The sequence below is a fragment of the Enterococcus larvae genome (genome assembly GCF_017830045.1).
Taxonomy (GTDB): Bacteria; Bacillota; Bacilli; order Lactobacillales; family Enterococcaceae; genus Enterococcus_L; species Enterococcus_L larvae.
Map to the genome: position 1 here is coordinate 115,344 of NZ_JAEDXU010000008.1, position 57,671 is coordinate 173,014.

The window sequence follows — 57,671 nt, forward strand, 5'->3', positions numbered from 1 at the left end:
AGGACAAATTGCATAATCCATTTTATGTAAATTTGAGAACAGCTTGTTAAATCAAGCTGTTCTCAAATAAAGTAATCTTTTATCAATAAATAGAGCGAAAACCTAAACTGTTTTTTCTATTGCTCCAAACTAGAGTTATACCAAAAATACAAAGCAGCAATGTTCCACCAACCAAAAGATATATTCCAGAGGCCATGGATACTTCACCTGTAGGTAAAGCTGTTATAAGTCTAGACAACCTTATCCTATCTACTATTTTAATGGATAAAATACTAACTATTGCTAATAAGACACCACTAAAAATACTAAGATATCCTATGAGCCTATATGACTTTTCTTTTTTTATCAGAACTGCCGGAACTATTGAGATACTAAGTACAATAGTCAGCGCTAGGACTAGCCAACCTATATTACCTTCAGAATATCCTATGAGCGAAGAACTACCACTTTCTTCTATTTGATAGATCACTGAAGGCTCTTCTTTGTACAAGGGATAAAACACACTGACTGCAACTAACAACGCTGCAAGAGCAACTCCCGACAGCAAACATAATTGTATTTGTATTTGTTTTTCCTTCATCTTTCCTCCTTATGCTTTCTTGATTCCCATTTAATCAATCCTACCGAACAAGATGGGTATTATTCATGAAATCAACGCTATTTCTTCACGCATAATGTATTGCTGGTCCTTTTTATTTTCTTCGGTCCAGCACCGTTTCTCTTTCAATCAATGTATGAGGGATCAATACTTTCTGCTTCAATGCCTGCTGATCCTTCAGCTGAAGTAGAAACTGCTGAACAGCGACTTTGCCCAACTCCTCCGTATGGATATCGATTGACGTGATATACGGATGGATCAATGACGTGAAAATCGAATTATTGAAGCTGATAACTGACACATCATCAGGAACCTGATAACCGTACAGGTTGCATAGCTGAATCACTCGCAGTGCAAACATGTCATCAATCGCTATGCACGCAGTTGGCTGTACTTCTCTCAGCACATCTTCAAAAGCGGCATAATCCTCCGGCTTTTTCAAAACAGCATAAGGAAAAGGGGCTAAACCATTCTCCTCCATCGACTTTTCATAGCCATAGAAACGTTCCTGAAAAACATTTTCCTTCTCATAGTTTGTCACAAACAAAATCTTCTCATGCCCTTTATCGATTAGATATTGGGCCGCTGTTCTTCCCAGCAATTGATTGTCATTGTCAACACTGCTTGTGCCGTTGTTGTAGCGGTACGGCTGGCCGATAACCGTATATGGAATATTATATTCTACTAAATAATTCAGGACCGGATCATCCTTCCTGATATATAAAAGAATGAAACCATCTACTCTTTTCTGCTTATACATCAGCTGAACATTTTCCAAGAGCTCCTCCTGCGTCTCGCCGGAAGCAATAGAAATCGTCACATCCTGTTTTCCAGCCTCCTGATTCATCGCTGTGATTGCTTCTAAATAGAAGGGGTTACTCTTTCTGTCTGTTGAAGAAAGAACTGGAAACACGACTCCGATCGTGTTTGCGTATTTTTTTGCCAGATTTTGCGCTGCTGCATTTGGTACATAGCCGAGCTTCTCCATTGCTTTTCTGACCTTTTCTTTCGTGCCCTTCGAGATACTGGGGTGATCCTGCAATGTTCTTGAAACAGTTGAAGGCGCTACGCCCACCTCTCTGGCGACGTCCTTGATTGTCACACTCATTCTCGTTACCCTCTTTGCTTATTTATTTCAAATCCTTCAGAATACTTCTAGTCAAAATTTCCATCCTGTATTTGTTTCCTTAAGCATAAATGCAAACGGTTGCTTTGTCAACGCAAAAAAAACAGAGGCTATGTTTGAAAAACTGGGGGAAATTGCATATTTCAACAGTACTTTACCTGTAATCTTCACCATAAAAAACACATGGTCACTAAGATTCCAGTACGTGATACAGCTCTGCTTCAATTCCAAAATGATCACTGATAATTGGTGTTTTCCGACCATCAAAAATCACTTCATAACGCTTCGCAGCTATATCTTCTGAGGTAAATACAAAGTCGATCCTCAGCTTTTGATCGTTCCCTGACCAACCGTCGATTTCCTTGATCACCGTATGTTCTCCATCAATTTCTTCTGCATGTAAGTAGCTGTCCTTGAATCGTTGGAGGACATGGCTGTGCCCTTGATCATCTATCCCTGCCGGATTGTTGAAATCTCCTAGAAGAATGACCGGCAGCTCATAGTTACTCAAATGAGCCAAGGTTCGTTGCCATTCAATAAGAAATCCCTCTGCTTCATCCTCTGACCACCATGAATAGTGACAGGAAACAACCACCACATCTTTTCCATCCAGTTGAGTTTTACCAAATAGAATTCTTCGTGTTCGATAGTTCATAAAATCACTTTGCTGCGATACCAAACAAGCTGTTGGGTCGATCGGCTCCTTGGAAAACAATGCCAAGCCTTCATGATAGCGGTCATAGCCTACATGAACAGGCAGCCAACACCAATGATAGTTTTTCCCATAAGATTTCAACTTTTCTGCAAGCAGCAATCCAAAATTATCGGATAAAACAGACAACCCTTCCAAAGCTTCAGCATGGAAGTAAGCGTCTGTCTGTACTTTATCAGCTGTCATTAGTTGATTGACCTCTTGCAGTGCAATCAGGTCATAATCCCGCTCAACAATAGTTGCTGCAAGCTGTTCCAGCTTCTCTAAAGGTTTTTCTTCCAACCAGCTATGTGTATTCAGTGTAAGTATTTTCATCTATATCCCTTTCCTCTATCCTCTTGGGAGGTAATTTTAAAAATTGCGGTACCTCTATCTGCTTTGAAAAATAGAAAGAACGACTGGGGGTTTGAGCTGTCCCAGCCGTTCCTTTCTCTAATCAGGCTCAGTTCTCTGCCTATAATTCTACAGATCCGATGATTGTTTTTCCAGCCTGAATTCCCTTTTTATCTAAATGAATGGCTTGAATTTTCTTGCTATTCGTAAAGACAACAATAATTGTCGTTCCTTTACCTTCTGCTCTGATCTTACTCAAATCAGCTTCAGCAATTTTATCACCTGCAGTAATTTTCTGACCATCTTGTACAAGGATCGTGAATGCAGATTCCTTCATTTCCACAGTGTCCAGCCCCATATGAACCAGCACCTCCAAACCGCTTTCTGTCTGCAGCCCAATGGCATGTTTCGTCGGAAAGACACTGACTACAGTTCCTGAAATTGGTGCATAGATATCTCCGCTCGCAGGCTCAACTGCAAAACCGTCTCCCATCATCTTTTGAGAAAATACCTCATCAGCTACTGCCTCAATCGAGATCACTTCTCCTTCAGCTACAGCTATCAGCTCCTCTGTTACACCAGTAAATGATGCAGGTTGGCTTTCATTTGATATTGCAGATTGTTCAAAAGTAGAAGCAGGGATTTCTACACCGGACTCTAATAAATCCTGAATATCGGATTTCAAGACATCGGCTTTCGGACCATATACAGCTTGAACACCATTGTCTTTGTGGATCAGCCCCATTGCTCCTGCTCTTTTCCAGTTCTGTTCACTGCCAACCTTGTTCGTGTCTTTGACAGTGACCCGCAATCTAGTCATACAAGCATCCACATCGGTAATATTATTCCGACCGCCCAATAGATTGATAATGTCGATCACTTGCTGATCCGATGCAGCTGCACTATTCGCCCCAATGGTGTCCGTATCTCCTTCATTTTCATAGTTGCCGTTTCTACCAGGTGTGGCAAAGTTAAACTTCTTGATCATGAAGTTTGCCAGGAAATAAGTAACGACACCAAACAGAATCGTCGCAAGTACAAAATTGACCAAATCACCACCCAGTCCGGCTTTGATTGCTAATGGGGTTCGTGTCAACAGCTCGATATTCCCAAAAGAATGGACCCGAAGCGAGATGATATCTGCCATTGCAAATGCGAGTCCTTGAATCACAGAGTAAACGACATACAACGGAACAGCGGCAAACATAAACATGAATTCCAATGGTTCAGTTACTCCTGTCAGAAAAACAGCCAGCGCTGCTGAAACATACATTGATTTATATTTGTGTCGTTTGTCTGTATCTACATTACGATACATGGCTAATGTCATCCCCATCAAGATTCCGGAAGAACCAATCATTTGTCCGACCTTAAATCGTGCTGGTGTCCAGTTGCTTAAAACATACGCATATTGACTTGCATCGCCCGCGTCCTTCAAGTTGACTAGATCCGTTGCCCAAGCCAACCAAAGCGGATCTTGACCAAACACCTGAGTTCCAGCCTGTGCGCCTGAAAGGATTTCGTAGGTCCCGCCCAATTGCGTATAATTGATCGGTATTGTAAGCATATGATGCAAACCAAAGGGCAGCAGCAACCGTTCCAGCGTTCCAAACAGGAACGGTGCCAGTACAGGAGCGGATTCTTGAGATTGAGCAATCCACAAACCAAAATTGTTGATTCCGGCTTGAATATACGGCCAAACAATTGCCAGAACTAAAGAGACGATCACTGACCATGCAATAACAACGAAGGGAACAAAACGTTTCCCATTAAAGAATGACAACGCATCTGGTAATTTACGGTAGTTATAGTATTTGTTAAAGGCAGCTGCCCCAACAAAACCAGCAATGATTCCGACAAAAACCCCCATATTCAGCGCTGGCGCTTCCAGTACACTCGTAAAGAAGCCCTTCACCATAATCTTCGTCCCGAATAGCGTATGGGTAAAAGCGTCTTCATTATTCAGCATTTCTGAAGTTACGCCAAAAATCGAACCTGTGATACGGTTGATCAAAACAAATGAGATACCCGCTGCAAATGCACCACCTGCTTTTTCCTTCGCCCAGCTTCCGCCGATAGCAAGTGCAAATAATAAATGTAAATTACCAATAATAGCCCAGCCGATACTTTCTATTACGCCGCCTGTTGTTACTAAAAATCCTAAATCTGAATTGATCAATGGTAATGATTTCCCTAGACTGATCATCAGTCCGGCAGCAGGCATGACCGCTACAACAACCATTAATGCTTTCCCGAATTTTTGCAGAAATTCGAAGTTAATAAATTTTCTCATTGTCCCCTTCTCCTTCTCTATATCCAATTTTGCGCAATCGATTTCGTAACTTGATTATATAATCCTTTTTTCGAATTGTAAAGGAAAAATCTATATTTCATTCAAAACCCACTATTTAAAAGCTGTTATATATATCAGTCCAATATTCTTTTTTTCTGGTTGACAACGAAACCGATTGCGTTTATTGTTAAAGCATAAAATGAAATGAACGAAAAAGGAGCTTATGAATGATGAAACATTTAAAACGATTATTTACAATCGACCCTTGGAAGCTGACGACAAATTCTTTAGATCGAGATAACTTAAGATTACAGGAATCATTGACCAGTATCGGCAACGGCTACATGGGGATGCGTGGAAACTTTGAAGAGAATTACTCTGGGAATCATCATCAAGGGACCTACCTAGCTGGTATCTGGTACCCTGATAAAACACGCGTCGGCTGGTGGAAAAACGGTTACCCAGAATATTTTGGAAAAGTCATCAATGCAGTGAATTTCCTGGCAATGGACTTGTTTATCAATGGTGTACAAGTTGATTTAGCCGTGCAGGAACCAGAGGATTTCTATCTGGAACTGAACATGAAAAACGGTGTAGTAACAAGAAGTTTCACTATAACGATTGATGGCAATAAGGTTCGTTTCCACTTTGAACGTTTTCTAAGCTTGAAAACAAAGGAATTAGCCATAATCAAAATGGAGGCAGAGCTCCTTGAAGGAGATGCTGTTTTGAAGGTTGTTTCAAAATTAGACAACAACGTCCGCAACGAAGACAGCAATTATGAGGAAATGTTCTGGGAACCTCGAAATGTTAGCGATACTTCTGAAAAAGAGAGCTACTTAACCGTCCGCACGATACCAAATGATTTTGGTATTGAGCAATTTACGGTAACCAGTTTAATGAGCCATGAGCTATCAGCTCCTTCATCCACAGAACGAACAGTCTCTGATTTGAGTGCAGCAGAAAGCTTTTCCTTCCAGCTTTCTGTTGGTAATCAAGTATCGATCATCAAGCGTGCAGTTGTCCTAACTAGCCGTGATATAGAAGAGAGCCAGCAGATTCAAAAAGGATTAGCCATTTTAGCTGCAGCGAACAAGAAAGCTTATCCATCTGCAAAAGAAGATCAAACACAGGCTTGGGCTGAACGTTGGGCGTTAGCTGATGTTGTGATTGAAGGGGATGATGAAGCGCAGCAGGGAATACGCTATAATTTATTCCAGCTTTTTGCCACTTATTACGGCGAGGATGAGCGCTTGAATATCGGACCAAAAGGATTTACCGGAGAAAAATATGGCGGTGCTACATACTGGGACACTGAAGCCTATGCTGTTCCTCTTTATTTAGCTCTTGCTAAACCGGAGGTAACAAAAAACCTTCTCATGTATCGCTACAATCAATTGCCGCAAGCAAAGCATAACGCACAGCGGCAAGGATTAGCAGGGGCACTGTATCCAATGGTAACCTTTACTGGTATAGAATGTCACAACGAATGGGAAATCACCTTCGAAGAGATTCATCGAAACGGCGCGATCCCTTATGCAATTTATAACTACACAAACTACACCGGAGACACTTCTTATCTACAGGGACAGGGCTTAGAAGTTCTTGCCGAGGTAGCTCGCTTCTGGGCTGATCGTGTTCACTTTTCAACAAGAGTCGGCAAATACATGATTCATGGGGTCACTGGCCCAAATGAATATGAAAACAACATCAACAATAATTGGTATACAAATACGATTGCCGCATGGGTCCTTCGTTATACCAGTGAAAGCTATAAGAAGTATGCAGCAGTCACAAAAGCAGTTATCACAGAAGAAGAGCTGACGCAGTGGCAGCAAATCATCGATAATATGTACTATCCTGTTGATAAAGAGCTGGGAATCTTTGTTCAGCACGATACCTTCCTTGATAAAGATCTTAAACCCGTCACCGCACTTGATCCAAAAGTGCTGCCGTTAAATCAGAACTGGTCATGGGATAAAATTCTGCGCTCTTGCTTTATCAAGCAGGCGGATGTTCTGCAGGGGATTTATTTCTTTGGTGAGGATTATTCATTGGAGGAAAAGAAACGAAATTTTGATTTCTATGAACCGATGACCGTGCATGAATCTTCCCTATCTCCAAGTATCCATGCTGTTTTGGCGGCAGAGCTTGGGATGGAGGAAAAGGCAGTAGAAATGTATCAGCGAACTGCTCGCCTGGATCTCGATAATTATAATAACGATACAGATGACGGACTGCATATCACATCAATGACCGGTAGCTGGCTGGCAATTGTCCAAGGCTTCGCTCAGATGAAAACAGCAAATGAAACCTTGAGCTTTGCCCCCTTCCTACCATCTGGTTGGACAAAATATGCCTTTCACATCAATTATCGTGATCGGCTGCTTTCAATCGAGATCAGCAAACAAGTGAACATCACTTTACTTCAAGGTAAACCACTGACAGTAAACATCTATGGTGAAGCCAAAGAACTTGATAAAGAGCTGACTCTTCCAATACAAAGTAATTAATTAGAACTGTGAAAGCCACTAAAAAACTACAGCTCTATACAGACAAAACAAACAATCGATCTAAAGAATCACTAGGCAGTGAAGTTTCAGCAATAAGAGAATGCACTTTATCGATTGCGTTTCTTTAGTTTCGATTGTTCACAACAAAGGAGGAAACCACATGTTTCAAGGTGTACTATTCGATTTAGATGGTGTCATTACAGATACGGCTGACTATCATTACAAAGCGTGGAAAAAGCTAGGAGAAGAATTAGGTATTACAATCGATCGTGCGTTTAATGAACAGCTTAAGGGCGTTAGTCGTGAAGATTCTCTTCGTTTGATTCTTGCTCACGGCAATCAGTCTGACACTCATAGCGAAGCAGAATTTGCAGCATTAGCACAGAGAAAGAACGACAACTACGTAGAAATGATCCAGCAAGTATCTCCAAAGGATGTCTTTCCGGGAATCCTTGCGTTACTGCAGGAGCTAAAAAGCAATAATATAAAAACCGCATTGGCATCTGCCAGTAAAAACGGTCCTGTTTTGCTCGATAAAATGGCAATAGCTGATTATTTTGATACAATTGTTGATCCAGCTTCATTGAAAGCGGGAAAACCAGCACCGGATATTTTTATAGCCGCCGCTGACCAGTTGGGTGTATCAGTAGAGAAATGTATTGGTATCGAGGATGCCAAAGCGGGTATCATCGCAATCAAAAAAAGCGGAGCCTTTCCTATTGGAGTCGGGCTTGCCGAAGATCTGGGAAGCGATATTCCTCTTGTTTCTACAACGGCTGAATTATCTCTTTCCTTTTTAGAAAAGCTTTGGGGAAATAAAGATGACTATCACTATTCATAAACGTTATCACGATAAATTAGATCTTATCACCTTGACCAATGGCTCGTTAACTGCAACTTTTCTAAATTTTGGTGCTCGCCTATATCAGCTGTATACACCCGATCGTAATGGCCGAACAGAAAATATCCTACTGTCTCATGATAACAAACAAGATATTTTAAAGGATCAGGCATACTTTGGTGCCTTCGTCGGTCCGGTTGCCGGCCGAATCAAGTATGGCAGTTGGAAAAATACTCAATTAGAAAAAAACAATGATGCTCATCATATTCACGGTGGTTCAAACGGCTGGGCGTTTCAGTACTGGGCGTATGAAACATTCAGAACAGCGCATACTGTCGGTGTAAGTTTCACACTCACCGACACGTGTTCCGGCTATCCCGGACCTATTACCGCTATCGTGAATTACGAGCTGACTGAATCGTCATTGATCATGAAATCAATCTATCAAACCAAAGAGCTGACGTTGATCAATCCAACCAATCACAGCTATTTTAACCTCTCCGGTAATAGTAAATCAGATATCATGAACCATTCATTGACGATCAATGCCGCAGAGAAAATCGTCACGGATAAAGAAAATATTCCGATAGGTACACGTGAAAATATCACAGGGACAGCGTATGATTTCACCCAAGAAAAAGCGATTGGTGCCGCTTTAGAGGATATCCCAAATGGTATTGATGATCCATTTGTCCTAAATGCTGGTGCCCCTCAAGTCGTCTTAAAAGAACCTGTCAGCGGCAGAGTCATGGAAATCACAACCAACCGGCAAAGCGTTATCGTCTTCACAACAACGGGCTTCAATGACAGCTTTCTAGTTAACGGTCAAGCCATGCGCAGCAACTTAGGCATTGCGCTGGAAACACAAGAAATCCCAAACATCGTTCATCAGCCACAATGGGGATCGATAGAATTTTCTCCAGAAACAAGAAAAGAACATTGGACAATATTCAATTTTTCAACAGAAATAGAATGACGACTCACTCACTGTTCCAACTGCTAGTGTCGAATCTTTGATTCCTTAAAACTTGCTTTTATAAAAAAATAATCCTTATTTTCGAATATTTCTTTTCTTTCTTGTACACTAAAAAGGAAGGGAGAGATAAAAATGACAATAAAACGAATAATCTTATTCCTTGCATGTATCATTGGCGTAGAGCTGACAGGAAGCCTCTCTGGTTTTTTAACAGGAGATATTAGTGGAAAATATGCTGAAATGATCAAGCCGCCGCTTTCTCCTCCGGGCAGCTTAGTTGGCATGGTTTGGGTTGTCCTTTATTTTCTTATGGGGGTCAGCTTGTTCTTATTGTTGACTGCCGAACAACAGAAAAAGGATAAGCAAAAAGCTGTAGGACTATTCTTTGTTCAGTTAGTCGTCAATTTCATTTGGAGTCTAATTTTCTTCGGCGGAGAATATATGTGGCTAGGCGTTATCGTATGCCTGCTTCTTGCTAGTTTGATTCTGTTATCAATTGTGATTTTTCATAAGGTCAGACCTTGGGCCGCTTATTTACTCGTTCCCTATTTGATTTGGGTTTGTTTCGCTACCTATTTGTCAATTGGATTAGCATTGCTGAATTAAGAAAACTACTCCGATTTCATAAAGAAGCCGGAGTAGTTTTTCTAGTTTGTAAGTACAGCCTCTTCCTTACCTTCTACATGCCGCAATTTCAAAAATAAACAATAAAATACAAATGGAAAAAAACAAAAAAGCCGAATGTTTGAATATATTTCAAGGCAAGCGTAGACTGAAGTTAGAAATAAGAAAATGGAGGGATCGACCTATGTCAGAATCAATTGATAAAATCACTAAATTAGCAAATGAAGCAAAAAAAGAAGTTGAGCGTTTAGAAGATCGCCGTCAGGAGCATTTGGGAAACTCCATCAATTACATTGAAAATGAAATCCAGATTCAACGGCTCTATGCTAAAGTCGAAGCGTTGGAAGAAGCGCTGGATGCAATTAGATAATCAAAAGCCGTCAAACAGCTTTTCCATTGTTTGACGGCTTTTTTTTGGGCAACAGCTCCATCAAGTTTTAGAAAATAGAGGCAATATAGTCTTCAGCTTGAACAGCCATATCCAGCTTACCATGAGCAGCAAGCCAATCGGCTAAGAGCTGAAAATCTTTTGCTGAATAGTTTTGCTGGGATTCAAAGCTGAAATGCCCCATTTCTTGCGCTGCCTCTTCGGTATATGCAGCAATTTCAATACAAGTTTTGACTTTCTGCTCCGGAGACAGTCGATTAAAATCTGCCGCAGCCTCCTCCAATGCCAAGTGATAGTTTCTAACAAGCTCTTGGTTCTCCTGATAAAATACTTTATCAAAGCACCACATTACCATTGTTTTGTCACTGTTCTTTGAGTCCCACAATACTTCTGTCGGCAATTCCTTCATTATTTGATAGACAAAAGGCTCGATTGCTACTAAAGCGTCGATTTCTTTTTTGCGCAATGCCTCGATCCGTTCAAAGGTATTATCGATCCAGCTTGTTTTAGGTTCAATCAACTTACCCTTTAGGTCGTTGTCCATAAAAAATTGAAAAAGACCCTTTGTAGCAGCACCAACTCGAATCCCCTTTCTATTTACTGCTTCCGGATAACCAACCAATTTGATGGTTCGAGTTAAGGTTGAGGTCACAATTGCTTCTTTCCCTTGATTCAAGTAATCAAAGAAGAAAGTCAAATCGCCCATTACTGCATCTACGCCATTCCCTGTAAAGCTTTTGTTGGAGTGAAACTGGAAGGTTTCAGAGAGCTCCAAATCAACAGGTACTTGATGACGGTCGAAATAGCCTAGCCGCTCTGCTAAAATCACTGGCAGAACTAAAGGATTTACTTTATTTTGATACAGACGAATAGTTGTCATAATATCTCTCCTAACAATCGAATAATGAAAATCACACTCATCCAGCCATGAAAATGATAAATCAACAGCAACGGTCTTGGCCCATACTCTCTCCCCATATCAGGATAGACTTCTTGAATATGGTAATAATCCTTATACCAGTTGACATAGCCCTGCCGATAAAAAATCAGCCAGCCAATAAGATATTGCCACCATGGTATCACCTTCATGAAGAACAATGCTGTCCATGCGAAAAGCATGATCATAGCTTCTGGAATCAGTAATAAAATCGCATTTCGAAAGCCGATCACATGAGGGAGTGTTACACGAACACCCATATCCTTTTTATAATCGCCAATATTGTTTGTCGACATCAGAAAGATAGTAAAAATCATTGAAATCAAACTGTACCAAACTAGCGGCCAGCTGTTGTGGCCTGCTTGAACATATGCCGATAAGTAACAGCTTAAGCCGCCTACAAAAAAGCCGGAAATCAGCTCTGTGACTGGGTACAGAAGGTAAGGTTTCGGTCCCAAGGAATAAGTGACTGCTGCAACAACAGACAAACAGCCCCAGAAAAACAGCCAAACACTCTTAGTTAGCCAAACAAGCAGCAGACCGCTTCCACCACCTATTCCCAACATCAACAGCAGAATAAGAACCGCATCCATAAAGCGGGCATCGCCACGAACAAGTCCTTCACTGCCCTTATGCCCGGTAAAGGTCTCTTTATTCTCCTCATTGGCTAGAAAAGCACGCATTTCATTCGCTGTATTTGCAATGATATTGAAGCAAAAGCCAGTTAATGTAAATAAAAACAGTTCAACGAGCTTCACATGTCCTGTCAGACAAGCGCCAAATAAGCCGCCGCTCAATACCGGTAAGCCAGTGGCAAAACCGGTACGAATCTCCATTACTGTATAGCTTCTTCTGGCAAACCCCTTTAGATACGTAAATGTTTCCTGGATCATCCTTTGACACCTCCTGTCAGTCCATTATAAATATGTTTTTGCAGCACCAGATAAAAAATCAACATGGGAATGATACTGATAATGATCAACGCACATATTACCTGCCAATTGGTCTGATTCGGTCCAATAAACCGATACAGAGATGTTGCAACAGTTCCATGATTCTCTCCCGGTAGATAGAGGAACGGCAGATAGAAATCATTATAGATACTGATCATTTTCAGCATACTTACCGTAGCTGTCGCAGGTGCAAGTAACGGAAACAAAATCTTCCAGTACACCTGAAAGTAGCCAGCTCCTTCCAAAATCGCCGCTTTATCAAGCTCTCTAGGGATTTTTTCATACATTTGCAGATAGATGAAAATCATCACGACATCTGCCCCTAAATAAATGATGATGGGCGCAATCAGTTTGTTGTACCAGCCTAACGCGACAATAATCTTGAATGTCGATATCTGCGAGACCACCATCGGCACCATCGACAGCAGAAAATAGCTGCCAATCAAGAGCTTCTTAAAGGGAAAATCAAAACGATTCAAGACATAGGCCGTCATCGAGCCGATCAACACACTGCCGATCACGCCGAAGAAAACCAAGATAAAGGTATTGATAAATCCTGAAACAATTTTTCCCTGTTGAAATGCCACCTGATAATTCGTGAAATCAAGTGTTTCAGGAAGTGCCAAACCCGATGTAGCATTGAACTCTTCGTAGCCTTTGAAAGAGCCAAATAGGACAATAAGTAACGGGTACAGGCAAACAAACAGCCAGAGAAGGAGTAGTATATATTTAGTTAGAATCCCTACATTTTGCTTCATTCCTTTACCTCCCGCTGTACCTTCTGCTGTAATACACTCAATAGGACAATAATTAGCGTCATTACCACAGCCATTGCTGAGCCTAGTCCAACCAACTTCTGATCAAAGGCTGTCTTCATAGTCTGCAGAAGGAATGTCGTTGTACCATTTGATCCGTTCGTCATAATCAAGGGAATCTCAAAGGCAGAAACCGCACCAATCGTCAACAAAACAAAATTCAGCTTTAACACTGTTCGGATATTAGGCAGAATAATCCAACGAAGCTGCTGCCAAAAGGATGCCCCTTCCAAATCCGCCACACGATAATAGACAGTCGGAATACTCTGAACCGCTGAAAAATAAAGTAGAAAGCTGGTACCCAGATGCCGCCATAAAGAAATAAATGCCAAAGTATAATTTACTAATCGAGGATCTCCTAGCCAATAGCGAGAAAAAGAGCCTAGATGAAGAAATTGCAGGAGCTGATCAAATGAACCATCCGGCTCAAAAAACAATCGGAAAATCATTGAGACCGCAACACCACTGATCATGATGGGAAAAACAAAAACTGCTTTGAACAGTGTTTTTCCTCTCGTTTTCATTGACAAAAGAACGGCCAATAATAATGCTACGACAATTTGAAGCAATCCTGATCCAAGATAGTATAAATTGTTTTTGAATGCGGCAAAATAAGCCGGCTCCTGAATGATTTTCAAATAGTTGGCAAAACCAACAAAATTTTTCTCAGTAGAAAGACCATCCCAATCAGTAAAGCTATTATAGATCAACATAAGAATTGGCAGCAATCCGAAGATGATCATCAACATAACTGGAAAAAGGAGAAAGAGAAAAATAATTCTCTTCTCCTCACGTGTCAATTGATTACTCATGATTCTTGGCAGCAGTTTCCCATTTTGCTTCCAAAGAATTTACATATTCTTCGTAGCTTTCATTTTGATCGGGATACAAACCAATGTTAACAATCTTTTGCAGAGCATCTGTCAGTCGAGCAATTCCTGCTTCATTAGCAATGGCTGAATAGGTTGTGTCAACCTCAGCAGAGGTCGCTGGTGCAGTCAAGATCACATTATTTTCTTCAACTAATTTCTTCTCCGTTTCATCAAGCTCTGATTTAACAGGAGTCATACCGCCCATATCTTCAGCAAAGCCGCTTTCAGGAGAAATGAAAAATTCCAAAAAGGCTTCTGCGGTTGCTTTGTTCTTCGTATTCTTGTTGATTCCAATAACCGAAGGTGCACCTAATGCAAGGCTGGTTTTTCCATCAAGTAATACAGGAAATGGCATAATTTTGATTGTATCATCAGCTGATGCCAATGCTTGGATAGGAGCTACATCCTGTGATCCGCTCATCAGCATAGCGATTTTTCCATCTGCTAACTGCTGTTGCGCTTGCTGCCCTTCCAGAGTTACCGGATCAGCTTCAATCAACCCGTTAGAAGACAAGTCATAAATTAGATCCATGACTTCGCGAATCGGCTGCCCCGTTTCAAAAGCCGTTCCTTTTTCCAACGTTTCAGCTTTGAAATCCTCACCACCGTATGAAGATAATGCACCTGCCCATACAGCTAGTCGCTGGTAATTTGTGTAAAATGGAATCGCACCTGTCTTTTCTTTGATTTGTTTTGCTGCAGTAAGCAGCTCTTCTGTTGACGTCGGCAGTTCCTTGATTCCTGCTTCATCAAAGACCTCCTGATTATAAATCAGTCCCAGAGAGTTCAGAACTGTCGGCAAACCATAGACTGTCTCATCATAATCGGCCTCAGTCACATCAATATAATCCTTTTCCATCGCTTCCACCTTGCCTAACGGCTCAAAGTATTTTTCATACTCTTCAGGTGTTCCCGCCATTGAAAACGGAATGAATACAACATCACCATAATCAGTCGTGTTCATTCTTGTTGCGATATATTGATCGTAATCTGTTCCTGAAGCTTCCCATTTGATATCTGTTACTTCCGGGTATTTTTCTTTGAAGGCTTCTTCGATTTTTTCATACAGCTCATCTGCATCTACACGATTTGTCACAACTGTGATTTCTCCACTTACCGTATCTCCAGAGGCTTCCTTCTTTGTTTCATTTGAATTACACGCTGCCAATACCATAGTCAAGCTCAGTACAGATGCCGCGGTCAAAAACTTCTTCATCTCTTTTCCTCCATTACACTTCGTTTAATTTTTTATGATCATTACAGCTGAAAAGAAATACCTTCTTTTGGTCAACTGTAAAATTGATTTTCTGTCCAACACTTACACTGCTATCCGTCGAGGTTCGAATCGCTAATAAAACATCCTTCCATAATACAGATATCAGTTGATCACTGCCCATATAACGGATTTTCTTGATTACTCCACTATGGCTGCCTGCACCGTCAGACAAATGGATGTCCTCACTCCGAACTGCAGCAATGACCTGCTGTACCGGAAATCGGTCAAAGTCTGTTCCAAACCTTTCATCCTGCACGATCAAAGAACCGTCTCCATGAATCTCTCCATCAAAGCGATTGATTTCAGGACGCCCAATAAAACTCGCTGTAAACAAGTTGACAGGGGCTTCATAGATCTCACGAGGTGTCCCGATTTGCTGGACCACACCGTCCTTTAGTACAACTACTCTATCTGCCAAGGACATTGCTTCATCCTGTGCATGGGTCACAAAAATCGTAGTTGCCTTCAGCTGATCATGCACTTGGCGAATCAGTACTCCCGTCTGTTCACGCAACTTCGCGTCCAAATTGGACAACGGCTCATCTAATAGAAACAGCTTCGGCTCTCTAACGATAGCTCTTGCCAATGCAACACGTTGCCGTTGGCCGCCGGAAAGACTTTTTGGTTTCTCCTGAAGCAGCTCTTCAAGCTCTAAACTGACCGCAGCCCAATGCACTTTCTCTTCGATTGTTTGTTTGTTCTCTTTACGAACTTTCATTCCAAATGCAATATTATCCCTAACTGTCATATGAGGGAAGAGCGCATACTCCTGAAATACCATAGCGATGTTTCGATTCTTCGGCGAATAATTCGTCACATTTTCTTCTTCTAACAGGAAGCTTCCCTTTGTTACCTGCTCAAACCCAGTCAACATATTCAACAGCGTTGACTTGCCGCTTCCGCTAGGTCCGACAATCGCGATAAATTCCCCTTTTTCTATCGAAAGTTGAAAGTCTTTCAGTGCCCATTGCTCTTTTCGAGGGTATTGCTTTGAGAGTCCTTGCATTTCTATATAGGTCAATGTTCGACTCCTTTCATGATTGATTCGTGAAAACTATAACAAAGCCTCTATTAGGGTACTATTACTCAGTGAAAATGTCAAAATATCTCCTGTCTTTTCTTTACTCAGATGAAGAAAAAATGAGAAATTCTTTTCATTCGATTTTTCACTCTAAAAAAACAAAAAAAGAGTGTATCAGAGCTCAATGCCGTTCCAAAAAAGTTACCCTTTTTAGAACAGCAGATTGCTCTACTCACCCTTCCTTGATCAAATAAATTGGAAATGAAGACTTGCTCTCATTACTGGAATCTTCCTCTCCTTTTTCAGTTAGCAATGCCAGCTCTCTACGCATCAGCTCCGCCTTATCCTGCTCGCCGATATCCTCTGTTACTTTTATGAATAATTGCGTTTTTTCAAATGCCTTCGGATCCTTCGTAAGAAGAAACTTAAATAAACAGTCAAAATAATATAAATCCAATTTGTAGCTGGAATTTCTTAAAGCGCTTTGCTGCTTCTTCGCCAGCTTCAGGTATTTCTTTACAAGCATCAGCTTTCCTTCAAACAATCTGACATGAATCAGATTCAACAGTGCATTGAAGGCACTGTTTCGAGTCAGCTCATCCCTTTTCTCCTCATCTTTGACGGGAATTGCCTTTTTAATAAGCAGATCTGCCTGCTTTTCAGTAAAATAGGGTATTAAGTTTGCCAATAGTATATAATCGTACTGAAAATAATAATCCTTTTTTACAAGCATTCTATATATCAGCTCGCTGTCACTTTCACTAATTGATGGTATCTCTTCCCAGTGGTCATGAAAATAATTTTTTATTGCCAGCTGGTTGGAAAGCTCTCTCAAATCTTTAGTCGGCTTTACAGCTAGTTTCTTATAGTAAGCAATCAATTGCTTCTTCGTCTTCTCATCCTTCAAATGTTCTCCACAATGCTTGAATAGTTCTCTAAACTGCTGCTGATCAAGATCGAACATAGCAAAAGAAAAAAACTCATGAACATTTACAGACATTTTATTCAAAACACTCTGTAAATCGTTGAGCCGGACTGAACGCTCGTCACTTTCTATCCTTGAGTACGTCGTCCGATCAAGATATCCCTTCGATATCTCTCTTTGTGTATGCCTTTTGCTTTTTCTAATAAATTTTAGTGTTTCTCCAATATTCATTCTACTCCTCCAAGTCAGCGGTGTTGTACCACGAAAAAACAAAAAATAACGATAAACCATACTCCACTTAAAAATTTGTCTTATGCCTAAACTATTCTTTGTGTATGCTGCTTCACAACAGCAGTCTACTTCCATTTCCAGTTATCAGAATCTTACCTGTCAAGCGCTTGTAAATTCTCTTGATTGATTGCAGGAACAGTCATTCTCTCTATACACCTCGAAATCACTCCATAAGAAATCCAGCGTCTATATGTTGTTCTCCTGAAAAGCTTTGCAGATAGACATTCTTTGGATAGCAAGGACATTACCACACCAATATAATTAGCTTATTATAACAAAAACACTAATTAATAACAATTCTAATTTGAAATTTCAACATATTTTTTTAATATAAAAATAAAACCTAAGAATATGCATACAGCACTATATGTAAATGATAATTATTAATGATAAATAAAACGCTTTTATTAAAAAAACAACTTTCCTCTCAATCGTTTTTTTCAGTAGTTGCCATCTAGCTGAATCAATAAAAAAGCGAAGAGCCCCCGAATAAGGGAACTCTTCGCTTTTTTATTAGTAGAAGCTGTTGCTTGCTTCCAATGATTATTCGCTAACTGTTACTTCGCCGGTTACTGACGCACCGTCTTTATCAAGTGTTGCAGAATCTTGATATTCTTGTTTTTCAAAAGTTACATTACCATCTACTTTTGCTGCATCTAATACAAAGCCATTTGCTTTGACTACGATGTCACCCTTAACAGTCCCATGAACAATGTTAAAGTTTTCTGATTCAACTGTTAATGTAGGAACAGTGATTGTATATTCAGCTGTTACATTACGGTCAGCATCTTGAGAATACAATGCTAGTTTTCTATAGATGTCACTGCTTGCATCATCTTTATCATGGAACTCTCCTGATACAGTGATATCGTTAGTGAAAGTTACATCCTTTGTTGCAGCAATGATCCAGTTACCATCTGCTGATAAAGCTGTTTCCAACACTGCAGGATCATCACTTACTGACGCTGTAGATACAACATCTGTTGTGCTGCTGTCTGCTGTACTTACTTCAGTTGTAGATGATGAAGAGCTGCTTGATGAATCCTTATTATCTGCACCACATGCACCCAATACTAAAGTTGTTACTGCTGTTAGACCTAATAATGCCAATTTTTTTGATACCATAAAATATCTCTCCCTTTCTTTAATCGTAGAAAGTATAACACGGAAATAAATTTTTTAACAAAGAATTGCACTTTCATAAGTCAATTAAAAACTTTGTGAAATAAAATCTGATCAAAAGAAATCATTTCACCTTTTCTTAGCTGTATTCCTACCGATTTTCTTTAGAAAAATAGGATTTATAAGGAAGTCAAGGCAACGGTATCTATTCCTTTTTTTTCTGTTCAGTTATTTCACTAAAACAACTTTCTACATTTTTTTCTTCCTTTAAGTATGCAATGATACGTGAAACTTTTAACTTTCTTAATAAAAAACAGAGGTAAAAACGAGTGTATAGAGTAAATCTCTCAACAGTCGTTTTATCCCCTGCTCTATTAACATGACTTAATTCTTTTTCAGATAATTTTTTTCATGATTCAACAGCCACTGCTTTCTATCCAAACCGCCAGCGTAGCCACCTAAACCTCCATTGGTTTGGATCACTCGGTGACAGGGAACAATGATCGCCAGCTGGTTCGCGCCATTAGCATTGCCGATGGCTCTTGAAGCATTTGGTCGTTCAAGCTTAGTACCTAGTTCTTTATAGGAAGTCGTCTCCCCTCTTTCAATCATCAAAAGCTGCTGCCAGACACTCTTTTGGAAATCAGACCCCATAAGAATAAATGGTGTTTTGAATGCCTTCAAAGATTGTGCAAAATACTGCTGCAGCTCAGCCTTGATTTGTTCGGATATTTTCGTCTTTCCCGGAATGATTTGAGCATTCAAGCGATTTCGTAGTCTTTCAATCTCACGCTCCAAGCCTCGGCGATCCACAAACTCCAGCAAATATAGATAGTCATCATCTGCCACACTCATCATTGGTCCCAGTTCTGTGTCGATCCAATCCGCAGAAAGAACCTTCAATTCCTTCGACTGCTTCGGCTTTCTTCCCATGATTTTAGTAAACGCATCATGAAAGCCGCTGGATGAATCATAACCGGCATCTAGCTGTGTATCAATGATTTTCTCTCCATTTTTGATTGTCTTCATCGCAATCCCCATCCTTCTCGCTCTGGCAAACTGAACAAATGTCATACCATACACCTTTTTAAATTGTCTTCTTGCAGTTGCAGAATGGATACCCAATTCAGAAAAATCTCTATCGCTCCAACGTTTTTCCGGTTCGGCTTCTACTAATTCAACCATTTTCTGAACTGTCTCTGGTATGGACCGAGGATAAGAAAGCGGCTTACATCGCTTGCATGGTCTAAAGCCAGATAGTAATGCTTCCTCTGCTGTGTCATAGAATATACAATGCTCGTATTTCGGCTTTCTTGCAGGGCAGGTCGCATGACAAAAAACACCTGTAGTTGTGATTCCGGCAAAGAAAATCCCATCAAACGCTGTGTTTCGTTCAAGAAGAGCTTTATAATAAGCGTGCTTCATTTTTTCATCAGTGATCATTGTGACCTCCTCCAGTCTTTTCCAGTTTATCATTGATAGCTTCTCATTCATTTCTATTTGATTATAAGCCTTCTTTTGCTTCTATGCATCCGAAAAATGAACACCTAATTTTTCTACTTCTATCCACATCCTCTAAGATTTAAGAGTTATTTAAGAAATGATTAAGAGACCAGTTAAGAAACTCTTGCTATAGTATTGATGTAGAGAAAAGGAGTGAATAACCATGAATGAATCAATGTTGACTTTAAAACATGTATCAAAAAGCTTTGGAAAAGAACAGGCACTGAAAAATGTGTCTTTAGAAGTAAAAAAAGGCGATATTTACGGCTTGATTGGACGAAATGGTTCCGGTAAAACCACAATCATGAAGCTGATCACTGATTTGTCAAAAGAATCTGATGGTGACATCGTCTTATTAGGAAGAAGTAAAAAGAAAAGCAGCTACACACAGGCACTGCAGCATATTGGGGCAGTCATTGAAGAGCCCGTTGCCTACAGCAAGCTCTCGGCATATGAAAACATGAAAATCATCTGTATCCAAAAAGGAATCCATGATTATTCTGTCATCAAGGAAATGCTGCAGTTCGTCAATCTGGCAGATACAGGAAAGAAAAAGTTCAAAAACTTCTCTTTAGGAATGAAGCAGAGACTAGGTATCGCAATGGCATTAGTCAATAATCCGGATTTTCTGATCCTGGACGAGCCGATCAACGGACTCGATCCAATCGCTATCATTGAATTTCGTGAACTACTTGAAAGAATCAACAACGAACGAAATACGACTATCTTGATCTCCAGTCATATCCTGACTGAGCTATATCAAGTCTCCACTCGTTTTGGGTTTATCCATAAAGGTGAAATGATTCAAGAGATTACAAAAACTGACTTTGATGCTCTCTGCACGGAGGATATCATCGTGCATGTAAATGACATCAATCTTGCCTCCGTCACTATAAGAGAGCAATTAACAAAAGACTTCACAGCAATCAATGAACAGGAGCTGCGAATCCATGACAACAGTCTGGTAATTGCCAAGGTTAATCGGTTATTGGTAACGAATGGTATCGATGTTTCATTTATTGGGAAAAAAGAAGTTAGTTTGGAAAATTATTACACAAATCTGGTCAAAGAAATAGGAGGTGCAGAATAATGATTCGATTGATGAAAGCTGATATTTATCGTTTATTGCGCACAAAAGGGTTTTATATCACGATGATTTTAATGGTTGCCTACGCTGTGCTTATCGTTTCTTCACAATCTGTAGGAAGTGTCGGCGTCAACATGAGTGATACACTCGATGCCTCGACCATTCAGTGGAATTTAAAAATGGCTGTTCAATACACGTCATTTTCAAGTGCCTTTCTGGTTTATTTTCTGATTGGGCTGTTTGTTATTCTTTTCGGCTATGAATTTTCTCAACGGACGTATAAGAATAGTTTAACTGCCGGTGTCAGTCGGCTGACCTTTGTTTTATCAAAATACCTGATCCAGCTGCTGTTCTTTCTTCTTGCAACATTATTGTATTTTGGCGGCGCTGTAGTAACAGCTTATTTCAAATATGGTCTCGGTGATACAGATCTTGCTCCCTTTTTATGGAATACACTGGTCTTATCTATCGGTATCAGTTTAGTTATCAGTGTCGTTTTCAGTCTGGCATCCTTCGTTTTAGTCAGCAGCAACAGTCTTGTTCTTGCCTCTATCTTTGTTGTGGTTTATCCGATGGCGATCCAAATCATTGCGATGATGATAAACGCTGATGGATTAAAATATTTTGATTTCTTTGGTCTCGTTCAACAAATCGGACTCGGAACGCTTTCAGGAAAAGAGCTGCTTCCTTACACAATAATCAGCTTGATCACCATTGTCCTATCCTTAGCAGGAAGCGCCCTTGTGATTCGACAGAAAGAGCTATAACCATTAAAAAGCAGTCAGAGCTTTATTGCCTCTGGCTGCTTTTTAATGTGATCGTTAATTCAAAAATTGATTCAGTAGATGCAAGCTGGATGTCCCCCTCAAGCAGTTCTACCAGCTCCTTAACGATATGAAGGCCTAAGCCGGTACTTTTATTTGCCCTGGATGAATCTTCTGTCATAAACCGCTGGAACAGCTCCTGAGGGTCAATGATTCTTTCTGCAATCCCGTTTTTGAATTGAAAAATCAACGCCTCAGACTCTTTTATCAACTTGACTTCAGAATAGCCCTGACCATGCTTCAGCATATTGCCCAATACATTTTGAAATATCCGCTGTAGAACGGTTCGGTCCGAAATCAGCAAATCAGTTTCTGCAATCTCGATAGAAAGAGGCATCTCTTGTTCTTGAAATTCTTCATAATAAGTGAACAAATTCTCCCTTAAAAGCTCTGAGACATCAACCTGTTCAAGCTCAAGCGCCACCCCTTTCTCCTGAATCAAGTTGTATTCCATCAGGTAACCAAGATAATGGGAAATCGAGGTCAGACTATTATCTATCTTTTGAATCATCTCCTGCTTTTCTCCAAGGGAAGTGTCCTTCAATAAAATCTGCGTATAACCTGAAGAAACAGTCAGCGGCGTCTTCAGATCGTGTGTCAGATTCGAGAGTAGTTGATGAAGCTGTTTCTCCTTTTGCCTCTGCTCCTGATAATACTTCTTGTTTTTACGGATCAGCTGATTGTTCTGATCTAAAAGCCGACGAATCAAAAGGATTTTAGAGGTTGAAACCAATTCTGCATTTGTTTCTTCTGTTACAATAAACTTCAGCTGTTGAAGAATTTCCCTTAAATCAAACAGGAGGAACATGACATAAATGATTGTGAGAAGCAACGCAATTCCTAAAAACCAAGTCAGCATATCAGCTGTCCTCCTTTGCTAGACGAATACCCATTCCCCAAATCGTCTCAATGTACTCATTATCAGGATCGGCTGCCTTCAGCTTCTTCCTTAATGTGCTGATATGAACGTTAACTGTATTTTCCCCGCCAATATATGAGTCTCCCCATACTCGCTCATAAAGATTCGCCTTTGAATAGATTTTGTTAGGGTAGCTTAAAAGCAACTCCAACAGCTGATACTCCTTATGGGAAATATCGATTTGCTTGCTGCGCACAGAAACTTCATAGCTCGCCATATTCAATGTCAGGTTCTTGAAAGCCATTGTTTTTTCCTGTGGTGCCAGGATAGCTGTATTCCTCAGCTGTACCTCAATTCGTGCTTCAAGCTCTTCAATATCAAACGGCTTAGTTACATAATCTGCGGCACCTTCTTTCAAAAGCTCCACCGTTTTTTTCTTATCATTGACAGCCGTCATAATAATCACAGGTACAGCAGATTCCTTCTTGATACTCTTCAATACACTTTCTCCTGTAACGCCGGGAAGCATCAAATCCAAGATCACTAAATCAAAGGTCTCTTCCGATGCACGAATGACCCCTTCTGTTCCTGAGCGGACAATCGTCAACTGATACTTCTCCTGAAATAAGTGGTTCAAAAGCTGACAAATATTTTCATCATCCTCAACAATCAATACTTTCTTCATCTTGTCCTCCGTATTTTCTCCATAGTTCTTATCAATTTATAGCGATAGCTATATCCATGATCCATCGCCTTTCACTCTGCTATTCTCTTACATAGCCGACTTTCTTCAGCTTTCTAATTCGCAGTTCCAGATGCCTCGATAAAAACCAAAGACTGCTGCAAATCTATATAAATCGTTCGTCCAATTGAAGAATCAAGCTGCCCGGTGTCCTCCAACTCCTGCCAGTAAAACGGTCCCTTTATCTGTTTAGGTTGAAAAAACAACGGCAAGCGCGTCACCTCAGAATAAGAAGCCCCTTCAATGAAATGCGCAAACTCCGCATCATCAAGCTTCGCAAAAATGTATAGTTCTGTTCGTACATGACCTACACTTCTTTTTTCCACAGCAGACATCCAATATAGCGACTCTGTTTCAGGAAAATCAGGAAAATACATTTCGAGCCCTTCTCGATCTGTACGAATCTCACTGATATCCTTTTCTCTAAACCAGAAGATAAGCAGCGCTCTTAATCCCATCACAATGAGGATTGTCGCAATAAATAGCACTAATGCTCTTTTTATTTTCTGTTTACTCAGTTTTATCGACCCCTTTAAGTTCAACGGCATAATTAAAATGACCATAGTGAAGCAACAAAAATTCTTATGACAGGCAGGAAAAACATTACTGTATGATGCATAGTCGCCCCTTTGATCCTCATAAGCGCTTCATTCTATATTTTACTATAGTTCTCGGCTGTCGTCCCTTTGTTTTTAAATCAGCTGGCAATAAGTTCTCTACAGTACTTCTCTGCCACTCAAGGACAACAAAAATCATCCTTGAGCATCAGATTTACATTCTGACATCCAAGGATGATTTTTTTCAATTTAATCGGCGCACTTCGATTGACTAATTAGCAACCTGTTCATGATAATTCCGCCAGTTGCCTTCCTGTAGGTAAATACTGTGATGATCAAAACGTAAATCGTTCTCCGTCACATAAAGGTAACAATAGACCTTCTCGGTGCGACTATATCGTTTTGTCTTCTCATCAAACACTTCAACTTCAACAATTTGGCGCTCATACTCGTTTCGTTCATCATTCACGCCAAAATAGTTTTCCAGCTGATCTACAGAGGATATGTCTGTTTGAAAATCACTCAGCTCAAAAATCTCGCCGTAAACCCAGTCAGCTCCGGGAAGCAATGCAGGATAATGCTTCTCCTTCATATGGAACAGCTTTCCTTTGATACGTGCCTTTTTCGGTCTGCCTTTGACTTTCCCATCCAAGTATTTTTGATAATTGAACAGGTTCTCCATCAAGCTGCCATAGGCAAACAAAGGCATTTCTCTTCCATCCATCAGTGGATGGCACCTCCGATTGCCTTCATGTCCTCTTTGCCGTCATATTCAACGATTGCCTCGATTGCCTTTTCAAGAGAACGTGTGATGTCCGTCAGACTCATATACGGCTGTCCAGCTTTATCAACTACCTGCTCTGGAATATAAGGGACATGGATAAATCCACCCTTCATCTCTGGAAACTCTTTATCGATCATGTATTGAACCTGATACATGATATGGTTACAAACAAAGGTTCCTGCTGTATTTGACACAGCAGCAGGCAGCCCTGCTTCCTTCATTGCTGCAACCATCGCTTTGATTGGCAGTTGCGTGAAATAAGCGGGAGCACCATCAGACTGAATCAGCTCATCAACTGGCTGATTCCCTTCATTATCTGGAATACGAGCATCATCTATATTGATTGCCACACGCTCTGGTGATGGCGCAAAACGTCCGCCTGCCTGACCAATATTCAATACGACATCTGGTTGGTGTACGATGACTGCTTCTTTTACAACCTCTGCAGATTTGCCGAAAACAGTAGGAATTTCCAATTTGATGATCTCAGCTCCACTGATTGTATCTGCCAAGCCCTTTACAGCTTCTAACGCTGGATTGATTGGCTCGCCGCCAAATGGATCGAAACCTGTAACTAAAATCTTCATGATCTATTCACTCCTTGTCTTTATTCGCTGATCTCAATGAATTTACTTTAAAAATAGGATGATAAAATGACCAACTTCCACCGTTATCGACAATTCGCTTTTCAAAAAAATCAGTAGATTCAAGAAAATCATTCTATCCTTCTATGCCTGAAAATCGTTCAGACATTGCTATTCTCCTATTAAGAATAGCAACTATGATACACTCATTATTTCTATCTTGCAAACCTCAGCAGTACTCTTAATTAAAATGCTAAGAAATACATTAAGGCGATATGAACAACGATCAATATGACTGCAATTGGCGCCTGTGTTTTGATGACCGCATTCGGGTCCTTCATTTCCAGTAAAGCCGCCGGCAATGCATTAAAGTTCGCAGCCATAGGCGTCAACAACGTTCCACAGAAACCAGCCGTCATTGCCAATGCTCCTGCAACAACTGGATCTCCACCTTGAGCAATAACAAACGGTACACCGATCCCAGCAGTAATTACTGTAAATGCAGCAAAGCCATTCCCCATGATCATCGTAAAAATGACCATTCCAAGACAATAGGCAACAACACCGATAAATCGATTGCCTTCCGGTATAAACCCTGAAATTCCATCGGAAATCACTGTTCCAACACCCGCAGCATTAAAGATAACACCTAAAGCAGCCAACAGCTGAGGTAGAATACCACTAGTCCCAACCTGTTGAATCATTCTATCTGCATCATCAGCAACTGTTTTTGGTTTTGCTGACGTAATAAACATCGCAATAAGCAAGGTCAGAATTGAAGCAATACCAATACCTACCTGACCGCCTAATGGAGTATAAGAAATCAAAACGGCAAACAATGCTAAAAGGATACACGGCAGAAAAATCCAGCTGCCGACACGTTTTGCAGAAGCCTCTGCAACGTCTTCATCAATATCTGCCAGCTTACCGATTCGAACCTGCTTGAATAGGGTCAGAACTCCCATCAAGATGATGATAATTCCATCGATCAGATACGGAATAAAATTACCAAAGGCAAATACTACACCTAAGAGAAGCCAGAAAGCTGCTGTTCCTAATCTTGTCGGGTGCGTTTCATCCTTGAATACTCGCACCGCAGTTGTCATCAACAGCAGACCAATCAAAATATAGAAAAACTCCAATAAGTTACTAACGATTTGTTCCATTATTGTTGTCCTCCCTTATCTTCACGCTTACTGTATTTTTTCGCCAGCTTTCTATCCATCAATAGGTTATAACCGCCTGCTAGCACTAAAACGATCAATGCGATTGGTATCGACATTTGAGCAACCGCTGATTCAGCAATATCATAGCCTAAAGACTTCATTGTCCCTGTAATAAGCAACACGCCTGACGCAGCAACAAATGTATTCTGAGCAAAGAAATTCCCGAAGTTCTCGTTTGCAGCAGCACGTGCTTTGATCATTTCCTCATCCTCTTCATCCAGCTTGCCGTATTTGTTCTCAGCAGCAGCCTGTGCCATTGGGTTGACGATTGGACGAATAAACTGTGTATGCCCTTGAATACGAATGGAGAAGGCCCCCGCCAGCTCACGAATAACAAGGTACAGTGTGATAAAACGTCCCGGTGTAAGGCTCTTGATTTTTTCAATCAATACTACCGCCTGTTGACGCAATCCAAAACGCTCCGAAATACCAATCATCGGCAGCGTCAGTAAAAACAAGGTAACTAATCGATTGGAAACAAATGCTTCTCCCAACATCTCCAAAAATTCTACAATCGAAATCCCCGATACCATAGCTGTTACAAATGCCGCAATCAGCACTACAGCGATCGTATCAAACTTAAAAATAAAGCCAACTAAAATAATCAAAATGCCGATCAATTTAATCCATTCCATCTACTTATCTCCTTTAAAAAAAATTTTGACTTTATTTAGTATATACTAAGTTACTTTGCAGACAAAGAGAAAATTAGAAATTTCTGAAAATTCCAATTACTTTTTAATGAAAATCTGATGAATGACTGAAATATTTTTTTACTACTAGAAGACAAAAGAACAGTAGATCCATCAATTAGATCTACTGCCCTCTTATTTTGATATCAGATGCAACCGTAAACAACACGAACCCGGTGCTTACAGTCACGTACTTATTAGGACGTTAAAGCTCTGAGCCAATCAATCGCAGTCCACCCACAAACGGTACTTGCCGCAGTGTAAACATTGGAAAAGATAACCGCACATCGAACCTGATTTTGTCAGATAAGAACGAATCCCTTGATAATGACCGAGCGCTTCATACTCCGCAATCACCTGATCTGCAATGCCCAGCTCCTCTAGTTCTTTTGTGCCAACCTCACCAAGATAAGCACAAAAATCATCACAATGAGCCAGCCAATACTCTCCTTGCCAGCTAACATAGCCCGGTGTGTGCTTAAATAACTCGTTGACTCGCTCCTGACTGGTCACTTGATCGACTTCTGCATCTTGAATGAACTCGCCATCAAACGTTTCAGCAGCCTTTCCATTCGCCACACAGGTTAGACAAACACATTCGATTTCTTCGGTGCTGTACATATGGCTGATTGATTTTGTGACTGTTTCACCACAACACTCACAGGTATTTGAGCTTGTCTCAAGAATACCGATTTCATCGAGATTTGGACTGTATTTGAAGGTTGGATAGTTTTGCTTTGGCATTAAGAACACTCCTTTTTAAATTATTTATTCTTCCAAATATTGGTATACACTTATTATAAATTATCGCTTTTCAAGAATATAGTAATTTTTGATTATAGAAACCTGGACTAGAGATAAATTGATCAAAATAATCGTTTACTAGATTCTCTCTTACCTTGCGATGCATTCATTTAATTATAAATTAAACTCCTCTGTTCTAAAATTGAATTGTATCCGCCGATTATATACGTGTATAATGTTTAACAGAAGCTATAAGGGAGGATGTAATGAAAAAGATATTTTGTGAAGCCTGTGGTAGTACTGATTTAGTGAAAGAAGATACTATCTACACTTGTCCATATTGTCACACCGTCTATGAAAGCAATTCCCCAGCAATCGAAAAGACGATGAAGAATGAATCAGTTACAACAGATTTACCAACCGAACCAATCAAGTCATCTACAATACAAGCCACAGCAAAAATAGCGCCTAACAAAAAGATAAAAAAAGACAATAAAAAACTCTACTGGAAGATATTTCTTGCCATATTTGCTCTGGGCTCTATTGGAGCAGCCTTCGATTATTTGAAAGAAGGAAACATTTACAGTACTATAGAGTATTTTTCTATATTTGTCGTATGTACTAACGCCTTTTATACTGCTGTTACTTCACGAAAAGTATTCATAACGAAGAAAATATCCGGTGGATGGGCACTTCTTTTGCTTGCTGTATTCTGGGCACTTATCCAGAATATTTTCGGCATTCAAGGAAGCTAGAAAAAATGGAAATCTAAGAAATTTGACATTATTGCACAACAAATGATAGCTGCTGTAAAATTTTTTTCTGTTATTTTTCCTTATATAATAAAAGAGGATAGATCGGTCATGTTATTTAACTTTTGTTCCCATTGCAACGCTATTTTCTTTCAGCTATACTAAGTGCGTAGGATAGAAATCAATAACAATTGAATAGATAATTGGCACTTCCTGATTCGGCGCCAACCGAATTGATGAAGCCTTGTAGAGACAGCTGTAACTGCCTTGCAAGTCGCCGATAGCGCAAGCAAACTGATTGCTTCAGTCCACCCATAATCTCCTTAATCCCTATAACGAAGGAACACTCCTTTTTGAACAGGGCTGCAAGCATACCAGTCTTCTTTGTTGACTATTGTAGACGATAGCAGGTATTCCCCTGTTATCGTCTTTTTTCTATCCTGCAATTGAGAAAAAACTTTAGCGATGCTTCACAAAGGTTCTCAGCATTCTTTTTCATCGCTATAGAATCAGCCTTTCAGGCCAAAATAAAAAGGCACTTCGTCGCCTGGCGCCAACCGAGCGACAAAGCCCTGTATAAACGGCTGTAACCATCTATACAAGTTGCCTAACTGTCATTGTACCTAATTTCAGAAAATATTTCTACACAATGACGGATTTTTCTGCCAACGATCAATTGATTTCCTGATTTGCAGAAAAATAAAATTTTACAGTTTTTTTCAATAAAAAGCGTATACGCAAAAAGTACCGCGTATTTTTTCAATATATCAAAAAGGAGTGCAAGCAATGGACAAGCAAACAAATTGTATCAAGGCAATTCCCTATCACGAAATACTTGCTATGCAAGAAATCAATGAACGACTGGACTCATGGCAGAAGATGCTGGAAATTCTAGAAATCTTTTTCTCTGAGGAAAATCCGCCGGTCAACAAGAAGAAGATCATACGAGACTACCATGCATGCGGGAGGCTGTTTAAAGCGTTTCAGAAGGATTACAGCGTGCTACTCCAAAATGACAAAGACTTGATTAAGAGCATGGTGACAGGCAAGAAAAACAATCATTAATTGTCAATCCGTCTACTTTTTAATCACTAACTATTCCTTTTGTATTTCTTACTTTTTTATTCTGTTGCTTTTCTAAAACTGAGTTGATTCAAACAATGGATTCACGGTATAATCAAGTGACAAATGAAAAGGTGAGTGAAAAATGAAAAATATGAGTTGTACAGCATGCGGAAGTACCGAATTAACAAAGAAGGACAACCATTATGTCTGTAGCTATTGCAACAGTTCTTATTTAGAAGAAACAACAGCAAAAGTCCCTCCTACAAAAACTATCGTAAAAAACATATTTATAAATAAAACTGAACCAACACCCAAGCAGCAAGAAGTAAAGAAAGTCTCATTCTTCAAAAAAATATTCGGACTCCCTTTTTTTCTTATTGGAAGCCTTCTACTTATCTTAGGACTTGCCTTCTTAAAAGAAGGTATCCTATTCGAAGCTGCTTTTTTTGGATGGCCAGGATTAATACTTACAAATTTGAGCTACACTACTATTACAGGAAAACAGATTTTACTGACAAAGAAATTCAACGGTTGGCAGCTATTTCTCATCACCATTTTGTTGATTGTACTAGCGATAGTGATGATATCGTGATGCTTTTATACTAACTATAAAGGTAACTACTATGTGATAAACAGTTTCCCTCCAAAATAGAAATGTATCATAACCTTTGAAAGAGGCTATGATACATTTCTATTTGAATTATTCTAAAACTAACCCTATAGCCTTAAATTACATCGTTTATAAGACCTGCTACGGGAACATCTCCAAGCTTGTGAGAAAAATCTGCTGTCATTTCAGGAATAATGATTGTTTCTAAATACTCCTTTTTCGTCACTTCATTTTCTCGGTCGATTATATTTCCTTGTCCATCAAAATCAACCTTGTAAGCAACCTCAAAAACCAGTGCGCGGTTAAGAACCGAAGGATTTCCTGAAGGATCATAGCTTGTCTCTAACTCTTTATCCTCCCTATCATACAAAGGAATAACCTTAGGATACGAGCTTTCAACAATTGCTTTTAATTTATCATTCTCAAGAAATTCTGGATCACCCTTCAAATTTCTAAATATCTCCAGCTCCTCTGTTGATAAACGCTCAATATGCAGATTGTTTCTAAGATAGATATATGTCGTGTCTAAGGATGAGTCCTTTTGATAGATTGTTTGCTCGCTCTCTTCAACTGGTGAATAGCCTAGAGAGCTATCCTGAAGCTTTTGATCAAAATCGCTGATATCTAACTGCCCAATCAAATAGTTTTCAAATACTTTTCTATACATTGTATACACTTGGTCAAACGTCTCTGATAATTGACCGTTTTCAGCAAGTCCCTTCGTTTCAGCTAATTCAATATCATACGTCATTGGTTTTGACTGCGCCTGAAGTTTAGAAAGGACTTGTTCTGTCTTACCAGCTGAAGGTGTTGCTCCGTCTTTTTTCACTTGATTCCCTCCATTCAAAAAAAGTACCCAAGCTATAATTGCAACTGCTATTACGATGACCAATACAAATAAACCTCTGCGTCTATTCATATACGACTACCTGTAGGTCTGCATAGCTGCCATCATAATTTGATACAGGGAAATCATTTGGATTCACAGTGTATATTTCTCCCCACGAAGAAACAATCAAATTACCGTTACTATCTTTTCCAGTCACTGTCATCGCATGGCCGCCTTCAATATACTTCTCATTTCCGTTCTTATCGTACATTTTTACAGGATTCACTCGAATAACTACTTGACCATCCGCTGCAAGCTTATCATAATTTGATGCAGTTGCACTAATGTTTTCACGAACATCTACTGAAATCCCATGATCACTCATGTATTTTTCCATTCTGTATTCTCGGCTATCTACACTAGTCCCACTTCCAGTAGCGTCTTGTCTTAAATCGTAATCAGATTTTGGCCCATCAATAATATTTCCATCCCTATCCTTTTCTTTATAGTCCTCATATTCATCCAATTCTTCCCAACTGAAAAAAAGGAACGATTTTTTATTACGATTGTCGGTAGCACAATAAAAGTCTACTAAAAGATAATCATAGTTCATGACCTTATACCCATTCTCATCAATAGAATACATTGGAAAGCCAAATTTTTCTTCAAAGCCCTTCGGATCATTTTCATAATGAACAAATATCGTATTAATCATGGCCACATAGCCACACCCTTCATTATTTAGGCGTCTAAGTAAAATCAGCATTTCTGCTTCCGTGTAATCCGGATAGTAGGAACGGATAATTTCTGCAAATTTTTCATCACTATAAAACTTACTAGCCGGAGAACCCTGGTCTCCTCCATATTCTCCATTCTCATCATAAACGGTTGGGTTTTTCTGTCTCCTCAATCTTTCCTGCCATTGTTGAGCAACTTTTTCTGCCCAGCCCATTTTACTTTTTTCAGGAAGAACAAACACACCATTTTCTCCATTCCAACAACCATTAGCTTGAGAATTCCCTTCTTGTACCAATGCCTTTAGCTGCTCAATATCAGAAAAAATACTAGGAGAATAACTATGAAAATCAGTTAATTTTCTCAATTTCTCTTCTAATTCACTTTTTATTTTACTATACATCCCGCTAACCAACGCATTTTTAGTTAATTGAAATACCTTTGTTAGAGGGTCGATAGAAGAAGAGCGAATCACTTTTCTCTGTTCTTCCAATGCAAGAATCTGTTCATTCCACTCATTAATCTGCTCTTCCAGCTCTGAAGACTTTAAATCACCACTTTCAACTCGTGCGATATACTCTTCGGGAAACTTCTGATTTGCTTCCATAACAGTTTCGGATAATAATGTTGCTCCCTGAACCAAGGGAATAAGCACCACATCAAAAAAACATTTTGCAGAATCATAGGCCTGAGATCGCAGCTCTGTATCAGAGGTAAACTTTCCAAAACTATTGATTAACCGCTCGTATGAGTTTTGTTGACGAGTACACAACGCTTTTACGCTACTCGATTGTGTTTGTGTTTGAGATAAATACATGTCAATGCTCATTCTTCTTCTCCTTCCAATTCAATTTTTCTCTTTTGATAAGAAAGATCACTTTCTCTATCCTCAATACTCCTTTTTTCTCTTTGGATACGTTCTTTTTCTTCATCTAAATTGAGTAAGATTACGGAATGCTCTGAATGAATCTCATCTTTTAAAGCTTCCAAAGCATAAGGATTTTCAGAAAAAATGTTGCTTTCTTCTAAACGTCCCAACAGAAAATCTGCTTTTCGGAATAATTCCTCATAGTTTTCCTCTATATTTTCTACCTGCTTTTGTGTGGAGCTTTTGCTTTCTTTCTCCTCTGTAAGCTGTTGTGCTTTTTTTGATAGCGCTTTTATTTTATCTTCTTTTTTCACAGTGATCTCGCCCCTAACCAAATGGAGTGATATTAAATATACTGCGAATACTCTTATCCATAGCCTCAAACTCTGATGCAACACTCTTCAAATTATTCGCAGAATTACCAACAGTTGCTGTTATATCCTCCACTGTTTGCTTTACCAACTCAATACTTTCATGTGCGTTACTATTTCCAGCAACTGTAGTATTGTCATCCTTACTAACAGACGCCGGCATATTCAACGAATCCAAAGCTGAAAAGATATTGGTCGCCAACACACAAGCACGCTCTTTATTACTATCCATCACAACTCACGTCCTTTTTCTATATATATACAAATAATAACATAAAGTAATCAATAACTCTCTAATATTTTTATATTATTTAGATGCTAATTAGCCTCATTTTGATGACGATACTTTAAAGAAAAATTCATTGAGACAACCTAACTAATAGGAAAAATAGCTAATAGCTAACACTTGATATCTATGTAAAAATTATTTTAGGTAGTAGAAAGATGATTTGACCCTTATTTTATGATTAATAAAATCCCATTTTAACAATGATTTATGTACACTTTACTCTATCAAAATGTTATTATAACTTTATCAAGGGATGATAGAAGGATGATTATTTTGAAATATAATTTTGTTATTGGAGAAACTTATACACGAAAAGACGTTAAGACTATTATAGGTGCCGAAGACCCACACTTAACAACAGGACAATGGACAACTGGATATGCCTCATTTGATGGTTGCTATTTTCTATTTGCAAATATTAATTCACCTGGAAGAACTGGACATAACTATAAAAACAATTTAGTTGATAACGACCTTTACTGGTTTAGCAAAAAAAAACAAACACTTAAGACTAAAACTATTAAAAACTTTTTAAGTGGAAAATATGAAGTCTATGCCTTCACTAGAACAGACAGTAAAAATCCTAATTTTATGTTCCACGGTCTTGGCTTTGTTAAGGACTATGAAGATGTACAACCCGCTCATTTAGTATGGGGATTCTCAAAAAGTTTGTCGAATATACCAAATGAGTATAGATCAAAAAAGCGTATTTCTTATATAGAAGGTGTTAGGAGGAAGACGATGATCACCAAATATGAGAGAAATCCGGCCGCCAGAAAAAAATGTATTGAGCATTATGGAGCATCTTGCTTGGTTTGTGACATGAATTTTGAAGAGAAATATGGAAAAATAGGAAAAGATTTTATACATGTACATCATGAAGTAGAAATAAGTAGTATTGGAAAAGAATATGAAATTGATCCTATTACAGATTTAAAGCCAGTCTGTCCAAATTGTCATGCTATGTTGCATAAAAGAAAACCAGCTTATAGTATTGGAGAATTGACAATACTGATAAAAGAGAACAATTGAACATAATTTTTGAAAGCATATACCATACATACTGTACAAAACTAACAATCAACGATATACTTACCAGTAAATAGGTAAAAAAATGTTAGAGGTGTATAGTATGATTGATCCTACAAATAATGATGAAATTATTGTAAAAGCAAAGGAATTTTTCAGAGAAGTTATTGGAGAGAATCACATAAAAAATACTAAGAAATTGAGTAATATAAATAATTTTAATGTTAATCCATTTCTTAATAAATATCTAGCAAACTTCCTCACTGGAAATGACAGTCCTGAAAGTATTGCTAAAGCTCTTATATATCCTAGAGTACTTGGAACATCTATTACAACTTCATTTGGCTCAAATCTACAGAAATTTATTAATACTACTTTAGAAGGTTATGGTTCTACTACTTCTGGAATAGATATTGAATTTATAGATAAAATTGATAATCGAAAAAAATATTGTCAAATAAAAGCAGGCCCTCAAACAATTAATTATGATGATGTTACAACTATTGAAAATCATTTCAAAAAGGCAATCAATTTGGGGAGAACGAATGGAGTTCCTATTGCTAATATGGATTGCGTAGTTGGAGTTTTTTATGGTGAACAGAATGAACTCAGTCAATTTTACAAAACAATTAATCAAAATTACACTGTTTTAATTGGAAAGGAATTTTGGTTCCATCTAACAGGTGACGAAGACTTTTACAATAAGATCACAGATGCAATAGGAGAAATAGCAAATGAGTTTGATGGAAGAGATTTGTTGGAGCTAACAACTAAAGAATTGGCAAAAAAACTAAAAGAAATTGATACACTAGAATGATAACAAAAAAAGAGATTGGAACAAAGTAAGTTCCCAATCTCTTTTTTGTTAATTATTTTCTTAATTTTAGTTAAAATTGGTTCAAGTATTTAATTACAGATAGCCCCACATATTTAGCTAAATTAACAGGAACAGCATTACCAATTTGCTTATATTGTGCTCCTATTCCTCCTTCAAAAGTCCACTCATCCGGAAAGCTTTGGATACGAGCATATTCTCTAACTGTAAATGGTCTAGTCTCACTTGGATGACAACGTTCCGTTTGCTTTTGACTTGGCGAAGTGGTTAGAGTTAGTGAAGGTTCATCCCATGACATTCTGCGAGCCATCCCCCTTCTCCCACCGCCAGAGTTGTAAGAGGCTCCCATATAATCTTTTGCGATCTCTACAGGTAAATCTATCCAACAACCTCCTGGAGGTACCATTTCCAAAATTGCTCTTTTTTTCTCAGAATAACCAACCCCTACACTTTGGGGCACATCTCTTAAAACATCTTTTAGGACGGGTCTGTTCTTTGACACTTCTGGAAATCTGAATGAATATTTTTGCGTCTTTATCAAATCATTTCTTATACCGATAATAACTATCCTTTCTCTTTTTTGAGCTACATCATAGTCCCATGAATTAAGAATATTCCAACAGATATCATAGCCTGACTCCTCAAAGATTTGAATCATAGTTTCTAAAGTACGACCTTCATCATGGTTCACTAAACCTTTTACATTTTCCGCAATAAAAATTTTCGGCTTCAATTCCCTTAATATTTGAGAATAAGGATAAAAGAGAGTCCCTCTAATATCATTTAAACCATGACGTAAACCAGCGTAACTGAAACTCTGACAAGGATATCCTCCTGATAAAACATCTAATTCTCCTGAAAAATTGAATAATTCATGATTGCTTATTCCTCGCTTTGCTATATCATTAATGTCTCCTTCTATAACAGACCAATTGGGACGATTTTTCTTAAGCGTTTTACTAGCTAAATGATCTATTTCAATTGCTCCGACTGAATGCAAACCCGCTTCCTCAAGCCCTAATGCTAGTCCCCCTGCACCAGCAAAAGTCTCTAGAACTGTATATTCTTTTGATGGCCTAACTTTGGCTACATCCATATAGTCATCCAGTTTGTAACTAAACCTATCAATTTTTAAAGATTCTAATAACTCAACTTGCTTAAACTCTCGTTCTTCGCTTATGATTGGTTCTTTTTCATCAGCATTTTCAGATACAATTAATTCATCAAACGAGATACTTAATGCATCCATCAAATTGAGCACATTTGTTTTTACTGGACAAAAGTCCTCTGATAACATTTGAGATAACTGGCTCTTACTCATCCCAATTCTCTCTGCTAATTCAGTCTGTGTTTTTATATTTTTTATTTTCATTGCATGCATAACAGCTTCTTTATTAATAAACAAATAACCACACCTTTAGTTTAAATTATTATTAACAACCCGATTATATATCGAAATCTATCTTTAGTCAAATTGAAAACAAAAAAATTTCATATCCAAACTAATATACGAAATAATGATTAAATCCCTTTATTACATTGTAAAAAGCCACAAAAAGAAGTCTACTAAAATTAAGTAGACTTCTTTTTGTAGTTCCTTTTTTCATACTCCCCTATCGCATCTTCATACTCCAAAGTAATTGCTATATCATCCAGCCCATTCACAAGTTTATGTTTCCATGTTCCGTCAATTTCAAACTCATATGCTTCTCCATTCGCAACAACTTGCTGGTTCGGCAGGTCAACGGTGATTTCCTGCTCTGCCGGCAATGCTGCCAGCTTTTGGCGTGCTTCCAGCGGAAGCACGATTGGCAGTAGGCCATTCTTTGTGGCGTTCATGTAGAAGATATCGCTGAAGCTGCCGGCGATGACGGCACGAAAGCCGTAATCAGCGAGTGCCCAGGCGGCGTGCTCACGTGATGAGCCGGAGCCGAAGTTGTCGCCGGAGATCAGGAACTCTGCCCCTTGATACTGAGGCTCGTTCAAGATAAATTCTGGATTAAGCGAGCGATCCGGCAGGTAGCGCCATTCGTCGAATAGGAACTCGCCGAAGCCTGTTTTTTCGATTCGTTTTAGAAATGATTTTGGAATGATCTGATCGGTATCGATATTGTCGTTCATCAATGGAACGGTCGTTCCTGTATGTTGTGTGAATGCCTCCATTATGCTCCCAGCTCCTCTCTGATATCAATAAATGTTCCGTTCAATGCAGCAGCTGCTGCCATTGCCGGACTGCATAGATGTGTGCGTGCGCCTTTGCCCTGTCTTCCTTCAAAGTTTCGGTTAGAGGTAGACGCGCAATGAACGCCTGCCGGTACTTGGTCAGGGTTCATTCCCAGACACATAGAACAGCCTGGTTCACGCCATTCAAAGCCTGCTTCCTTGAAAACTTTGTCCAGTCCGATTTTTTCTGCTGCTTTTCGTACAGGTCTCGATCCTGGTACGACAATAGCTGTGATGCCGTCTTTGACCTGTTTCCCACGGACAACGTTTGCCGCTTCCTCCAGATCGGACAGGCGGCCGTTAGTACAGGAACCGATAAAGACGTAACCCACTTCGATATCAGAAGGACGTTGCCCTGGTTTCAGGTCCATATAGCTGTATGCTCGTTCGTCATTCATGTCTTTGATTTCCGGGAAGGTTCCTGTGACTGGAATCCCCATTTCCGGATTGGTGCCCCATGTCACAAAAGGAACCAGCTCGTCTGCGTTCAGCTCTAGATTCGCTTCATAGGTCGCATCCGGATCACTTGGCAGTGTTGCCCAATTAGCAATAGCAGCTTCCATGTCCCTCGGTGCATACTCACGTCCTCGAACGTATTCATAGGTTTTTTCGTCAGGTGCCATCATTCCCATTTTAGCGCCGCCTTCAATTGCCATGTTGCAGATTGTCATACGTTCTTCCATTGACAGGCTTTCAATCGTATCGCCATAGAATTCCACTGCATAGCCAACGCCGAAGTCCACACCATATTTAGCAATCAATGCCAGAATGATATCCTTCGCATAGACACCCTTTGCCAGCTTTCCGCTGATTTTCACACCCATGCTTTTCGGCTTGCGCTGCCAGATACACTGTGTAGCAAAGACATGCTCCACCTCACTAGTCCCGATCCCAAATGCCAAGGCACCGAACGCACCATGTGTAGCCGTATGAGAGTCCCCACAAACAATGATTTTCCCTGGCTGAGTCAGCCCTGTTTCCGGTCCAACCATATGAACGATCCCCTGACGTTCACTGCCGTTTTCACACAACGTCACACCAAACTCATCACAATTTTTCTTAAGTGCTTCAATCTGTTTCTTTGCTACAAGATCAGTGATATTGAAGATGTCCTGAGTGGGTACATTATGATCCATCGTTCCAAAGGTTTTCTCTGGTCGGCGTACCTTTCTTCCTGCTTCACGCAACCCTTCAAAGGCCTGTGGTGAAGTTACTTCATGAATCAGATGAAGATCCACATACAACAGCTGCGGCTCCCCTGCTTCTCCTGCTACTATATGTCGTTCCCATAGCTTATCAAACAATGTTTTTCCCATACGCTTTGCTCCTTATTCATAGTCACCTGATGATTCCCATTGAAAATCCCAGCCGGTCCTCCTACCTCAACCAACCAATTTCCTGTTCATCTGTGCTTTGCTTTTCACTCTATTAAAGCTATACCCTGCCTAGCTTCTCAATTCCTTGAGTACAGCATCTGTAAATTCCCGAGTCCCTGCATTTCCACCTAAATCTTTCGTTAAAACGCCTGCATTCATTACTTGGTCACAGGCTGATTCGATTTTCTGCGCTGTTTCTTCCATTCCAAATGATTGTCGGAGCATCATGGCAGCCGACAAAATCATCGACATCGGATTAGCGATATCTTGTCCGGCAATATCCGGAGCCGAACCATGGATTGGTTCATAAAGTGACGGACCACTCTCACTGTGACTGGCACTTGGCATCATGCCAAGCGACCCTGGAATGACTGAAGCCTCATCACTTAAAATGTCGCCAAACAGATTTTCCGTAACGATCACATCAAAGTCCTTTGGTCGTGTGATCATGACCATTGCCGCTGAGTCTACCAGTTGATGCTCTAGAGTACAGTCCGGAAATTCCTGAGCTACCTCATCCGCCGTTTGACGCCACAGCTTGCTAGTTGCCAAGACATTGGCCTTATCAACAGAGGTTACTTTTTTATTTCTTGTTCGAGCGATTTCAAATGCTTTACGAATGATTCGCTGAATTTCCGTTTTTGTATAGGTACACAGATCAGAAGCTTGATCTTCATCCAGTCTTTTTTCTCCAAAATAGATCCCCCCTGTCAGCTCACGAACAACGATAAAATCGACATCCTTTACATTCTCTTCCTTTAGAGGTGATAAATGAATCACTGCCTTCGGTACACTGATTGGTCGAATATTTGCAAAGAGTCCTAACGCCTTTCTCAGTCCCAACAGCCCTTGCTCTGGTCGTTTCGGCGCCTGATCCCATTTAGGACCGCCGATAGCACCTAGCAGAATCGCATCTGACTCCTGACAAGCTTTCAAGGTTTTCTCCGGTAATGGGTCACCCTCACTATCTATTCCAGCCCCTCCAAAGGGATACTCCTGTATATCAAAGTCGATTGAATCCTGAACCATGATCTCCGATAAGATACGCAGTGCACTATCCATGATTTCTTTACCAATACCGTCGCCCGGCAATGCAATAATTCGTTTTGTCATTTTATCTGCCCCATTTCCTTTTTGAATCGTTCACTTGCCTGTACATACGCCTTAGCAGAAGCTTGAAGAACATCGAAATCGATGCCAGTCCCATTGAACTGCTTCCTCGTGCCTTTATCTTGGACAGTGACATAGACCTCCGCCTGTGCATCTTCTCCACCAGTAATTGCTTTGATGGCATATTGTTTCAGTTCAGGACTCTGCTCCATGATTTTATCGATTGAATTATAAATTGCTTGGATGCTCCCTGAACCGATTGCTGATTCTGTTTTTGTCTCTGTTTCGTCTATTTTCATTGAGACGATTGCGCCCTGACTACCGTCAGATACATATTGAAGCTGGACACGTTCCAATCGGCAGATTTCTTCTGTTTCCTGTGATTGTCCGATCATCAATGCAATTAGATCCTCGTCTGTGACCTGCTTCTTTTTATCCGCCAATGCCTTAAAGCGCTTGAAGGCTGTTTTGATTTCGTCTTCGTCTAATTGATAACCAAGCTCTTCCATTTTTGTTGAAAAGGCATGACGTCCCGACAGCTTCCCTAGCGGCAGTGAGTTTGTGTTCACACCAACCAATGATGGCGTAATGATTTCGTAGGTATCCGGATTTTTCAAAACTCCGTCCTGATGAATACCTGATTCGTGGGCATAGGCATTGGCACCAATAATTGCTTTATTTCTCGGTACAGCTACACCAGACAAATGACTGATCAAATCACTGGTTCGCTTCGTTTCATTCAATACAATATGGCTATCTGCCAGATAAAAGTCTTTGCGTATATGGAGAGCCAACGCGACCTCCTCCAATGCAGTATTTCCAGCACGTTCACCGATGCCATTTACCGTTCCTTCCACTCGTTGTGCGCCGTTCTCGATTGCTGCCAGTGCGTTAGCTGTTGCCATCCCCAAATCATCATGACAATGGGAAGAGAAAATGATTTCCTGTTCACTAGTAATGTTTTCAATCAGAAATTTGAACAATAGGCCGTACTCTGTTGGATTGGAGTAGCCGACTGTATCAGGGACATTGATGATTGTCGCCCCCGCATCAATTGCTGTTTGAACTGCCCGTAGAAGAAAGTTTTTCTCTGTTCGTGTTGCGTCCTCTGGTGAGAATTGAACCTTTTCAAACTTTGTCCTCGCATAGGTCACATGCTCTTTGATTGAAGCAAGCACCTTATCCGGGGTCATTTTCAGCTTGTACTCCATATGCACCGGACTAGTTGCCAGAAATACGTGAATCTGTGGGTGTACAGCATCTTTTAGTGCTTCATGGGCACGGTCGATATCTTTTTTCTGACAGCGTGCCAAGCCGGCTACCGTCATACGTGTTGCTGCTTGAGCAATTGCCTGTACTGCTTCAAAGTCTCCTTCTGAAGCAATGGGAAAGCCTGCTTCAATCGTATCGATCCCCCACTTTTCCAGCTGCATGGCAATCTGCACCTTTTCCTTCGTATTGAAATTGACACCTGGGGTCTGTTCCCCATCTCTCAAGGTTGTATCGAAAAATTGAATCACTGCCATAATAAGTATCCTTCTCTCTTCGTTATTATTTGATTATTTCGAATTTTCTGAATAAATAATGTATTACGTAATTGAAATGCCTGCTCCCTTCAATGAAAATCCAGCTTTTATGTGTCCTACAACGAATCTTGCTATGTTTTCTTTAGAGCCGCAAGTAGTCTATGTCTTATAACAACATAGCCTCTTGTCCTTCAGTTCTTGTGCTGTTGTCTGCATTTTTATCAGCAACTATCCAACAAAAAAAGCACCCCACGTCCGGGATGCTTGAACCTTCATCCCATTCATGCAAATGCTAAACAGGACTCTTTCGTTCTGATCAAAAACCTCAATCAGATAGCCGAGTCCTTCTCTAATAATAATAAAAATGTTTGTTTGTATGTCGTTTTTCTCATTACAATCAACATCCTCTATTTACTGAATTTTCTGTCAATTACTTCTTATACGGTACTTTACAGAAAATTGAATCGAATGTCAATAGTTTTTATGAGAATTTTTTAATAGTTCCACTTCTTGTTCTTCCTCTTCTATTTTTGAAAATAAAAAAGCATGGAACAGACGAATCGACTTCGTTTGTTCCATGCCCGAATTTCTTAAGCGTCTTCCAATAGAATAGCGACTTGCTTCAGCACACCATTTTCGTTATTCGATGCAATAACTTCTTTGGCGGCTTCCTTTACTTTCGGATGACCGTTTGCCATTGCATAGCTGTAGCCGGCATGCTTCAGCATTTCTAAGTCATTCCCGCTATCGCCAAAGGCAGCAACCTCTTCGTCCTTGATTCCCCATAGATTCTGCAGCTTGATTAGACCGCTGGCTTTATGAACACCAGGGATGATCAAGTCGATATCCCCATGACCACTGGATACTGGGGTAATTTTATCCCCCAGTTCATTATGCAGGCTTTCAAGGATTTCCTCCACCTGTTCAACAGGAACCGTCAAGGCAAATTTGAATAAAGTATCGTGATCTACCTTATACAAATCATCTACCTTCTTCAAACGATGATAGTAAATACTACCATGGTCGATAAACTCCTGAGGCTCCTTCTTATTGACATATGCACTTTCTCTACCGCAAAGGATCGTGTGCACATTCTCATATTTCCCTAAAATATCTAAGATTTCATGAACCGTTTCCAGCTCGATTTTTCCGCAGTCAACCTCTTCGTCGGCATGGACGATATACGCACCGTTTTCTGCTACAAAGGATAGCTCTTTTTCAATTTCCGGAAAGAAGGATTTCAGCTGATAATACTGATTCCCGCTAGCTACAACAAATTTTACATCCTGTTCCAGCATCTTTTGGTACAATTCCTGAAACAACTCCCGATCATAATCATTTTGACTTGTTAAAAAAGTTCCATCCATATCTACTGCAATCATTTTTACACGACTCATCCTATTTCCTCCTCAGTTCGTTCCATTTTGATTTCTTTCTTTGGTAGTTCGTTTCTATTGATTGGTTCTTTATATAATCGTGCTGCCATCCACATAAGAATAACACCGTAGAAGACAGTTGTTGCTAAAGCGAAAGGCATTCCCTGCTGATTCATCGCGACAGAATAAACGACACCGGCAATCACAGATGAAAAGCCTTGAATAAAAAGAATGAAGGATGTTCCCTCTGCTACCAGTTCCTTTTCCGTGTGCCTCTGAACAAAGGCGATCGGCAACACCTGAGACATTCCAAACCCTGAGCCGACAACTGTTGTCGACAAGATGATAACTAAATAGTTTGGTGCAATCAAGGTCAGCGTATAGATGAGACTACCAGATAACCCAAGCAGAGCCATGAAAACGATCAAGCGCTGTGGACAGCCATGACGAGCAATATAACGTCCAGTCATATTAGAAAAGAACATCACCAACACATTACAGGGCACAAGAATCAATGAGCTGATAGTCGGACTGGCCTGCAAAAGCGTTTGAGCAAATAGCGGAATATAGTTTCCGCTGGTCGAAATGCAGGTATATAGAAATGTAATCAGAACCATGACCACAAACTGCTTCTTCGAAAACAAACGTGCAAGACCATTCTTAGGCTTCTGAACGCTCTCCTGCACATTGCTTACCGCCGTATTACTCCTTGTCTTCCCTGGTAAAAAGAAACCCACTAAAAGAAGACTGATTACGAACAGCGGTAAAATACTTAGTAGAGACCAGCGCCAGCCAAATTGCTGGATCAACAGCCCACAAACAACTGGTCCAATCAAGAAAATCAGTGAACCAACCGTCTGCAGCCAGCCAACACGAACGGGATATTCTTTCTCAGCAAACTGCTCGCTGATCATCGTAAAGATATTCGCCTGAAACAACCCCCAGAAAAAGCTGGCAATTCCTCGACTCCACATAAAGAACACGGCTGAGGCTGCTGTTGCCGATACGGCGATCATCACGCCAAAAATCACTGTGCTGACTAGAAACAATTTCTTTCTACCTAATCGTTCCCCCAGTCGCCCCGAAAGAAGCAGCGAGACACTTCGAGCGAGGGATTCTACGATAATCAAACTGCCGAAAAGCTCCACAGCTTGAAATTCAGTGAATGCTGCTGCTCCATAAATTGCCATGCTCCCTAGTAAATAGTTCGCACAGATCGTGATGATGATGAAGCCCGTAAAAACCAAATTACTTTTTATTCTCTCTGTCATTGCCCCACTCCTTACGCATCGCTAATCCTTCATTCCGACTTTTTTACAAGCTATGGGTTTGCTTTCTCATCATGGTAAGCCGCTTCCAGCTGTGTCCAGTACTGTTTATCTGACTCGTTGATTTCACGTAGGACACGACAAGGATTCCCCGCTGCAACTACATTGTCAGGAATATCCTTGGTTACAACTGATCCTGAACCGATCACTACATTATTACCGATCGTCACACCGGGATTGATCACTGCATTGGCTCCGATCCAGACATTATCTCCAATCGTTACTGCCGTTCCAAATTCCAAACCTCGGATACGAACCTCGGCATCAATCGGGTGCCCTGCAGTGTAAATACCTACACGTGGGGCAAACATCACATTGTTCCCAATCACTACCTTGCCGACATCCAAAATGATACAGTCAAAATTAGCAAAAAAGTTTTCTCCTACGCTGATATGACAACCGTAGTCACAACGAAAAGGCGGCTCAATATAAAGTTCCTCTCCGGTCTTTTCAAATAGCTCCTTCAATAATTGCTTGCGGTAGTCGATCTGTTCCTCTGTTGTTTGATTGAACAGTCGCGTCAGCTGTCTTGAGCGACGAGAATCCCTTCTTAGTTCCTCATCATTGGCAAGATACAGCTCGCCAGCCAACATCCGTTTCTTCTCAGTTTTCATCTTTGTCCTCCGTTCATCAATTGTTGTTTCTATTCATTATCATTTCTTGTGTCGTTGCCGCTAGTCGAAATGCTCTAGCTCTTTATTCAGTTGTTTGATCCCCAGTGAAAATAGGCCGAATACATAGTCATGATGAAATTCTTTTGACAAAATAATAGCCGGCAGATCGATAAAAGGAAACTCTGTTTTGATTCGTCCCTCAATCAATACTTTCAGCTGTTCTTCGTCCAGCCAGCGGTTTCTGTAAATGATGAAGCAATCCGGATCGTAGAGACTCATATACGTTTGAATATTATTCAAAAGATTACCAATCGTCGCTGATTCAGTAAAACTAAAGGTTGCCCAGTCTGGATCTGAGGGCAGATGAGCAATTTCTCCGGCCACACCATTTCTTCCCTTGACTATCCGATCATTGAGTACGACACCTGCGCCCGGCGGAAAAGTCTCTGGATAATACAGACCTACAACAGCATTCCTATATGTCGTTTCTACCGCCTGACTATATCCGTAAGCCACTGCGTTAACATCATTCTCAAGGATAACTTCAAATCCGAAGGCTTCTTCAAAATAACTTTTCAACCGTTCCCCTTTCATCAATGAAAAATCCATCACCTGTACGATTCCATCATGCTCTACACCAGGCAAGCCAATTACCAGACAGCCAATGGCAGGGTATTTGACTAAAAAACCCTCGATTTGATCCTTAGCAAGTGTCTTGTCGAAGCTGTCTCCTGAAATCTCCTCTTGAACCAAAATATTTCCATTCAAATCATGAACTGAAAACAAAAAGGCAAATGTCTTGTTTTTTTCCAATAGACATAAGGTCAAAATCAAGCGATGCATCGCATTGAATTCAAAAATACTGGCCCTTCTTCCTCCTGTCGATACAGAGGATTTTGTTTCAATCACTTCTTGGTTACTAAGCAGCTCTCTCATCAAATTATTGACGGTCATGATGCTCAACCCGCTTTGTTCAGCCAATGCTGGTTTCGTCATTTGTTTCTTTTGATAAATGATTTTACGCAGGCGGTTGATGTTGCTGTTTTTCAGCTGATTCGGCGTTCCAGGCTGCATAGCATATCTCCTCCATTTCAGTTGTTTCACACTTTATAAAAAAACTTTATAAACTTCTTTTATAATCTTACTTCAAAAAAAACAGTAAGTCAATCACTTTTCGTCCATTGTTCTATTTAGGTTTCATTCTCCACTCTGTCTTTTTGTTTTCACCATAGATCACATCAACTCTTTCTAAGAACTTGATTTCTTTTCGCTGTCAACATTCTTGTCCAAGAGCATTGTCAGCCTTTCCATTTTGTGAAATAATCAAAGAAAAAGAATCGAGCGGAGTGTGAACCTATGACAACAACTTTACAAACAATGCGGAATTTTTTAGAAAATCTGGCTGTCAATAATTCTTTGGATTGGATGCATCAGCACGAAAAAGAGAAAAAAGCAGCATTGAATCATTTCTATTCACTGGTTCAAACACTACAAAGTGAGATTACCGTATTCGATCCAGACATCCCGATGATCGACCCAAATAAACTGAGCTTTCGTTTGAATCGTGATACTCGCTTCAGTCATGATAAGTCGCCATATAACCCGACCTTTAGAGCGCATATAGGTCCAAACGGAAAACCCTTTATTCCAGCTGGCTATTACCTTCAGATCGCACCTCAAAGTCATGATTCCTTTTTAGGCGGCGGCGTATTTGGTACACAGTTCCCACAGGCAACTACGATGGTCAGGGATTATCTGCTGGAGCATCCACAGGAGTTCTTAGCTATTCTGTCTGATCCGCTGTTCAAAAAATATTTTCAGCTTCAAGGCGAGCAGCTGAAGCGTTATCCAAAAGGCTATGAAGAAACCGGAACAGATATCGATCCATTCATCAAATACAAAAGTTGGTATTTACAGTATGACTTGAGCGAAGAGCAGCTCTCAGATGAAACGAAATTGATTTCAACCTGTTTGGAAGTGTTTGAAGCTATGATGCCCTTCAATGCTTATCTAAATAAAGCCCTTAGAGATTTTCGCTTTCCGGAACGTCGCTGATTTTTCTTCATCACACTATTGATTTTCCTGATTCGTGCACAGTCCAGTGTTTCCTTTCTTGTTTCAAGACTTTGGGGCTATTGCTTCTCAATATAGCTGATTTTTACTATAATAAAAGAAAAACGGAGGTGGCTGCCATGCCTGCATCAACTGAAAAAATCGACATCCTGCTATCTTATTTATCTGAAACACATACAAAATCTCTTGCACTATACGATCTAATCTGTATCCAACCTCGTACGGACGAAACGGATATTCGAATTTTACTGAATATCAATGAAGTTTTCACTTATTACCACACAGTTCGTGTTTTCTATTACAGCAATACAGAGCTGGGTGAAGCTGAAGTTGAGCCCTTTTTCACAGCCTTTGAAAGTTTTTATTTTGAACTGAAGCAAGTCTTTCTCCATGAAGATTCAGACATTACTCTGCTTTACAGTAAGCTCGATAAGATGAAAACTTCATTTGAGGAGTTGACGAATTGGTTCAATGTTTTATAATGAAAGGTGATTATAATTAAAGAGGTGCAGAAATGAATCAAACAGAAGTGCTGGAACGCTTAAAAGAAGAATTGCAAATTCCATTTTTTAACGGCAACATAGAAGAAAAGGAATACACTGAGGAAGAGTATCAGAAAATCAAATCAGATTTGATTCAGTATTTCGATGATTATGTACGGAATGTAGAAAATTAAATTGTTTTTAAGCTGTAATACTGCTTTTACGAAACACCGTATATTCGGCTTTCAGAGTCTGAAACATGGTCACTTCGACTAATGTCACAGACTCTTTTTTTAGAGTTTACACCTTTTTCTGTTCAAAAAAACGTAAATTATAGTCAAACGTAAGAAAGAATACCAAACGAATGAAAGAATGAATCGGCACTCGTGAAAAAATGAATTTCCTCTTCACACTGCCCATTCGACTGACGATTCGATTTATAACAATACATGACAGTTACTTGTCATAATAACTCGAAAACTCCATTCAGAAAATATCTACTCATTATATGAAACAAGAAAGGTGATGAACAATGATTATCAGTTTCGACGTTGGCGGAATATTTGTTAAATACGGCCTATTCGACATGGATGGCACAATTATCCACCAAGGAAAACAACCGACAGAAATAGAAACCGAGGAACACTTCTTTGGGATGATCGAAGAGATCATCTCCAACTATGAGGCAAAGTATCAGATCAAAGGAATCGGCTTCAGCTTTCCCGGTGTTATCGACAGCGAAAGAGGCATACCAATCGTTTCGGGAGCTATCAAACCATTACGAGGGAAACCCTTTGTAAAGCTTTTGAAAGAGCGAATCAACAGCAGTTACCCTATTTTTATCGAAAATGACGGCAACTGTGCTGCCTTAGCTGAGCTTTACTCAGGAAACGGACGCAACTTGAATGACTTCGTCGTAATCACACTCGGAACAGGGATTGGCGGCGGGATCATCCACGACCGTGAATTGATGAAAGGCGGACGCTTCAGTGCCGGCGAATTCGGTATGATGCTGATTCCCGACAGACAAGGAAAGAAGGAAATCTTAGCAAAATATGCTTCAACACAAGGTCTCTTGAACCTTTACCGTCAACGATTGGGAATTACTTCTGATACACCAGTAACAGGGGAAGAAATTTTCAAAGGAAATACTTTAGTCAAAAAGGATGTCTTAAAGCTTTGGGGAGAATATGTTGCTCTTGTTGTTTATAATATTATCGTCACAATGAACCCTGAAAAAATTCTGATTGGCGGCGGCGTCAGTCAAAGTCCTCTGCTTTTGTCTTTGATTGAAAGACCTCTACAGAAATATCCGGAGTGGGAATTATTCGCCACACCAATCACTAGATGCTACCATCAAAATGATGCTGGGTTGATTGGTGCGTTTTATTTGGTTCATCAAAACATATAAATTTCTCACAAAAAAGAGATGTTTTTGTTATCAAAATAATAAAAAAACCATCGGCTTGAGATAGCCGATGGAAAAGGAGTATTACTCAATAAGAGTAAAATGAAAAATAAAAAGGTTGTTGTTGGTATGTTTAAATAATACAATACTTCTTAAATTTTGTCTAGTAAAAAGGCAATTATATTTAAATGAAAAAAATTCATTATTTATACCCTATTTTTTCATTAAAGTATTGCTCATTTTTGTAATACAGAATGAAATATCATCTGTCGCCTTATCCTGTTTTTCCTCTGAAGAATTGAACAATGCTGTATCAATTCCTTTTTCAGGATCTAAGGATAAAGTCATTTCTTTACAGCCCGCAATATACTCAATATAAGAGCGCTCAAGCTTCTTATGAATACCAATTACTTTTACCGGCGGACGAAGCTGTTCGATTTTTTTCATGATCAACTGATACTTTTCTGTACCACCCTCAAAGACTGTCTGGATTTCAGCAATCTTCTCTGGTGAAAGCTCAGCCACCTTATTTTCATCAATTGCAGTACGCAACTCTTCATAATAGCTGTTCATTGATTCTCCGATTTTTTCTGTATCCTGTACAATATCATTCACTGCTTGAATGTAGTAACCAAAATTTTGTTTCACGTTTCTTCCTACTTTCTTATGATTATCCTTATATTTTACCGTTTTACAGCGTGGCTGACAAGTCTGTGAAAAAAATGATTTTGCTTCTATTCATTTCCTTCATTGAATAGCTGAGATGACCAATGGATAATTCAGTCTTTTCAGTTTTCGAAAAGGCCCTTATCATTTAAAGGAACACCTCTCTTTTGCATGAAAGAACTATGAACCTACGCCATAGCTCCTAATTAAAAATGTCCCGGGATTGTCAGAAAAAAATTCAACAATTCCAGAACACTCAGCAAAGGTGTCTCTCCATTTTTAACAGCTCGTCTTGTTTTCCAGCCGTCCCCCTAACCTACTCAGGAGCTCGTTAGTGATCGTTGCTCCTTTAGCTGCCGCATCTTCACAATTTTCCATTATCTCTATTTCTGCTCCCAACGTAATTTCCGGCACATCCGTTAAGTCAACCAGCAGCATATCCATACAGATCAATCCAATCTGTGGGAGTGAAAAATCCTTGTACCTCAGCGAATACCCTGTATTTGATAACTGTCGAGGGATACCATCTGCATACCCGATTGCCACTGTTCCGATTTTCCTATTTCGATCTGTCTTATTCGCTGTTCCATACCCGATATACTCACCTGCCTGTACAGTTCTCTGTGAGACCAAAACAGCTTTCACTGAAAGAACAGGCCTTATCCTCAGCTTCGTTTCCAACACCTTATCAGGCTGGCTAAGTACACCATAAAGAAAAATCCCCACTCTTGCATAATCATAAGAAAGCTCCGGATAATTCACGACGCCGTAGCTGCTTTGTAAATGCGTACAGCCATAGTTGATACTCGCTTCTTCCAGCCTTCCTAACAGCTCGTCAAAAACCGTTATCTGCTGTTCAGTACGTCCTCTGCCTTCAGCGCTCAATGTGTCTGACGAGCCAAGATGAGAATAAATTCCTTCACAGTCCAGATACGCCATGCGATAAACTGGCAATATCTCTTGTACATCGGGAGTAAAACCCAAACGATGCATTCCTGTATCAATTTTTAAATGACAGCGAAGCCTCACTTTTCTGCGATTCAACGCCTCTGCATATTCTCGTGAAAAGATGGATTGGATCAACTCATAGTGTGCGATTTGGTCACTATCTTCTGGGCTCGTATACCCAAGTATCAATATTTCCCCTTGAATACCGCTTTTTCTAAGTCGGATAGCCTCTTCAAGTACAGCAACCGCAAAAAAAGAAACCCCTTCTCGTTCCAACTGTCGACTACAAGCTTCAGCTCCGTGACCATAGGCATCCGCCTTCACTACAGCCATCAACTTTGTTTTCTCCGGCAATAATTCCTTAATAGAATGATAGTTTCCTCTCAATGCAGCTAAGTCGATTTCCTTCCCGGCACGTCGAATTTTTTGACGTTTCTTTTTCTTGAATCGTGGTAAAACCTCTATAGGAATTACACTCAAGACGAGAGTAAAAAGTACTGTTAGAAAAAACTGCAGCAGACTATTCTCTAAAAACGGCAGCAGTTTAGCCAAAAAATATACCCCCATGATACTGAAGGGATGGAGGATATACAGCCAGAGGGAATATTCCTTCGCCTTAAAAAAACGATACTTCGGTTGCCATTTTAATAAAAATTGAAACAGATAATAGGAGACAAAGGGCAGAGTGAAATATAGGCTGTCATGCCTCATCATTGTATAGGCATGCAAAAGAGTACCCTCTAAAGCCAAGCCCAAAAATGCGAATCCCATTTTCGCATGCAATAGCTTAGTTTGCTGCCCTCTTTTAAGATATAGCTTCGCTCCTAGAATCAAGAACAACGGCGAGAAAAACAGCCCATTCCTTGTATAATCAAACAGTTGAAAGAACAATTGATAAATGACTTTGATTCCCGAAAACAGCTCAATAAAATAATAATAGCTATCCCCGCCCAGACCAATCAAATACAACACGCTCGTCCCAAGTAAAACTAGAGAAATAGGAGCTTTTTGCAACAAAAACCGACAAATCACTACACCTAAAATAACTGCAGGAAAATACCATAGGTGGTACAATACCCCATCAAAAATAATGACTTTTGCCAATTCCATAAGCGGCATTGAGAAGGACACGGTTCCTGTGTAGATGGATACGGGCAAATAAAGAATACAGATAAGCAGATAAAGCTTCAACATTGACAACAAAAACCGATTGATTTTCCAGCTTTTAGGATAGCTTGGCTTCTCTGCATACGGCCCTATCAAGTAATAGCCTGTGACCATGAAAAAAAAGGGAACTGCTACTCGAAAAATACTCAATGTGATCACTTGATCCAAGAATCCATTGAAGGAAGCAAAGGGAAAGGTATGGATAGCAATCACCATGACCGCTGCTGTCAGACGAAACTGGTCGACCCCATTCGCCCGCTGCATATGAGGACAGGAAATCATTTTTTTCTGCTTAAGTCTCCTTGTCATTTGCTGTCCCCCGTTGCCTCAGGCATTCATGATACTCTTCCAGAGTCCAATTGTTGCGGCAAATGATGTCGCTATGCGGTCGACCCACGTAGCGAAAATGCCAAGGTTCGTAGGCAATCCCTGTCACAGCTTCCTTCCCTTTTGGATAGCGCAGAATAAAACCATAAAGAGCCATCACCGCCAGCAGCTTTTGACTGATTACCCTGCCTTCAAAGCTTGGACAGATCGCGTCATTCTCTGTATCTGCAAAGCCCAAATCAACCGCTAATCCAGTTTGGTGCTCACTGCACCCGGGTCTTGCTATATATTTTTCCGTATATAAGCTGCCATTTCGTTCCAAAGAGTCTGTATATAGAATCTGCTGTTCAGAAAAACTCCGATACCCGCTCGTAACAATGATTTGCTTTTGACCGCCGATAGACTCGACCAACAGCCTCAGCTGATTGGCCACTTTGGCGTCTATACGTTGTTTGCCATTTGAGAATGGCGCAGAGACCAGATTCAACGGCTGTTCAGTTGAGGCCAAACAATGAGCAGCATTGATCAATCGTGGGATTGGTGCCGTTTCTGCATTTATTGTCTTCATTTCTTTCCCTCCTCTGCCAGCTCGATCAATCGATCAAGGAGTGAGGAATAGGTGAAGCCTTTTTCCTTCAACATGTTTGGATACCGAGAGTTATCTGTAAAGCCCGGCATCGTATTGATTTCATTCAATAAAAGCTCGCCGTTTCGTGTAATAAAAAAGTCGATTCTGGCTAATCCGCAACAACCAAGCAATCGATACAAACGTTCTGCCTGGTATTTTACTTCCTGTTTCATCGCTTCTGAAACACGAGCTGGAAGATGGATTTTTGAAGAAACCATGTGATACTTTTCTGTATAATCAAAGAAGCTTCCGGTTAATTCGATCTCATCCACTTCCCCAAGAACCAGCTCATCGTTCCCTAAGATGCCGCAGCCTACTTCAAAGCCTTCGACTCCCTTTTCCATAATAAAGTGCGTATCCCATTCAGCAACAGCCGCAACAGCCTGTGATAGCTGGCTAATTTCAGTGATTTGACTGATTCCTTTCGATGAACCGCCTCTCAATGGCTTGATGAAGAATGGAAATTGTTCCTTTTGAATAAAATCTTTGATACGTTGAATGTCCAGATCATGAACGGTAGAACAGATAGAAGCGGTCGTCTGGATACCGATGCTGTGAGCAAAGCGATGCGTGAGTCCTTTATCCATACAGATGGCCGAAGCCGCTGTTTTACAACCAACATAAGGAATCTCCATCCATTCAAACACCCCCTGAATCCTCCCATCCTCGACGAACTCCCCATGCATGACCGGAAAAATCACATCAACAGCAAGCATCCGTTGTTCTTCATGTATGAGAAAGCCCTGCTCGTTGCCGATAGACGGAGATACTCGCTGACAATCCGTTGCGTTTTGCCAGCTATCTGCCTTGATTTTCTCATGATTCCCTGTAAAGTAATACCACTCACCGGTTCTAGTGATCCCAATTTTAAGGATGTCATAGTGGCTTGTATCTAGAGCCTCCAACACGGCATATGCTGATTTTAATGACACCTCATATTCTGATGATTTTCCACCAAATACGACAGCTATTTTCTTCATAAAAAATCCTCTCCTTCATGGTTTCATTAAACCAATAAAAGAGAGGTCAGATTTTAATTTCTACTTAGGTTCCCCTTAAGCTTTCTTAAGACTTCGGCAATACCAACTCAAAGGTAGTAAGGCCTTGTTCACTAGCAGCACGAATATCCCCGTCATGAGCAAGCATGATCTCCTTTGCAATTGCCAAGCCCAGACCAGCTCCGCCTGTCTTGGTTGAACGAGCATGATCCAGTCGATAAAACTTATCAAAGACCTTTTCCAATTGTCTTTTAGGAATCGTCGTTCCTTCATTCAACACAGACAGATAGATTTTATCCGTTGATTCAGATATAGTTACTTTTATTGATGAATCAGGATCGCCATAAGACAATGCATTCTTGAAGAGATTATTGAGTACTCGAGCCAGTTGATCACTGTCAGCCTCAACCATTAATGAATCAGGTCCTTCGTATTTCAGCTGCTGATTCTTTTCACTTAGCAGAGGGTATACCTCTTCAGACATTTGCTGAACCAGCAGTACCACATCCATCGTTGTTTTATCCAGATGTATCTCCTGCATGCTAAAGCGAGTGATATCAAAGAATTCATTGATCAGCTCCTCTAGTCGTCCCGCTTTATCCAATGTAATTTGCAGGAATTTTGCCCGCTGTGCTGGTGTCAGCTCGGGTGAATCGATCAATAGGTTTAAATAGCCAATCACAGAGGCCAGTGGTGTTTTCAAATCATGAGCAAGGTAGGTAATCAGATCCTTTGTTCGTTGTGTCTCCCTCTTAAGCAGCTCTTCATTTTTCATATTCGTGCTTTTGACTTTCAACAGCTCATTGTCTAAAGACAAATCCCCAGTGGTTTTGGACGAGTCCGCCGCACTTAGAAACTCTGGTATGCTTTTCGAAAGCTCTTGTATGCTTGCGTTGATCCTATTTCGGGCAATCAAATAGCTGGTAATTGCTACTGTAACAACAGAAACAACAACTACGGCAACAATAAGCAGCTTGAGAGCACTCAGGCTGACTGTCGTCTCATAGTAGATTTCTCCATTTACTTCAAAACTTTGATTATACACTAAGAAATCATAGATGAACTGACGAAAAACATCACTGATTCCGCTTTGAATAAACAGAAAGAACAGGAATAGTATACTAAAGCAAACCAGACCGATTTTAATCAACAGCTTACGATTTTCTACTTTACTCAATTTTATACCCCACTCCCCAGACAGTCTTAATATATTTCGGCTTTTCAACAGAATCATTCATTTTCTCTCTCAAATGGCGAATGTGCACCATGATCGTATTATTGGAATTTGTATAATATTTTTCGCCCCAAATCACTCTGAACATCTCTTCAGAGCTGACTGCTTGTCCTTTATGCTCGCAAAGGAGCTTCAAAATTGAAAACTCCAATGGCGTTAAATAAAGCTCTTCATTATCCAGAAGGACCTTACGGCTTTCCAAATCCATCAGTAGACCGCGAATAGTCAACACTGAATCAGTTCCTCCGTTATATGTAGTGACTCTGCGCAGCTGAGCCTTCACTCGTGCAATCAGCTCCAACGGCTTGAAGGGCTTTGTCATGTAATCGTCCGCTCCGATCGTCAAACCGGTAATCTTATCAATTTCTTCCCCTCTGGCAGTCAGCATAATGATTGGATATGTTTGTGTCTCACGAATTTTCCGACAGATATCGAAGCCATCCATATCCGGCAGCATGACATCGAGGATTGCTAAATCAATTGTTTGATCAACTAACTGATCCAACGCTTCTGATCCAGTTTGACAGGCAATAACTTGATAATTTTCGTTCTTTAAATAGTATGTAACTAAATCAGAGATTTCTTTTTCATCCTCAACCAATAAAATCGTCGTCATCATTTTCAAGCCCCTTTCTCTACTAAGTTTAGCAAACTATGCCAGCCAACTAAAGCTGGAAATACTTAAGATTTCTTCAGACTTCTATTAATAGCCAAAACAATAGATGCCCCCAGGCGGCTTCCACTATCAATCCTCCGATGATTGTGGATATAAGTCGTTTCTCATACGTCCATTACAAAAAAAGAGGAGCTGTGACATCGATAGGCCACAGCTCCTTGAAGCCGAATAAGCAACGGCATCAATTTCTTCTATTTTCCTGACTTCACTTCATCGCTTGATTTGATGATTTCTGAAACCATTCCATAATTTTTCGCTTCGTCAGCAGACATCCAGAAGTTTCTATCTGTGTCTTTTGCAACTTGTTCATAAGTCTGACCTGTTGCTTCAGCGATCATGCGGTTTACACGTTCTCTCATCCTTACGATTTCTTTTGCTTCGATTTGGATTTCAGTTCCCTGTCCTTGAACACCGCCGGCAGGCTGATGGATCATAAAGCGTGTGTTTGGCAAGCAATATCTGTTTTTTGCTTCTGCCGCAAGATAGATTGTCACACCTGCACTAGCAACCCAGCCTGTTCCGATCATGATAACTTCCGGCTTGATAAACTGGATCATATCATGGATCGTATCGCCTGATTCCACGTGTCCTCCTGGACTGTTTACAAATATCTTGATTGGTTCATCGCTCATCGATGCCAAAAGGAGTAACTGGGAAGAGACTTCACGAGCCAAATCCTGAGTAACTTCACCATAAATAAGGACGGTGCGCTCCTCCAGCATTTTCTTCATAAATAACCCTTGGTCATTCTTTGGTGTATTATCTTGTTCTTCTTCTAAACGGTACATTTGCAATTACCTCCTGATCATTCAATAAGGAATTTCACTTCATTCCTTTACTCACTCTTCTATTCTACCAAAAAGTCAGGATTGTTCAAACTAAGAAGTGCCTGTAATAGTTCTCTACTGAAATAAAGGAAGAATAACAGGAATAGAAATAAGACATATTTGTCCGTCACCTCAACCAAACTGTCGTTTTTTATCCTCTACTGTCCGCAAGACTTACAGAAAAATAGATGCTTGGAACTCTACTACAAGCTCTCAAATACCTCATTCTATTCTTTCTCGTTGGAAAATCTGCCGTGTCTAAAGATCCTTCTTTTCAAGATGAAATAATCACAAAAATATAAACTAAGCAAGGACTGAGAAAAATCAAGTAGGCACAAGCTGTTTTTGTTTAAAATCAGCTTGTGCCTTTTTTCCTTCATCTCATTACAACCACATCTATTTTTAAAATTTCGTCATTTTATGAAGAGGCAAGATACGCATAGTTACAACACCAATAACGTCGTCTTTGTCGATCAAGCCATAGTAACGACTATCACTGGAATACGGACGGTTATCCCCCAGAACAAGATATTGTCCTGATGGAATCTGATGCTCCTTGGTCAATTTGTATAAACTGAAATCATCCGTATAATAACTGTTTGAAGCATCCGCCTGTGCAATTGCCTCTGCAATAAATAATTCTTCTTTTTCTTCATTATTCACGTAGAGTCGATCTTGCTTGTAGCTGATATTCTCGCCCGGTAGACCGATGATCCGGCGAACAGAAATTCCTTTGCCATTCGGTGTCTCGATCGCCACCAGATCAAACCGTCGAATCGTGCGCTGCTTAGATACAAAAACCGTATCACTTGCACCCAATGTCGGCAACATCCCATACCCATCAACCTTCACAATGGAAAAGAAAAACAGGGAGCCCAACCAAATCAACGTACCTGTTACAACCAATGCAGCCGCTATTTCGGTGATTAATCGCTGAAATTTCTGTTTCTTCGATTGCTTCTTTTGCTTCATTTTTTTCTTTGATTTTGACTTTCTTACAGGTGCTGTTTGTCGTTGCTTCATCAGTGGTGAAGCCTTTTCTCTTGTTTTATTAAACTGATTTTGCTGCCTATTTGTTTTTCT

The 57,671-nt window shown here is 40.1% G+C and carries 58 protein-coding genes and 1 pseudogene (1 of these 59 only partly in view); 16 read left to right on the forward strand and 43 right to left on the reverse strand.

Features of this window, described 5'->3' with window-relative positions:
- Positions 1-82 precede the first annotated feature (82 nt).
- The 5 genes and pseudogenes from I6N96_RS14665 to I6N96_RS14680 form a co-directional block, all read right to left on the reverse strand.
- Positions 83-580, reverse strand: coding sequence for a hypothetical protein (locus I6N96_RS14665; protein ID WP_209558307.1), 498 nt, complete (start codon positions 578-580; stop codon positions 83-85).
- A gap of 112 nt (positions 581-692) precedes the next feature.
- Positions 693-1,706, reverse strand: coding sequence for a LacI family DNA-binding transcriptional regulator (locus I6N96_RS14670; protein ID WP_209558308.1), 1,014 nt, complete (start codon positions 1,704-1,706; stop codon positions 693-695).
- A 208-nt stretch (positions 1,707-1,914) separates the two neighbouring features.
- Positions 1,915-2,751 (reverse strand): endonuclease/exonuclease/phosphatase family protein, encoded by an 837-nt coding sequence (locus I6N96_RS14675; RefSeq protein WP_209558309.1) that lies wholly within the window; start codon positions 2,749-2,751, stop codon positions 1,915-1,917.
- Positions 2,752-2,890: 139 nt separating this feature from the next.
- On the reverse strand, positions 2,891-3,412 hold the full coding sequence (locus I6N96_RS20000; RefSeq protein ID WP_430650167.1) for a PTS sugar transporter subunit IIA: 522 nt from the start codon (positions 3,410-3,412) through the stop codon (positions 2,891-2,893).
- Positions 3,403-5,062 (reverse strand): annotated as a pseudogene (locus I6N96_RS14680) (PTS transporter subunit IIBC); the annotation flags it as partial. The gene I6N96_RS20000 and the pseudogene I6N96_RS14680, both read right to left, overlap by 10 nt.
- A gap of 230 nt (positions 5,063-5,292) precedes the next feature.
- On the opposite strand from I6N96_RS14680, the gene I6N96_RS14685 reads away from it, so the two are divergent.
- From I6N96_RS14685 to I6N96_RS14705, 5 genes are all read left to right on the forward strand, one after another.
- Positions 5,293-7,575, forward strand: a complete 2,283-nt coding sequence (locus tag I6N96_RS14685; RefSeq protein WP_209558416.1) for a glycoside hydrolase family 65 protein — start codon at positions 5,293-5,295, stop codon at positions 7,573-7,575.
- Positions 7,576-7,735: 160 nt separating this feature from the next.
- The gene (gene pgmB, locus I6N96_RS14690; RefSeq protein ID WP_209558311.1) at positions 7,736-8,416 is read left to right on the forward strand and encodes a beta-phosphoglucomutase; all 681 of its coding nucleotides are present in this window, start codon (positions 7,736-7,738) and stop codon (positions 8,414-8,416) included.
- The gene (locus I6N96_RS14695) at positions 8,397-9,392 is read left to right on the forward strand and encodes an aldose epimerase family protein (protein ID WP_209558312.1); all 996 of its coding nucleotides are present in this window, start codon (positions 8,397-8,399) and stop codon (positions 9,390-9,392) included. Before pgmB ends, I6N96_RS14695 begins: the two co-directional genes overlap by 20 nt.
- Positions 9,393-9,524: 132 nt before the next feature.
- On the forward strand, positions 9,525-9,998 hold the full coding sequence (locus I6N96_RS14700; RefSeq protein WP_209558313.1) for a TspO/MBR family protein: 474 nt from the start codon (positions 9,525-9,527) through the stop codon (positions 9,996-9,998).
- A gap of 202 nt (positions 9,999-10,200) precedes the next feature.
- Positions 10,201-10,386, forward strand: coding sequence for a hypothetical protein (locus I6N96_RS14705; RefSeq protein WP_209558314.1), 186 nt, complete (start codon positions 10,201-10,203; stop codon positions 10,384-10,386).
- 67 nt (positions 10,387-10,453) lie between these two features.
- On the opposite strand, the gene I6N96_RS14710 is transcribed toward I6N96_RS14705, so the two are convergent.
- The 9 genes from I6N96_RS14710 to I6N96_RS14750 all read right to left on the reverse strand — a co-directional run bounded on the left by I6N96_RS14710 (position 10,454) and on the right by I6N96_RS14750 (position 20,059).
- Positions 10,454-11,284: an ABC transporter substrate-binding protein gene (locus I6N96_RS14710; RefSeq protein WP_209558315.1), complete on the reverse strand. Its 831-nt coding sequence runs from the start codon at positions 11,282-11,284 to the stop codon at positions 10,454-10,456.
- Complete coding sequence (locus I6N96_RS14715; protein ID WP_209558316.1) at positions 11,281-12,234, reverse strand: prenyltransferase; 954 nt, start codon at positions 12,232-12,234, stop codon at positions 11,281-11,283. The genes I6N96_RS14710 and I6N96_RS14715 overlap by 4 nt, the downstream gene beginning before the upstream one ends.
- Complete coding sequence (locus tag I6N96_RS14720) at positions 12,231-13,052, reverse strand: carbohydrate ABC transporter permease (protein WP_209558317.1); 822 nt, start codon at positions 13,050-13,052, stop codon at positions 12,231-12,233. Before I6N96_RS14720 ends, I6N96_RS14715 begins: the two co-directional genes overlap by 4 nt.
- Positions 13,049-13,921, reverse strand: coding sequence for a carbohydrate ABC transporter permease (locus I6N96_RS14725; protein WP_209558318.1), 873 nt, complete (start codon positions 13,919-13,921; stop codon positions 13,049-13,051). Before I6N96_RS14725 ends, I6N96_RS14720 begins: the two co-directional genes overlap by 4 nt.
- Entirely contained in the window at positions 13,914-15,197 is a 1,284-nt protein-coding gene (locus tag I6N96_RS14730) for an ABC transporter substrate-binding protein (RefSeq protein ID WP_209558319.1), read from the reverse strand. The genes I6N96_RS14725 and I6N96_RS14730 overlap by 8 nt, the downstream gene beginning before the upstream one ends.
- Before the next feature lie 13 nt (positions 15,198-15,210).
- A complete protein-coding gene (locus I6N96_RS14735) occupies positions 15,211-16,278 on the reverse strand; it encodes an ABC transporter ATP-binding protein (RefSeq protein WP_209558320.1) in 1,068 nt (355 codons plus the stop codon).
- A gap of 232 nt (positions 16,279-16,510) precedes the next feature.
- The gene (locus tag I6N96_RS14740) at positions 16,511-17,434 is read right to left on the reverse strand and encodes a helix-turn-helix domain-containing protein (protein ID WP_209558321.1); all 924 of its coding nucleotides are present in this window, start codon (positions 17,432-17,434) and stop codon (positions 16,511-16,513) included.
- A 603-nt stretch (positions 17,435-18,037) separates the two neighbouring features.
- Positions 18,038-18,619: a polymer-forming cytoskeletal protein gene (locus I6N96_RS14745; protein WP_209558322.1), complete on the reverse strand. Its 582-nt coding sequence runs from the start codon at positions 18,617-18,619 to the stop codon at positions 18,038-18,040.
- 381 nt (positions 18,620-19,000) lie between these two features.
- Positions 19,001-20,059 (reverse strand): bifunctional transcriptional activator/DNA repair enzyme AdaA, encoded by a 1,059-nt coding sequence (locus tag I6N96_RS14750; RefSeq protein ID WP_209558323.1) that lies wholly within the window; start codon positions 20,057-20,059, stop codon positions 19,001-19,003.
- 223 nt (positions 20,060-20,282) lie between these two features.
- On the opposite strand from I6N96_RS14750, the gene I6N96_RS14755 reads away from it, so the two are divergent.
- Entirely contained in the window at positions 20,283-21,209 is a 927-nt protein-coding gene (locus I6N96_RS14755; protein WP_209558324.1) for an ABC transporter ATP-binding protein, read from the forward strand.
- The gene (locus I6N96_RS14760) at positions 21,209-21,973 is read left to right on the forward strand and encodes an ABC transporter permease (RefSeq protein WP_209558325.1); all 765 of its coding nucleotides are present in this window, start codon (positions 21,209-21,211) and stop codon (positions 21,971-21,973) included. The genes I6N96_RS14755 and I6N96_RS14760 overlap by 1 nt, the downstream gene beginning before the upstream one ends.
- A 22-nt stretch (positions 21,974-21,995) precedes the next feature.
- Here I6N96_RS14760 and I6N96_RS14765 read toward each other — a convergent pair whose 3' ends face one another.
- The 8 genes from I6N96_RS14765 to I6N96_RS14800 form a co-directional block, all read right to left on the reverse strand.
- Complete coding sequence (locus I6N96_RS14765) at positions 21,996-22,889, reverse strand: sensor histidine kinase (RefSeq protein WP_209558326.1); 894 nt, start codon at positions 22,887-22,889, stop codon at positions 21,996-21,998.
- A 1-nt stretch (position 22,890) separates the two neighbouring features.
- Positions 22,891-23,574 (reverse strand): response regulator transcription factor, encoded by a 684-nt coding sequence (locus tag I6N96_RS14770; protein WP_209558327.1) that lies wholly within the window; start codon positions 23,572-23,574, stop codon positions 22,891-22,893.
- Between the two features lie 113 nt (positions 23,575-23,687).
- The gene (locus tag I6N96_RS14775; protein WP_209558328.1) at positions 23,688-24,194 is read right to left on the reverse strand and encodes a hypothetical protein; all 507 of its coding nucleotides are present in this window, start codon (positions 24,192-24,194) and stop codon (positions 23,688-23,690) included.
- A gap of 265 nt (positions 24,195-24,459) precedes the next feature.
- Positions 24,460-24,912: a gamma-glutamylcyclotransferase family protein gene (locus I6N96_RS14780; protein WP_209558329.1), complete on the reverse strand. Its 453-nt coding sequence runs from the start codon at positions 24,910-24,912 to the stop codon at positions 24,460-24,462.
- Entirely contained in the window at positions 24,912-25,559 is a 648-nt protein-coding gene (gene pcp / locus I6N96_RS14785) for a pyroglutamyl-peptidase I (RefSeq protein ID WP_209558330.1), read from the reverse strand. The genes I6N96_RS14780 and pcp overlap by 1 nt, the downstream gene beginning before the upstream one ends.
- 242 nt (positions 25,560-25,801) lie before the next feature.
- Entirely contained in the window at positions 25,802-26,722 is a 921-nt protein-coding gene (locus I6N96_RS14790; protein ID WP_209558331.1) for a DUF979 domain-containing protein, read from the reverse strand.
- Positions 26,722-27,417 (reverse strand): DUF969 domain-containing protein, encoded by a 696-nt coding sequence (locus tag I6N96_RS14795; protein WP_209558332.1) that lies wholly within the window; start codon positions 27,415-27,417, stop codon positions 26,722-26,724. The genes I6N96_RS14790 and I6N96_RS14795 overlap by 1 nt, the downstream gene beginning before the upstream one ends.
- Positions 27,418-27,696: 279 nt before the next feature.
- Positions 27,697-28,218, reverse strand: a complete 522-nt coding sequence (locus I6N96_RS14800; protein ID WP_209558333.1) for a CbrC family protein — start codon at positions 28,216-28,218, stop codon at positions 27,697-27,699.
- Between the two features lie 266 nt (positions 28,219-28,484).
- Between I6N96_RS14800 and I6N96_RS14805 the strand changes: the two genes are divergently transcribed.
- The 3 genes from I6N96_RS14805 to I6N96_RS14815 all read left to right on the forward strand — a co-directional run bounded on the left by I6N96_RS14805 (position 28,485) and on the right by I6N96_RS14815 (position 30,627).
- Positions 28,485-28,973 carry a TFIIB-type zinc finger domain-containing protein gene (locus I6N96_RS14805; protein WP_209558334.1) on the forward strand — a complete coding sequence of 163 codons (489 nt, stop codon included), beginning with the start codon at positions 28,485-28,487 and terminating at the stop codon, positions 28,971-28,973.
- Positions 28,974-29,756: 783 nt separating this feature from the next.
- The gene (locus I6N96_RS14810; RefSeq protein WP_209558335.1) at positions 29,757-30,035 is read left to right on the forward strand and encodes a hypothetical protein; all 279 of its coding nucleotides are present in this window, start codon (positions 29,757-29,759) and stop codon (positions 30,033-30,035) included.
- 142 nt (positions 30,036-30,177) lie between these two features.
- A complete protein-coding gene (locus tag I6N96_RS14815; RefSeq protein WP_209558336.1) occupies positions 30,178-30,627 on the forward strand; it encodes a hypothetical protein in 450 nt (149 codons plus the stop codon).
- 133 nt (positions 30,628-30,760) lie between these two features.
- On the opposite strand, the gene I6N96_RS14820 is transcribed toward I6N96_RS14815, so the two are convergent.
- The 4 genes from I6N96_RS14820 to I6N96_RS14835 all read right to left on the reverse strand — a co-directional run bounded on the left by I6N96_RS14820 (position 30,761) and on the right by I6N96_RS14835 (position 33,680).
- A complete protein-coding gene (locus tag I6N96_RS14820) occupies positions 30,761-31,474 on the reverse strand; it encodes a hypothetical protein (protein WP_209558337.1) in 714 nt (237 codons plus the stop codon).
- Positions 31,475-31,556: 82 nt separating this feature from the next.
- On the reverse strand, positions 31,557-33,038 hold the full coding sequence (locus I6N96_RS14825) for a hypothetical protein (RefSeq protein WP_209558338.1): 1,482 nt from the start codon (positions 33,036-33,038) through the stop codon (positions 31,557-31,559).
- Positions 33,035-33,391 (reverse strand): DUF3958 family protein, encoded by a 357-nt coding sequence (locus tag I6N96_RS14830; RefSeq protein ID WP_209558339.1) that lies wholly within the window; start codon positions 33,389-33,391, stop codon positions 33,035-33,037. Before I6N96_RS14830 ends, I6N96_RS14825 begins: the two co-directional genes overlap by 4 nt.
- A gap of 13 nt (positions 33,392-33,404) precedes the next feature.
- Positions 33,405-33,680 carry a TIGR04197 family type VII secretion effector gene (locus I6N96_RS14835; RefSeq protein ID WP_209558340.1) on the reverse strand — a complete coding sequence of 92 codons (276 nt, stop codon included), beginning with the start codon at positions 33,678-33,680 and terminating at the stop codon, positions 33,405-33,407.
- A 321-nt stretch (positions 33,681-34,001) separates the two neighbouring features.
- Here I6N96_RS14835 and I6N96_RS14840 point away from each other — a divergent pair, with 321 nt between their 5' ends.
- Both I6N96_RS14840 and I6N96_RS14845 read left to right on the forward strand, forming a co-directional pair.
- The gene (locus I6N96_RS14840) at positions 34,002-34,769 is read left to right on the forward strand and encodes an HNH endonuclease (RefSeq protein ID WP_209558341.1); all 768 of its coding nucleotides are present in this window, start codon (positions 34,002-34,004) and stop codon (positions 34,767-34,769) included.
- A 100-nt stretch (positions 34,770-34,869) separates the two neighbouring features.
- Complete coding sequence (locus I6N96_RS14845; RefSeq protein WP_209558342.1) at positions 34,870-35,583, forward strand: PmeII family type II restriction endonuclease; 714 nt, start codon at positions 34,870-34,872, stop codon at positions 35,581-35,583.
- A gap of 70 nt (positions 35,584-35,653) precedes the next feature.
- On the opposite strand, the gene I6N96_RS14850 is transcribed toward I6N96_RS14845, so the two are convergent.
- From I6N96_RS14850 to I6N96_RS14890, 9 genes are all read right to left on the reverse strand, one after another.
- Complete coding sequence (locus I6N96_RS14850) at positions 35,654-37,006, reverse strand: DNA cytosine methyltransferase (protein ID WP_245186995.1); 1,353 nt, start codon at positions 37,004-37,006, stop codon at positions 35,654-35,656.
- Positions 37,007-37,173: 167 nt separating this feature from the next.
- Positions 37,174-37,764: a 3-isopropylmalate dehydratase small subunit gene (gene leuD / locus I6N96_RS14855; RefSeq protein WP_209558343.1), complete on the reverse strand. Its 591-nt coding sequence runs from the start codon at positions 37,762-37,764 to the stop codon at positions 37,174-37,176.
- The gene (gene leuC, locus I6N96_RS14860) at positions 37,764-39,140 is read right to left on the reverse strand and encodes a 3-isopropylmalate dehydratase large subunit (RefSeq protein WP_209558344.1); all 1,377 of its coding nucleotides are present in this window, start codon (positions 39,138-39,140) and stop codon (positions 37,764-37,766) included. The genes leuD and leuC overlap by 1 nt, the downstream gene beginning before the upstream one ends.
- A 129-nt stretch (positions 39,141-39,269) precedes the next feature.
- Positions 39,270-40,313, reverse strand: coding sequence for a 3-isopropylmalate dehydrogenase (gene leuB, locus I6N96_RS14865; protein WP_209558345.1), 1,044 nt, complete (start codon positions 40,311-40,313; stop codon positions 39,270-39,272).
- The gene (locus I6N96_RS14870; protein WP_209558346.1) at positions 40,310-41,836 is read right to left on the reverse strand and encodes a 2-isopropylmalate synthase; all 1,527 of its coding nucleotides are present in this window, start codon (positions 41,834-41,836) and stop codon (positions 40,310-40,312) included. The genes leuB and I6N96_RS14870 overlap by 4 nt, the downstream gene beginning before the upstream one ends.
- 590 nt (positions 41,837-42,426) lie before the next feature.
- Positions 42,427-43,233, reverse strand: a complete 807-nt coding sequence (locus I6N96_RS14875) for a Cof-type HAD-IIB family hydrolase (RefSeq protein WP_209558347.1) — start codon at positions 43,231-43,233, stop codon at positions 42,427-42,429.
- Complete coding sequence (locus I6N96_RS14880; protein ID WP_209558348.1) at positions 43,230-44,483, reverse strand: MFS transporter; 1,254 nt, start codon at positions 44,481-44,483, stop codon at positions 43,230-43,232. The genes I6N96_RS14875 and I6N96_RS14880 overlap by 4 nt, the downstream gene beginning before the upstream one ends.
- A gap of 50 nt (positions 44,484-44,533) precedes the next feature.
- The gene (locus I6N96_RS14885) at positions 44,534-45,154 is read right to left on the reverse strand and encodes a sugar O-acetyltransferase (RefSeq protein WP_209558349.1); all 621 of its coding nucleotides are present in this window, start codon (positions 45,152-45,154) and stop codon (positions 44,534-44,536) included.
- A 60-nt stretch (positions 45,155-45,214) separates the two neighbouring features.
- Positions 45,215-46,228, reverse strand: a complete 1,014-nt coding sequence (locus I6N96_RS14890; protein ID WP_209558350.1) for an ROK family protein — start codon at positions 46,226-46,228, stop codon at positions 45,215-45,217.
- A 282-nt stretch (positions 46,229-46,510) separates the two neighbouring features.
- Between I6N96_RS14890 and I6N96_RS14895 the strand changes: the two genes are divergently transcribed.
- The 4 genes from I6N96_RS14895 (at position 46,511) to I6N96_RS14910 (ending at position 49,120) form a co-directional block, all read left to right on the forward strand.
- On the forward strand, positions 46,511-47,209 hold the full coding sequence (locus tag I6N96_RS14895) for a DUF2461 domain-containing protein (protein WP_209558351.1): 699 nt from the start codon (positions 46,511-46,513) through the stop codon (positions 47,207-47,209).
- Between the two features lie 137 nt (positions 47,210-47,346).
- The gene (locus I6N96_RS14900; RefSeq protein WP_209558352.1) at positions 47,347-47,709 is read left to right on the forward strand and encodes a hypothetical protein; all 363 of its coding nucleotides are present in this window, start codon (positions 47,347-47,349) and stop codon (positions 47,707-47,709) included.
- Positions 47,710-47,741: 32 nt separating this feature from the next.
- Entirely contained in the window at positions 47,742-47,903 is a 162-nt protein-coding gene (locus I6N96_RS14905) for a hypothetical protein (protein ID WP_086351182.1), read from the forward strand.
- 338 nt (positions 47,904-48,241) lie between these two features.
- Positions 48,242-49,120, forward strand: coding sequence for an ROK family protein (locus I6N96_RS14910; RefSeq protein ID WP_209558353.1), 879 nt, complete (start codon positions 48,242-48,244; stop codon positions 49,118-49,120).
- A 210-nt stretch (positions 49,121-49,330) separates the two neighbouring features.
- On the opposite strand, the gene I6N96_RS14915 is transcribed toward I6N96_RS14910, so the two are convergent.
- The 8 genes from I6N96_RS14915 to lepB all read right to left on the reverse strand — a co-directional run.
- Positions 49,331-49,765, reverse strand: coding sequence for a hypothetical protein (locus I6N96_RS14915; protein WP_209558354.1), 435 nt, complete (start codon positions 49,763-49,765; stop codon positions 49,331-49,333).
- Between the two features lie 297 nt (positions 49,766-50,062).
- Positions 50,063-52,207, reverse strand: coding sequence for a membrane-bound serine racemase VanT (gene vanT / locus I6N96_RS14920; protein ID WP_209558355.1), 2,145 nt, complete (start codon positions 52,205-52,207; stop codon positions 50,063-50,065).
- Positions 52,191-52,793, reverse strand: a complete 603-nt coding sequence (locus I6N96_RS14925; RefSeq protein ID WP_209558356.1) for a D-alanyl-D-alanine carboxypeptidase family protein — start codon at positions 52,791-52,793, stop codon at positions 52,191-52,193. Before I6N96_RS14925 ends, vanT begins: the two co-directional genes overlap by 17 nt.
- Positions 52,790-53,833 (reverse strand): D-alanine--D-alanine ligase family protein, encoded by a 1,044-nt coding sequence (locus tag I6N96_RS14930; RefSeq protein ID WP_209558357.1) that lies wholly within the window; start codon positions 53,831-53,833, stop codon positions 52,790-52,792. The genes I6N96_RS14925 and I6N96_RS14930 overlap by 4 nt, the downstream gene beginning before the upstream one ends.
- Before the next feature lie 85 nt (positions 53,834-53,918).
- A complete protein-coding gene (locus I6N96_RS14935; RefSeq protein WP_245186996.1) occupies positions 53,919-55,028 on the reverse strand; it encodes a sensor histidine kinase in 1,110 nt (369 codons plus the stop codon).
- A complete protein-coding gene (vanR, locus tag I6N96_RS14940) occupies positions 55,021-55,704 on the reverse strand; it encodes a VanR-ABDEGLN family response regulator transcription factor (RefSeq protein ID WP_209558359.1) in 684 nt (227 codons plus the stop codon). The genes I6N96_RS14935 and vanR overlap by 8 nt, the downstream gene beginning before the upstream one ends.
- 248 nt (positions 55,705-55,952) lie before the next feature.
- Positions 55,953-56,549, reverse strand: coding sequence for an ATP-dependent Clp protease proteolytic subunit (locus I6N96_RS14945; RefSeq protein ID WP_209558360.1), 597 nt, complete (start codon positions 56,547-56,549; stop codon positions 55,953-55,955).
- A 441-nt stretch (positions 56,550-56,990) separates the two neighbouring features.
- Positions 56,991-57,671 carry the 3' portion of a signal peptidase I gene (lepB, locus tag I6N96_RS14950; protein WP_245186997.1) on the reverse strand. It continues 126 nt past the right edge of the window, so only the last 681 of its 807 coding nucleotides appear in the window; its start codon lies off the right edge, out of view — the gene reads right to left on this strand; its stop codon occupies positions 56,991-56,993.

Bases quoted from the DNA above. Each gene is read 5' to 3' on its own strand.
- I6N96_RS14665 (WP_209558307.1), bottom strand. From the start codon at position 580: ATGAAGGAAAAACAAATACAAATACAATTATGTTTGCTGTCGGGAGTT.
- I6N96_RS14670 (WP_209558308.1), bottom strand. From the start codon at position 1,706: ATGAGTGTGACAATCAAGGACGTCGCCAGAGAGGTGGGCGTAGCGCCT.
- I6N96_RS14675 (WP_209558309.1), bottom strand. From the start codon at position 2,751: ATGAAAATACTTACACTGAATACACATAGCTGGTTGGAAGAAAAACCT.
- I6N96_RS14685 (WP_209558416.1), top strand. From the start codon at position 5,293: ATGAAACATTTAAAACGATTATTTACAATCGACCCTTGGAAGCTGACG.
- pgmB (WP_209558311.1), top strand. From the start codon at position 7,736: ATGTTTCAAGGTGTACTATTCGATTTAGATGGTGTCATTACAGATACG.
- I6N96_RS14695 (WP_209558312.1), top strand. From the start codon at position 8,397: ATGACTATCACTATTCATAAACGTTATCACGATAAATTAGATCTTATC.
- I6N96_RS14700 (WP_209558313.1), top strand. From the start codon at position 9,525: ATGACAATAAAACGAATAATCTTATTCCTTGCATGTATCATTGGCGTA.
- I6N96_RS14705 (WP_209558314.1), top strand. From the start codon at position 10,201: ATGTCAGAATCAATTGATAAAATCACTAAATTAGCAAATGAAGCAAAA.
- I6N96_RS14710 (WP_209558315.1), bottom strand. From the start codon at position 11,284: ATGACAACTATTCGTCTGTATCAAAATAAAGTAAATCCTTTAGTTCTG.
- I6N96_RS14715 (WP_209558316.1), bottom strand. From the start codon at position 12,234: ATGATCCAGGAAACATTTACGTATCTAAAGGGGTTTGCCAGAAGAAGC.
- I6N96_RS14720 (WP_209558317.1), bottom strand. From the start codon at position 13,052: ATGAAGCAAAATGTAGGGATTCTAACTAAATATATACTACTCCTTCTC.
- I6N96_RS14725 (WP_209558318.1), bottom strand. From the start codon at position 13,921: ATGAGTAATCAATTGACACGTGAGGAGAAGAGAATTATTTTTCTCTTT.
- I6N96_RS14730 (WP_209558319.1), bottom strand. From the start codon at position 15,197: ATGAAGAAGTTTTTGACCGCGGCATCTGTACTGAGCTTGACTATGGTA.
- I6N96_RS14740 (WP_209558321.1), bottom strand. From the start codon at position 17,434: ATGAATATTGGAGAAACACTAAAATTTATTAGAAAAAGCAAAAGGCAT.
- I6N96_RS14745 (WP_209558322.1), bottom strand. From the start codon at position 18,619: ATGGTATCAAAAAAATTGGCATTATTAGGTCTAACAGCAGTAACAACT.
- I6N96_RS14750 (WP_209558323.1), bottom strand. From the start codon at position 20,059: ATGATCACTGATGAAAAAATGAAGCACGCTTATTATAAAGCTCTTCTT.
- I6N96_RS14755 (WP_209558324.1), top strand. From the start codon at position 20,283: ATGAATGAATCAATGTTGACTTTAAAACATGTATCAAAAAGCTTTGGA.
- I6N96_RS14760 (WP_209558325.1), top strand. From the start codon at position 21,209: ATGATTCGATTGATGAAAGCTGATATTTATCGTTTATTGCGCACAAAA.
- I6N96_RS14765 (WP_209558326.1), bottom strand. From the start codon at position 22,889: ATGCTGACTTGGTTTTTAGGAATTGCGTTGCTTCTCACAATCATTTAT.
- I6N96_RS14770 (WP_209558327.1), bottom strand. From the start codon at position 23,574: ATGAAGAAAGTATTGATTGTTGAGGATGATGAAAATATTTGTCAGCTT.
- I6N96_RS14775 (WP_209558328.1), bottom strand. From the start codon at position 24,194: ATGGTCATTTTAATTATGCCGTTGAACTTAAAGGGGTCGATAAAACTG.
- I6N96_RS14780 (WP_209558329.1), bottom strand. From the start codon at position 24,912: ATGGATGGAAGAGAAATGCCTTTGTTTGCCTATGGCAGCTTGATGGAG.
- pcp (WP_209558330.1), bottom strand. From the start codon at position 25,559: ATGAAGATTTTAGTTACAGGTTTCGATCCATTTGGCGGCGAGCCAATC.
- I6N96_RS14790 (WP_209558331.1), bottom strand. From the start codon at position 26,722: ATGGAACAAATCGTTAGTAACTTATTGGAGTTTTTCTATATTTTGATT.
- I6N96_RS14795 (WP_209558332.1), bottom strand. From the start codon at position 27,417: ATGGAATGGATTAAATTGATCGGCATTTTGATTATTTTAGTTGGCTTT.
- I6N96_RS14800 (WP_209558333.1), bottom strand. From the start codon at position 28,218: ATGCCAAAGCAAAACTATCCAACCTTCAAATACAGTCCAAATCTCGAT.
- I6N96_RS14805 (WP_209558334.1), top strand. From the start codon at position 28,485: ATGAAAAAGATATTTTGTGAAGCCTGTGGTAGTACTGATTTAGTGAAA.
- I6N96_RS14810 (WP_209558335.1), top strand. From the start codon at position 29,757: ATGGACAAGCAAACAAATTGTATCAAGGCAATTCCCTATCACGAAATA.
- I6N96_RS14815 (WP_209558336.1), top strand. From the start codon at position 30,178: ATGAAAAATATGAGTTGTACAGCATGCGGAAGTACCGAATTAACAAAG.
- I6N96_RS14825 (WP_209558338.1), bottom strand. From the start codon at position 33,038: ATGAGCATTGACATGTATTTATCTCAAACACAAACACAATCGAGTAGC.
- I6N96_RS14835 (WP_209558340.1), bottom strand. From the start codon at position 33,680: ATGGATAGTAATAAAGAGCGTGCTTGTGTGTTGGCGACCAATATCTTT.
- I6N96_RS14840 (WP_209558341.1), top strand. From the start codon at position 34,002: ATGATTATTTTGAAATATAATTTTGTTATTGGAGAAACTTATACACGA.
- I6N96_RS14845 (WP_209558342.1), top strand. From the start codon at position 34,870: ATGATTGATCCTACAAATAATGATGAAATTATTGTAAAAGCAAAGGAA.
- leuD (WP_209558343.1), bottom strand. From the start codon at position 37,764: ATGGAGGCATTCACACAACATACAGGAACGACCGTTCCATTGATGAAC.
- leuC (WP_209558344.1), bottom strand. From the start codon at position 39,140: ATGGGAAAAACATTGTTTGATAAGCTATGGGAACGACATATAGTAGCA.
- leuB (WP_209558345.1), bottom strand. From the start codon at position 40,313: ATGACAAAACGAATTATTGCATTGCCGGGCGACGGTATTGGTAAAGAA.
- I6N96_RS14870 (WP_209558346.1), bottom strand. From the start codon at position 41,836: ATGGCAGTGATTCAATTTTTCGATACAACCTTGAGAGATGGGGAACAG.
- I6N96_RS14875 (WP_209558347.1), bottom strand. From the start codon at position 43,233: ATGAGTCGTGTAAAAATGATTGCAGTAGATATGGATGGAACTTTTTTA.
- I6N96_RS14880 (WP_209558348.1), bottom strand. From the start codon at position 44,483: ATGACAGAGAGAATAAAAAGTAATTTGGTTTTTACGGGCTTCATCATC.
- I6N96_RS14885 (WP_209558349.1), bottom strand. From the start codon at position 45,154: ATGAAAACTGAGAAGAAACGGATGTTGGCTGGCGAGCTGTATCTTGCC.
- I6N96_RS14890 (WP_209558350.1), bottom strand. From the start codon at position 46,228: ATGCAGCCTGGAACGCCGAATCAGCTGAAAAACAGCAACATCAACCGC.
- I6N96_RS14895 (WP_209558351.1), top strand. From the start codon at position 46,511: ATGACAACAACTTTACAAACAATGCGGAATTTTTTAGAAAATCTGGCT.
- I6N96_RS14900 (WP_209558352.1), top strand. From the start codon at position 47,347: ATGCCTGCATCAACTGAAAAAATCGACATCCTGCTATCTTATTTATCT.
- I6N96_RS14905 (WP_086351182.1), top strand. From the start codon at position 47,742: ATGAATCAAACAGAAGTGCTGGAACGCTTAAAAGAAGAATTGCAAATT.
- I6N96_RS14910 (WP_209558353.1), top strand. From the start codon at position 48,242: ATGATTATCAGTTTCGACGTTGGCGGAATATTTGTTAAATACGGCCTA.
- vanT (WP_209558355.1), bottom strand. From the start codon at position 52,207: ATGACAAGGAGACTTAAGCAGAAAAAAATGATTTCCTGTCCTCATATG.
- I6N96_RS14925 (WP_209558356.1), bottom strand. From the start codon at position 52,793: ATGAAGACAATAAATGCAGAAACGGCACCAATCCCACGATTGATCAAT.
- I6N96_RS14930 (WP_209558357.1), bottom strand. From the start codon at position 53,833: ATGAAGAAAATAGCTGTCGTATTTGGTGGAAAATCATCAGAATATGAG.
- vanR (WP_209558359.1), bottom strand. From the start codon at position 55,704: ATGATGACGACGATTTTATTGGTTGAGGATGAAAAAGAAATCTCTGAT.
- I6N96_RS14945 (WP_209558360.1), bottom strand. From the start codon at position 56,549: ATGTACCGTTTAGAAGAAGAACAAGATAATACACCAAAGAATGACCAA.